Raw genomic sequence first — 54251 nt, forward strand, 5'->3', positions numbered from 1 at the left:
GCGGGCGCCGGCGGCGGCCGCGCCCAGGGCGCCCAGGGCGCCCAGCGCGCTGGCCGTGTCGGTTTCGCCCGGCGGCGCATTCAGCACCAGCTGGGCCAGCACCAGGCCGGCCGGCAGCACGCCGGCCTCCCAGGCCCGCTCGTACCAGGGCAGGATGGCTTCGCGGCTGTGCTGTGCGTGTTCATATCCCACGTGGTTGCCGATCAGCCGCCATGCCTCGTCCCGTCCCTGCTTGGCGGCGCGGTGCAGCCAATGCAGGGCAGTAGGCAGGCTTTGCGGCAGACTGGCGCCACCGAACAAATACAGTTTCCCCAGCGCCAATTGGCATTGGGAGTCTCCAGCGCGCGCCCCTCTGATCATTACTAGTTCTTCACGATTTGCCATCGTTCCACTATTAATATGATTCATTCAAGAAAAACGCAGCGGTATGGCGAACCAGGTCATTGCCCGGCCGCCTAGTTATGGCTTGATCTTGCCACATTCCAACTAGCGCAGTAAGGGCTAGTGTCGCTTTATTGCCTATCGTGTTAGCCATTAAATGCTAAGTGTTTGATATAGCTCAAATTCCGCTGCACGGCAAAGCGTGTACGCTAATTGCAATCCCATTAACTAAACGAAAGGAAACCTTGCCGCCCAGCATGCAGTGGACAGCTATTCAAGCGTTTCAAAAATACAACACGAAACCACATTTTTTTGGCTTTCGACCAATACTAGCCCTCATAATCGACCAATCCTTCGCCGTGAGCGCAGCGAGCAATTAAGGTTCAGAGCAGACGGCTGCCGTATGCAGAGACTCATCCAGCAGCTCATGTTTTAAAAGCTCTTTGATCGATTAATCATAAAAGGAAGAACAAATGAAAAAATCATTAGTGGCCCTGGCACTCATGGGCGCCTTCGCTGGAGCTCATGCGCAATCGTCTGTCACTATTTACGGCACCGTCGATGCCGGCGTTTCGAAAACCACCGGCACCACCGCCCAGATCGGCAAACGCGACAACAACAAACTCGGCTTCCGCGGCGTGGAAGACCTGGGCAGCGGCCTGAAGGCCCTGTTCCAGCTGGAGATCCGCTACGAGCCGGACACCGGCACCATAGAAAGCACCTCGGGCGCCAACAGCCGTCCGCTGTTCCAGGGCCAGAGCCGCGTCGGCCTGCAGGGCGACTTCGGTACGGTGCGCCTGGGCCGCGGCCTGACCCCGTTCCAGGAAACCTCGACCGCCTTCGAGCCATGGAGCGGCGTGCCTGCCGTGGCCGGCTACCAGACCAATCTGCAAGTGGCCGGCTACACCAGCGATCCGCTGGCGCCACCGGGCACCTCCGGCAACCGCTTCTCGAACGCCGTGTGGTACAACACCCCGGTGATCAACGGCTTCCAGCTGAACGTGGCCGTGGGCGCCAAGGAAGCGCTGGGCAACACCGTGGCCATCGTCGGCCGCGGCACCACGCTGGCGCCGCAGTACGGCGTCAACGCCCTGCCGTCCGCCAATCCATGGGGCGCCAGCGCCACCTACACGCTGAACCAGTTCGCCGCCTACGCCGCCTATGAGCGCAACGCGATCGAAACCAAGCTGTGGTCGGTGGGCGCGTCGTACAAGCCGATGCCGGCCCTGAAACTGATGGCGACCTACCAGAAGCAGGACATGGACCACACCGTGCTGCCCAACGCCGCCAACCACGAGACCGACGCCTGGATTATCGGCGCCAACTACACCATGGGTCCGGGCAAGCTGCTGCTGGGCTATGGCGTGAAGACGCCGGACCGCATCCTGAAGACCAAGCAGGCGTCGATCGGCTACGAGTACAACATCTCGACCCGCACCTATATCTACTTCGACCTGTCGAACAAGAAGACCCCGCTGCCGGCCACCACCGCCACCACCAACGACAGCACGGTCAACCACTATTCGGTTGGTATCCACCACAACTTCTGATGCGCGCGCGCTTCAGCTGAACCGGACGGACCCCACGCGGGTCCGTTTTTTTTGCCTTGCAAAACAATAGCCTAGGGCGCTGTGACTTTTTTGCAACTGCGCATCAGGAAGCAACATGGCTTTCTGTACAAGGCCCGATTGCCGTGTCATATTGGTTGCACCGGATTAGTACGCACGTACTATTTTGAGAATAAAAAAACAAATCAATCTTTTGGAGACTGCATGAAAACTAAACTGCTCGCAGCGGGTATCGCCGCATGCTTCGCCGCGCCTGCCATGGCGCAATCCTCGGTCCAGATCTACGGCATCGCCGATGCCGGCGTCATGTATGTGAAAAACGGCGGCCAGGACTCCAAGGTCAAACTGGTCAGCGGCATTGCCGACGGCTCGCGCCTCGGCTTCCGCGGCACCGAGGACATGGGCGGCGGCTACAAAGCCATCTTCAACCTGGAAGCGCGCGTGGAACTGGACAACGGTCGCCAGCAAACCGGCAACCTGAGCAGCAACCCCACCTTCGCGCTGACCGAAGGCCTGAACTTCACCGTGCCGGCCGCCGCCGGCGGCGCCGCCACGGCCGAAAAGCTGAAGGCCGGCGTGCAGGGCGCGCTCAACCCCGCCATCAACGTCAACATCACCAACGCGCTGTTCGACCGCACCTCCATGGTCGGCCTGGTCACGCCGGTGGGCGCCATCCTGCTGGGCCGCATGTACACCCCGGGCTATGAGGTGCTGAACGCCGGCGACGTGTTCGAGTCGGGCACGGCGGCAGGCTGGGGCGGCATCGTGGGCGGCACCGGCGGCCTGCTGACGGCCGGCGTGGCGATCCGCTCCGACAAGTCGATCCAGTACCGCATCGAACTGCCGAACGGCATCAAGGCCGCCGCCATGTACGGCACCGAGAAATCGGGCTACATCGGCATGGACAAGCGCTCCTGGGGCGCCAATGTGCGCTACGTGGCCAACGGCTGGGACGTCGGCCTGGCCCACAACCACGGCACCGACCAGGTCGGCGCGCGCGGCCTGGTGACCACCACGCTGGCCGGCTCCTACGCCTTCGACAACTGGAAGCTGTTCCTGGGCACCCACAAGCAGAAGAACGAGAACTCGGTCATCATCCGCTACGCGGGCGACCTGCTGGCGCCGACCTTCGCCGCCTTCCCGGCGCCGCTGAACACGCTGCTGGCCGGCCAGGCCAACGCCGCGCTGAAGCGCAACTTCCTGCTGGACGCGATCAGCTACCAGGTGGGCTTCCACTACAAGGTGGGCGCCGGCCGCATCATGGCTTCCGTGGTGCGCCAGGACGACAAGCGCGCCGACGCCAGCGACGCCACCCAGTACGGCCTGGGCTACGACTACAACCTGTCCAAGCGCACCGACGTGTACGTGGTGGGCGCCTACATCAAGAACGAAAACGACGGCCAGTACGCCATCGGCGCGGCCAGCGCGTCGGGCGGCTTCACCGCCAAACCGGGCGATTCGAGCAAGGGCATCCAGGTGGGCATGCGCCACCGCTTCTGACCCTGTTTCCGCACCACACCGAAAGACGCCTGCGGGCGTCTTTTTTATTGTGCCGTCGGGTAGAATGTGGCTTGCTCTCAACCCACAAGCTGAACAATGGATGCCACCGCCGTACTGCAATACCTGACCGACCACCCGCACTTCTTCGAGGAGCACGCCAGCCTGCTCGGCGAGGTCAAGCTCTCCAGCCCGCTGACCGGGCGCGCCGTCTCGCTGCAGGAACGCCAGATGGAAGTGATGCGCGACAAGTACAAGGCGCTGGAGCTGCGCATGGCCGAGCTGTCGCGCCACGCCAAGGAAAACGAAACCATCGCCGGCCGCTTCCACAGCTGGACCCAGGCCCTGCTGCAGGTGCGCGAAGACGGCGCCATGCCGCGCGTGCTGGCCGACAGCCTGAAGAGCAGCTTCCACGTGCCGCAGGCCACGCTGCGCCTGTGGGGCGCCAAGCCGGAATACACCGGCCAGTGGTTCACCGCCGGCGCCTCGGACGACGCGCGCATCTTCGCCAACAGCCTGATGGCCCCCTACTGCGGCGCCAACAACGACTTTGAAGCGGTGCGCTGGCTGGACGACGCCGGCACGGTGCAGTCGACCGTCATCATCCCGCTGCGCAAGCCGGGCAGCGCCGGCAGCAAGGGCGCCACCTTCGGCCTGCTGATCCTGGGCTCGCCCGACTCCGAACGCTTCACCTCGCTGATGGCGACCGACTTCCTGGTCCACATCGGCGAAACGGCCAGCACCGCGCTGGCGCCGCTGGTCGGCTAAGGCCGCCATGAGCGCGCGCAGCAAAGCCGACTGGGCGCACGCCTACCTCGAGCAGCTGCGCACGCAGCGCAAGCTGTCCGCGCACACCCTGGACGCCTACCGGCGCGACCTGGCCGAACTGGCCGCGCTCAGCGGCGACACGCCATGGGACGCGCTGGGCCAGGCCGACGCGCGGCGCTACGCGGCCCGGCTGCACAGCAAGGAACTGGGGCCGCGCTCCATCGCCCGCAAGCTGTCGAGCTGGCGCGGCTTCTTCGACTGGCTGGCCGGGCAGACCCCGCTGGCGGCCAATCCGGCGCACGGCGTGCGCGCCCCCAAACGCCCCAAAACCCTGCCCAAGGCCCTGCCGGTGGACGACGCGGTACGGCTGGTGTCGACCACGGCGCGCGCGCAGGCGGCGGCACCGGAACCGGCCGAGCTGTGCAACCAGGCCATGTTCGAGCTGATGTATTCCAGCGGGCTGCGGGTGTCCGAGCTGGCCGGGCTGGACCTGCGCCACAGCCCGGAGGCGCTGGGCTGGCTGGAGCAGGACAATGCCGACGTGACCGTGCTGGGCAAGGGCGGCAAGCGCCGCACGGTGCCGGTGGGCAAGGCCGCCATGGCCGCCATCGCCGCCTGGCTGGCGGTGCGCCCGCCGCCGTCCGACGGCAGCGCCGCGCTGTTTACCAGTGCGCGCGGCACGCGCGTGTCGCCGCGGGTGGTGCAGCTGCGCCTGAAAGCGCACGGCCTGGCCACCGGCGCGCCGGCCAGCGTGCACCCGCACATGCTGCGCCACTCCTTCGCCTCGCACCTGCTGCAGTCGTCCGGCGACCTGCGCGCCGTGCAGGACATGCTGGGCCACGCCACCATCGCCTCCACCCAGGTCTACACGGCGCTGGACTTCCAGCACCTGTCCAAGGTGTACGACCAGGCCCATCCGCGCGCCAAAGTGAAATAGCCTGCGCTGCGTCAAGGCTGGCGTTTGGCCGCCTGGCCCAAATTGCGGCATAATCGCTCGATCCCGGCCCCGAGGGGGCCACCAACTACTGATCGGCAAGCTGACATGGCACTCATTCCCACCACCATCCTCACCGGCTTCCTCGGCGCGGGCAAGACCACGCTGCTCAACCGCATCCTGCAGGAAAGCCACGGCATGCGCATTGCCGTCATCGAAAACGAATTCGGCCAGGAAAACATCGACAACGAAATCCTGGTGCAGGACAGCAAGGAGCAGATCGTCGAGATGAACAACGGCTGCATCTGCTGCACCGTGCGCGGCGACCTGATCGTGGCGCTGTCGACGCTGGCGCAAAAGCGCAACGCCGGCGAGCTCAACTTTGACCGCGTGGTGATCGAGACCACCGGCCTGGCCAATCCCGGCCCGGTGGCGCAGACCTTCTTCGTGGACGAGGAAGTGGGCGCCCACTACATGCTGGACGCCATCGTCACCGTGGTGGACGCGCGCCACGCCATGCAGCAGCTGGACGCCAACGAGGAAGCGCAGCGCCAGGTGGGCTTCGCCGACAAGCTGCTGCTGTCCAAGACCGACCTGGTGGACCAGGCCGTGCTGGACGAGCTGCTGCCGCGCCTGAAGCGCATCAACCCGCGCGCGCCCATCAGCCAGTCCAACTTCGGCAGCGCGCCCATCGCCGAGGTGCTGGACCTGAAAGGCTTCAACCTGAACGAGAAGCTGGAACTGGACCCGGACTTCCTGGCCGCCGAAGAACACGGCCACGACCACCACGACCACGACCACGAGCATGGCGAGCACTGCAACCACCCCAGCCACGCCCACGACCACCACCACAGCCGCCACACCGACGACATCGCCGCCTTCGTCTTCAAAAGCACGCGTCCCTTCGACAGCGCCAAACTGGACGAATTCCTGGGCGGACTCGTCAATGTGTACGGTCCTCGCATGTTGCGCTACAAAGGCGTATTGTTGATGCAGGGCGCCGAGCGCAAGGTGGTGTTCCAGGGCGTGCACCAGCTGATGGGCAGCGACCTGGGCGCCAAATGGGCCGAAGGCGAAGAACGTGGCAGCAAAATGGTATTTATTGGCAAAAATCTACCGAAAGACATCTTTATTAGCGGATTGGAACAATGTTTGGTATAAACTAACCGGGTTTTGTGGGGTGCCGGTTGGTGCAGGTAACAAAGTAACGTTCCGGTGCGGTTGCCAGCAATCGCGCAACTGAAAATTTGAAAACTCTGTCGTATCGAAGGTAAGCGAAGTGATGACTAAAACTAATAAATCGACCCCCGCCGCTATCGAAGAAGTCCGCCTCCTCACGGAAGAAGAAATTCTGAAAATGGGCGAAGCCGACTACATGAATCCGGCGCAAATGGCGTTTTTCAAGGCCAAGCTGCAATCCTTGGAAAAAGAGCTGCTGAAAAATGCCGGCGAGACGACCGAACACCTGCGCGAAACCGTGCTGGTGCCGGACCCTGCCGACCGCGCGACCATCGAGGAAGAACACGCACTGGAACTGCGCACCCGCGACCGCGAGCGCAAGCTGCTGAAGAAAGTGCAGCAATCCATCGTCGCCATCGATAACAACGAATATGGCTGGTGCGAAGAAACCGGCGAGCCGATCGGCATTCCACGCCTGATCGCCCGTCCGACCGCCACCCTGTCGCTGGAAGCGCAGCAGCGCCGTGAACTGAAGCAAAAGCTGTACGGCGACTAAGCAGTCCGCCGCCGCCAGCCACCCCGGCGTATGGACGCAGGCGGGCGGCTCACTCCCAAAAAAGCATGCCGGCCACACCGCATGCTTTTTTTGTTTTCCGGCTTGCTCTTGGGCTACACTAGGAGTCCAGCATAGCGAGGAACGCCGTGGGCCTGTTTTCCCTGTTTAAAAAAGGCAAGCCGGACGCCGCCGCCACGGACGGCGACGACGACGCCGCGCGCCTGGCCGCCAACAGCGAAGCGCAGCGCGCCGCCGCCAACAGCCAGCTGCAGCGCGACATCGCGCGCGCCACCGCGCTGAAAATCGACGCCATCGAAGCGGCCATGGAAGCCGACATCTTCAACACGCCGGAACCGGCCTGGGGCAGCCGCCCCGCGCGCCCGGTGCTGAACGCGGCGCCGGCGCCCGCCGACAACCCCGCCACCCTGCCCCTGCTCGACGCCAGCACCACCCAGCTGCTGGCCGACGACGAGATTCCGGCCCCGGTGGCCGACAGCGCCACCGCGCCGGTGGTGGAAGAAAGCGCCATCCTGTACGCCAACGGCCAGGCCGCGGTCGCCGAGCAGATGCTGGCCGGCGCGCTGGCCGAAGCCGCCGCCGCCGGCCTGGGCGCGCAGCAGGACCGCACCGTCTGGTGGCTGCTGTTCGACCTGCACCAGGCGCAGGGCCAGCAGGAACAGTTCGACAGCCTGTCCATCGACTACGCCAGCACCTTTGAAACTTCGCCGCCGCCCTGGCGCGGCGCCGGCGGCGCTGCGGCGGCGCCGGCGGCAGCCCCGTCCGGAGCGCCGGGCGCAAGCTACGCCGGCGTCGCCCCCACGCAGGTGTTCGGGGCGGTGCTGGACGCCGGCGCCGCCGCCGTGATCGCGCGCGTGGAGGCAGCCTGTGCAGCGGACGCCGCCGTCCCGCTGCGCCTGGACTTCAGCGCCATCGCCAGCGCCGACGCAGAAGGCTGCGCCCTGCTGCTGGCCGCCCTGCGTAGCCTGCAAAAACAGGGCCGCGAGCTGATCGTGGTCGCCGCCGCCGAGCTGGCCGCGCTGTTGCAAGGCAGGCTCACGGTGGGTGACCGCGCGGACGGCGAAGCGCCGTGGCTGCTGCTGCTGGAACTGCTGCAGCTGCTGAACCGCGAAAAAGACTTCGAAGAAGCCAGCATGGACTACTGCGTCACCTTCGAGGTGTCGCCGCCGCCCTTCGTGGCGCCCAGCAAAGTGGCCACGGCGGCGCGCGCGGCGGTCCCGGCGGCGGCGGCGGGCAAAGCGGCGGACCGCTTCATGCTGCCGGCCGTGGTGGAAGGCAATTGCACCGCGCTGCTGGACGCCGTCGGCGCCTACGCCGAACAATATCCGGCGCTGGTGTTCGACTGTTCGCGCCTGGCGCGGCTGGACTTCGGCGCCGCCAACCTGTTGCTGAGCCGATTGCAGCAACTCGCGGCCGACGGCAGGAGAGTAGAATTCCGGGAAGTGAACCACCTGGTGGCCGCCCTGCTGCGGCTGCTGGGCTACGCCGGCGTGGCGCGCATCTTCGCCCACAAGTACTGAGCCCAAGCAATGAGCCGGCCGGGTCCGGCGTCTTGCAATTGCGCGCACTATCCCCATGTCAGGGACTGGCGCCGGCATCTGCAGCGGGCGTTGCGCGCCATGCGCGAGCGCCACTACTTTTGAGGTCTACATGGAACAATTTCACGGCACCACCATCCTGTGCGTGCGGCGCGGCGCGGAAGTCGCGCTGGGCGGCGACGGCCAGGTCACGCTGGGCAACATCGTCATGAAGGGCACGGCCCGCAAAGTACGCAAGCTGTACCAGGGCAAAGTGCTGTGCGGCTTTGCCGGCGGCACGGCCGACGCCTTCACCCTGCTGGACCGCTTCGAAGCCAAGCTGGAAAAACACCAGGGCAATCTGCTGCGCGCCTCGGTCGAGCTGGCCAAGGACTGGCGCACCGACCGCGTGCTGCGCCGCCTGGAAGCGATGCTGCTGGTGGCCGACGCCACCTCGACCCTGGTCATCACCGGCAACGGCGACGTGCTGGAGCCGGAAAAAGGCATAGGCGCGATCGGCTCGGGCGGCAGCTACGCCCAGTCGGCCGCGCTGGCGCTGGCCGAGAACACCCAGCTGAGCCCGGCCGAGATCGTGAAAAAATCGCTGACCATCGCCGGCGAGCTGTGCATCTACACGAATATGTCCCACATTATCGAAACGCTGGACGGGAAAGCGGAATGAATATGACTCCTCAAGAAATCGTCGGCGAGCTCGACAAGCATGTGGTCGGCCAGGGCAAGGCCAAGCGCGCGGTGGCCATTGCGCTGCGCAACCGCTGGCGGCGCCAGCAGGTGGCCGAGCCGCTGCGCCATGAAATCACGCCGAAGAACATCCTGATGATAGGCCCGACCGGGGTCGGCAAGACCGAGATCGCGCGCCGCCTGGCCAAGCTGGCCGACGCGCCCTTCATCAAGATCGAGGCGACCAAGTTCACCGAGGTGGGCTATGTGGGGCGCGACGTGGACACCATCATCCGCGACCTGGTGGACATCGGCATCAAGCAGACCCGCTCGTCCGAAATGGCCAAGGTGCGCGCGCGCGCCGAGGACGCCGCCGAGGACCGCGTGCTCGACATCCTGCTGCCGCCGCCGCGCGACTTCGGCTTCGCCACCGCCGCCCCGGCCGAGGAAGGCAAGCCCGACACCACGCGCCAGACCTTCCGCAAGCGGCTGCGGGAAGGCGAGCTGGACGACAAGGAAATCGAGATCGAGCTGGCCGACACCGCGCCGCAGATGGAAATCATGGCCCCGCCCGGCATGGAGGAAATGACGGAGCAGATCAAGTCCATGTTCTCCGGCATAGGCGGCGGGCGCAAGAAGGCGCGCAAGGTCAAGATCAAGGAAGCGATGAAGCTGCTGCTGGACGAGGAAGCGGCCAAGCTGGTCAACGACGACGAGATGAAGCAGAAAGCCATCCAGAACGTGGAGCAGAACGGCATCGTGTTCCTGGACGAGATCGACAAGATCGCCTCGCGTTCCGAAGTGGGCGGCGCCGACGTCTCGCGCGCCGGCGTGCAGCGCGACCTGCTGCCGCTGGTGGAAGGGACGACGGTGAACACCAAGTACGGCATGATACGGACCGACCACATCCTGTTCATCGCCTCGGGCGCCTTCCACCTGGCCAAGCCGTCCGACCTGATACCGGAGCTGCAGGGGCGGTTCCCGATCCGGGTCGAGCTGGAATCGCTGTCGATCGCCGATTTCGAGCGCATCCTGACGTCGACCGACGCCTGCCTGACCAAGCAATACGAAGCGCTGCTGGGCACGGAGGAGGTGCAGCTGGTGTTTGCGCCGGACGGCATCACGCGGCTGGCCGAGATCGCCTACCAGGTCAACGAGCGCACGGAAAACATCGGCGCGCGGCGGTTGTACACGGTGATGGAAAAGCTGCTGGAAGAGATCTCGTTCAGCGCCAGCGAAGGCGGCGTGCAGACGCTGACCATAGACGCCGGCTACGTCAACGCGCGCCTGGACGCGCTGGCGGTGAACGAAGACCTGTCGCGCTACGTGCTGTAAGGGAAAGGGGGCAGACGATGGCCAACAAAGCCTTGGCGACGCGGCAGAAGATGCAGTTCCGCGTCGAGCCCTCCCAAAAACCGCGCAACCCCTACGCGGCGCTGGCCAAGAACCGCGTCGCCGGCCCGCACGCCAAGCCCGCCGCTGTGCAGCGCCACGCCGCCAAGGCCGCCCTCAAGAAAATCGACCCAGCCAAATCCGACGACTAAGCTCCCGCCATAGCAGCCTGAGCCGCACTTCCCTCACCCCGGGGTCAGACCCCGAAGGTGGCAAAATGCGGCTCAGCTTGCTTGGAAAATCTCGGTGATTACTCCTACGTCACTAGGGAAATTCGCTACCGTTCCCCATCCTGCCCAAAGCCCTCTCCCTATGAAGCAAGCGAACTGAGCCGCATTTTCCTGCCTTCGGGGTCTGACCCCGAAGTGGTGGAGAATGCGGCTCAGGCTGCTTAGCGGGTGGGGTTGACCGGGGCCGGCATTTGCGGGGCGGGCTGGGGGACCGGCGGGGGCGCCGGCTGCAGTTGCTGCTGGACCGGGGGCATCGGCAGCGGCGCTGCCATGGCGCTCGAGGAGGGGGCGCTCTCCGGCGGCGGCAGGTCGAGCCGCTTCTGGATGCCGCCTTCCGATAGCACCACGTACAAAGCCTGGACTTCCTGCACCTTCACATTGCCCGCCACTTCTGCGCCTACCGGATAGGCCTTCGCCGGCTGGCCGTCGGTCGCGATGATGGCGACGCTGCCGCGCCCGTTGGCGGCCGCCACCACGCCGCGCAGCTGGTAGCTGCTGGCGGCGGCGACGGCGATGTCGCCGCCGAACAGGTTGCGCGCAGCCGCCACCGGCACTTCCGGCGCCGCCTGCATGGGCACGGCGGCCAGCGCGCGCTGCTCGGGCTTGAACAGCAGCATGCCCCAGTAGGCGCACGACGCGGACAGGGCCACCACGGCCACGAAACTTGCTATTACAGGCAGTCGATTCATCTTCAGTGCACCAGCTGGTTAATTTCAATAATCGGCATCAGCACCGCCAGGACAATCAGCAGCACCACCAGCCCCATGGCCAGGATCAGCGCCGGTTCCAGCAGGCCGGCGATGGTGAGCGTGCGCCGCTCCAGATCCGCTTCCTGCGCACTGGCGGCGCGGTTCAGCATGGCCGGCAGCTCGCCCGTGATTTCACCGGCCCGTATCATGTGGATTAGCATGGGCGGGAAGTGCTTCTGCGCCGACAGGGCGCGCGCCAGGCTCACGCCCTCCCGCACCGCGTCGCTCGCTTCTTCCACCAGCTGCTGCATGGCGACGTTGGTCAGCGTGTCGCGGCTGGTCTCGAGCGCCCGCAAAATCGGCACGCCGGAGCCGGTGGTGATGGCCAGCGTGCTGGCGAAGCGCGAGGTGTTCAGGCTGCGCTCGAACTTGCCGTACAGCGGCGCCGTCAGCAGCCAGGTGTGCCAGCGCGTCTTGAGCGCGATGTTCTGCAGCGCGCGCCGCCAGGAGAACCAGGCGCCGATCAGCAGCACCAGCACGATCAGCCCGTAGTTGCGCACGAAGTCGGAGACGGCCAGCATGACCACCGTCAGCACCGGCAGCTTCTGCTTGGTGTTGGCGAACACGGAGACGATCTGCGGCACCACGTAGGTGAGCAGGAAGATCACGATGGAGAACGCCACCACCGTCACAATGGCCGGGTAGGTGAACGCCAGCTTGACCTTCTGCACCAGCGCGTTGCGCCGTTCGATATAGTCGGCCAGGCGCGTGAGCACGCGCGAGAGCTGGCCGATCTGCTCGCCCGAGGCCACCAACGCGCGGTAGATCTCGGCGAAGTCGCGCGGGTGGCGCGACAGCACTTCGGACAGCGCGGCGCCGCCTATCACTTCGGAGCGGATGGAGGCGATCAGGTCGCGCACATAGGGGCGTTCGGCCTGTTCCAGCAGCGCCGAGAAGGCCTGCTCGAGCGGCAGGCCGGCTTCGAGCAGACTGGCCAGCTGGCGCGTGAACAGCGCCAGCTCGGTGGTGGACAGGCGTTCGCCGAAGCCGCGCCGCGTGGCTTTGCCGCTGGCGTCGACCTGGGCCGAGATGGCTTCCACCTTGAGCGGCGTGAGTCCTTGCGCGCGCAGGTCGGAGCGCGCCGAGCGCGGGCTGTCTGCGTTGACCACGCCCTTCCTGGTGGCGCCGCCGGTGTCGACGGCTTCGTAGCGGAATGCTGGCATCTAAGCTAGTCCTTCGCCACGCGCAGCAGTTCGGCCTGCGTGGTGGTGCCGTCGCGCAGCCAGCGTTCGCCGTCTTCGCGCATGGTCAGCATGCCGCCGGCCTGCGCGGCCGCGCGCACTTCGGCTTCCGAGGCGCGGTTGTGGATCTGGGCGCGGATTTGCTCGGTGGTCTGCAGCAGCTCGTAGATACCGACCCGGCCCTGGTAGCCGGTGTGGCCGCAGTGCTCGCAGCCCACCGCGTGCCATTGCGCGCCGTCGAAGGTCTTGCACGACGGGCACAGCTTGCGCACCAGGCGCTGCGCCAGCACGCCAAGCAGCGAGGACGACAGCAGGAAGGGCTCGATGCCCATGTCCAGCAGCCGCGTCACCGCCGCCGAGGCGTCGTTGGTGTGCAGCGTGGCCAGCACCAGGTGGCCCGTCAGCGAGGCCTGCACCGCGATCTGCGCGGTTTCCAGGTCGCGGATCTCGCCTATCATGATCACGTCCGGGTCCTGGCGCAGGATGGCGCGCAGGGCCTTGGCGAAGGTCATGTCGATGCGCGGGTTGACCTGGGTCTGGCCTACGCCTTGCAGGTCGTACTCGATCGGGTCTTCCACCGTGAGGATGTTGGTGGTGGTGGAGTTCACGCGCGACAGCGCGGCGTACAAGGTGGTGGTCTTGCCCGAGCCGGTGGGGCCGGTGACCAGCACGATGCCGTGCGGCTGCGCGATCAGGCTGTCGAACTGCGGCAGCATGGCTGGGCTCATGCCCAGGTGCTGCAGGTCGAGGCGCCCGGCTTCCTTGTCCAGCAAACGCAGCACGGCGCGTTCGCCGTGGCCGGTGGGCAGCGTGGAGACGCGCACGTCGACCGGCTTGCCGCCCACCCGCAACGTGATGCGGCCGTCCTGCGGCAGGCGCTTTTCGGCGATGTCGAGCTGCGCCATGATCTTGATGCGCGAGATCAGCGAGCCGTGGATGGCCTTGCGCGGCTTGACCACGTCGCGCAGCGTGCCGTCCACGCGGAAGCGCACCACCGAAGTCTGCTCGAACGGTTCGATGTGGATGTCGGACGCGCCTTCGCGCAGCGCCTGCGTGAGCAGCGCGTTGATCATGCGTATCACGGGCGCGTCGTCGCTGGACTCCAGCAGGTCTTCGATGGCAGGCACGTCCTGCAGCAGCTTGGTCAGGTCCAGGTCGGCGTCGAATTCGTCGGCCACTTGCGAGGCGTCGCCGCCGGCGCCGGCGTAGGCCTTGGCGATGGCTTCCTCCAGGTCGGCGCGGCCCAGCGATTTGATGTTGATCCGGCCGAAACGGCGCGACACTTCGGCGATGGCGGCCGGCGCGGTGGCGGTGGAGACGTACACGTCCACCGAGTGCTCGGCCTCCTGGCCCGGCTGGGCCAGCACCGAATAGTCGCGCGCGAAGGCGTAGGGCAGCAGGTTGCTCATTCTGGCTGCTTGCCTTCGGCTGGGGTGGTGGCCGGCGCAGGCGGCAGCGCCGGACGCGCCAGCTGGCCGCTGCCTTGCGCAGGCTGGCCGTTCTGCAGCGCCGGCAGCATGGGCTGGCCGAGGTTTTTCAGCAGCGGCGTTTCGTTCGGCTGCACGTCCTGCTGGGTGGCGCGCATGTAGTCGTAGCGGTCGGTGGCCAGGCTGGTGCTCTGGTCCTTGCTGCGGATGACCACGGGGCGCAGGAACACCATCAGGTTGGTTTTCTTGCGGCCGCGCTTCTGGTATTTGAACAGGTTGCCCAGGATGGGGATGTCGCCCAGGCCGCGCACTTTTTCCACGTTGTCGCCGGCGTCGTCGGAGATCAGGCCGCCCAGCACCACGATCTGGCCGTCGTCGGCGATGATGTTGGTTTCGATGGTGCGCGTCTTGAGCACGATGCCGCTTTCGGACGTGACCGTGGTGTCGATGCTGGAGCTCTCGTTGTAGATGGCCAGCTTGATGGTGCCGCCTTCGGAAATCTGCGGACGCACTTTCAGCGTCAGACCCACGTCCTTGCGGTCTATGGTCTGGAAGGGGTTGGTGCTGGTGCCGGAGGTGGTGGTGAACTGGCCGGTCAGGATGGGCACGTTCTGGCCCACGCGGATGGTGGCCAGCTCGTTATCCAGCGTGAACACATTGGGCGTGGACAGGATGTTGGTGCCGCCGTCCGATTCCAGCGTGTGCGCCACCGCGCCCAGTCCCAGCTTGCCGTCGGCCAGCTGCTTGAAGATGCCGATGGTCATGCCGGCGCCGGGCAGCGCCTTGCCGCCGCCGGCGGCCAGCGTGAGCAGGTTGTTGGACGAGCCGCTGGCGAACGAGGTGCCGCCGCCGACGCGGTAGGTGGAGTTGTCGTTGCCGCTCAGGCCCAGCCACTGCACGCCGAATTCGGAGGCCTTGTCGGCGCTCACTTCGACGATCAGCGCTTCGATGTAGACCTGGGCGCGGCGCACGTCCAGCTGGTCGATCACGGCGCGCAGGTTGCGGTACACCGACTCGGGCGCGGTGATGATCAGGGTGTTGGTGGTGGCGTCGGCCTGGATGAAGCCGGCACCGCCGGTGGCCTGCTGGGTGTTGCTGCCGCTGGCGTTGAGCAGCGGATTGGTGGAGCCGGTGCTGCCGCCGCCGCCCGTCATGCCGCTGCCGCTCTGGCCTTGCATGCCGCCGGTGTTGCCGCCCTGCTGGCTGTTGAAACCGGAGGTGCTGCCGGCCTGGCCGGCGGCGCCGCTGTCGCCGGACATGACGGCGCGCAGCGTCTGCGCCAGCTTGGTCGCTTCGGCGTTCTTCAGGTAGACCACGTGCACATTGCCCAGCTGCGTGGTGGGCTGGTCCAGCTTGGCGATCAGCGACTTGGCCAGGTTGGCGCGCGCCGCGGACGGGGCGCGCAGCACCAGCGAGTTGGTGCGCGGATCGGCCAGCACGCTGACGCGGCCCGCGTCGGCGGCGCCGCCGCCTGCGCCCGGCTCCAGCAGCTTGCCCAGCATGGTGGCCAGGTCGCTGGCGATGGCGTAGCGCACCGGGATCACATCCATGTCGGCGGCGGTGGGCGCGTCCAGCGCGGCGATCAGTTTGCCCAGGCGCTTCAGGTTGTCCGCGTAGTCGGTAATGACCAGGGTGTTGTTGCCAGGGTTGGCGTTGATGGTGTTGTTCGGCGTGATGAGGGGGCGCAGCACCGTCACCAGGTTGGCCGAGGATTCATAGTTCAGGTGGAACACCTGGGTGGCGATCTGGTCGCCCTTCAGCACGGAGGCCGAGCCGATCTGGGTCGGCGTGGCCTGCAGCTTGGCTTCCGCTTCCGGCACCACCTTGGCGTAGCCGTCGCCGCTGACGATGGCGAAGCCTTGCAGGCGCAGCGCGGAGGTCAGCAGCGAGAAGGCCTGGGTCTTGCTCATCGGGCCTTCGGACACCAGCGTCAGCGTGCCTTTCACGCGCGGGTCGATCAGGAAGGTGATGTTGGTGTAGTGGCCTACCGCCTTGATGACCGATTCGATGTCGGCGCCGACGAAGTTGAGCGCGGCGTCGTCGCCGGGCGCGGCCCAGGCAGGCGCTTGCGCGGACAGCGCGGCGCAGCACAGCATGGCGGCGGCGCTCAGGCGGCGCAGCGTAGGAAGTTGGTACTGGCTTACGGACTGTTTTTTCATTATCTGAACTATTATCTGAACTCTAACGCGATGATGTTCTTGCCGCCCTGGTTGGGACGGCGCTGGCCCAGCAAATTCAATAGATTGCCCAGCGACTGCTCGTAACCGTCGGCCGCTTCGGCCTGCCCGGAGAACTGCAGGCGGCCGTTATTCAGGCTGCCTTTCCCGCTCAACAGCAGCGGGCCTTTCAGGGAACTCAATACCAGCTGCGCCTGCTGGCCGCGCCAGTCCAGCGCCAGCTGGTAGCTGCCCAGCGGCTTCAGCGGCGACAGCCGCGAGGACATGTCGGCCATCTCCAGCGTGGTGCGGCCGTTCACGTCCATGCGCTGGCCGGCCAGGGCCAGCTCCAGCGTGGTCCACGACAGCCGCAGGCGGCCGCTGGGCGCCAGCGTGTTGAGCGGCGCGCCCAGGCCCGCCAGGCCGTCGGCGGGCAGCAGCAAGGCGGACGGACTCAACTGCCACTGCTTCCAGCTGCCCTTGAAACTGACCGGCTGCGCCAGCGCCTGCTCGTTCGACAATTCCATGTCGACCATGCCCAGCAGCGACAGCGGCGACAGCTTCCACGCAAAGCGCCCCGGCAGCAGCGGCGTCACCGCGCCATTGCTGCTGGCCGCGCCGCCGATGAAGGCGGAGCCGCGCCACAGCGTACCCTGCGCGTCGCCCAGCGTCAAACGGCCGCCGCTGCGGCTTTCCACCGCGTCCGCCACCCAGGCGGCCGGGAAGAAGGACAGCACCGCCAGCAGTACGCCCAGCAGCACCGCCAGCAACCATAGCACGGCGCGCTTCATCGGCCCCCGCCGGCCTGGCGCAGCGTGATGGCGGCGTCCACCACGCCGGGCGTGGCCTGGCCGGTGACGACGGCTTCCTGCACCATCACGGCGCTGTCGCGGCGCTGCGCGTCCAGCCAGGTGACCAGCGCGGCAAAGGCCACGCCCTTCAGCTCCAGCTTGGCGTATTCGCCGGTGAGATTGAGCGATTGCGGCTTGAGGCCGGCCGCGTTCAGGCTGGCGGTCAGCGCGTCGCGCGACATGGGCGGCGCCTGCACCGGCGGCTTGGCCGCCAGCTCTGCGGCGGTGCGCGCCAGCGCTTTCAGTTCTGCCACGTCCTGGCGCAGTTGCGGCAGCGCCTTGCGCAGCGCTTCACGGCCGTCCAGCGCGGGCGCCACCAGCAGGCTGTACGCCAGCGCCAGCCCGACCACGGCGCCGCCGATTGTCAGCATGCGGCGTTCCTGCTCGCTGCGTTCATTCCAGAAGGCGGACGCGCTGTCGCGCAGTTGCTGGATCTTCGTCATTGCCGCGCTCATGCCTTGCCTCCGCCATTGCCACTGCTGTTGCCGCCACTCTTGCCACCAGTTTTTATCTGCCACACCCCGGGCGCCGTTTCCGCTAGCGCCAGGCCGCGCGCGGACAAGGCGCCCTGCAGCTGCTGCAAGGTGGCCGCGTCGGCGCTGTTGGGTTTGAGCTTGATGACCAGGCTGCGCTCGCGGAATTCCATCGAAGCCACCACGTCGCGCTTGCCGCTGGCGGTCAGCGCTTCGCCGAAGGCGGCGCTGATGGCGGTGAACTCGTCGGCGCCGACGTCGCCGCTGCCGGCCTTGGCGGCGGCGATGTTCTTGCGCATCTGCGCGGCTGGATCAAGGATCACGGTTTCTTTCGGATAGGCGGCGCGGAAGATCTGCACCATGGACTCGCGCATCTCCCTGGCCTCGCCCTTCATGCGCAGCCATTCAATATTGAGCCCGGCCAGGTTGACCGCCACGGCCAGCAGCGCCAGGCGCAGCGGCCAGCGCCAGCGCTGCCAGGCGCGCGACTGCGCGCCGGTGGCGCCCAGGCTGGCGGCCAGGTCCGGCGCCACCACGCCCTTGGCGCTCTTGGCGGCGGACACCCAGTGCGCCCAGTGCTCGCTTTCCAGCGCAACGTGGCTGGCGGATTCGGCCAGCGGCTGGAACTGCGGCAGCAGCGCGGCCGGCAGGTACACCGTCAGCGGCGCATCGCCGGCCAGCGCACGCAGCATGTGCAGCGCCGCTTCCGGCTGCGGGCCGACGGTCAGGCCCAGGCCGTCCTGCGGGCCTTTGCGCAGGGTCAGTTCCAGGCCGCTGTCGGTCTGCGTGAGCGCGGCCGAGGCGCCGCCGGGGGCCAGCGGCAAGCACAGTTGGGCGGGCAACGCGGAGATCGATTGGGCGCCCTGCGCCACCAGCGTCTTCACCAGCACTTCCAGCCAGCTGCGCTGCACCACGGCCACGGTGCGGGTGCTGCCGTCCTGGGTGGAGGTCAGCGGCGCGAGGGCCAGCACGCAGTCGGCCGGGTCGCCCAGCACCTGGTCTTCCACCAGCGCGGGCAGCGCGGCCTTAAGGCGCGCGCTCGAAAGCGGCGGCACCGGCACATGCAGCAGCGTGACGTCGGCGGCGGCCAGCAGCAGCACCACGCGGCGCGCGGAGGCCACCAGGTCGGCCAGGTTGCCGAGCGCGGAGGCGCCCTGCTGCATCACATTGCCGCCGTCGCCCACCATGGCGAAATGGCAGGCAGGTGCAGTGCCGGCATCGGCGGCCGCCCTGGCTGGATAGCGGATGTATAAAGTCGTCAAAGAAGAATCTCGCTTTCGTTGGTGCTACTCAATTCGAGCTGCTTAAATTTCCCGCATCCATTGCAGCGTGGGTGCTTTCGGGGCGCGGAATATTAGCGACTGCGCATCCAGCGCCGCCCGGTCCAGTTTCACATGGGTGAGCACCAGGAAGTAATCGCTCTTGATGTCCACCTCCAAGCCAGCCGGCAGCGACCTGCCGTTTTGCGCCAGGGCGCCAGTGAAAGCCGACACGCCGATAAAAGGCGTGCGCAGCCGGAACTGCACCAGCGTGGCCGCCTCCGATACCGAATAGTTTTCCACCAGCGACGCCAGCACTTCGGGCGGCGCCGTGTTCACATTCACCTTGCTACGGCCCGGCAACACGATCACGAACTCGCGCAGCTTCTCCACCGCCTGCGGCGTAAAGCCCGCTACCGCCAGCAAATCCTCCACCCTTATCAGCTCGAGCGGCTCGCGGCTGCTGACGGAAGACTGCGGAGCGCCCCCGCTCGGACTCGGGTTGGGTGCGGCGGGCTGGCTAAGCGCCACCTCATCCGCAACCGCCTGCGCCAGGCCGGGGTTCAGCTGCAAATGCTGCAGCAGGCGCTGGAACACCTTCGTCTGCACCGGATCCGCCACGCCATTCGCTGCAAGATTGGTCAGATTGTAACGCGCCTGCGCGTCGGTGATGCGGCCGGACAGGGTGGCGTCGAACTTTTCATTGGCTACCCGCTCGCGCTCCACGTAATCGTCCAGCCGCGTTTCGGCCAGCGGCGTGGCCCAGGCCCCGGTTTCGGTGGTCATGTTCGGGTTGTCGATGCGGTCCTGCTGCAGGATCAGGCGCGCCCAGTCGAGACCGCCGCGCAGTATCCATTTGGTTTGCAAATGCAGGCGCTGGTTCTCCATGGAGCGCACCTGCACCTGCTGCTGCCAGAACAGGCTGGCCACGATGGTGACGGCCAGCGTGGTCAGCAGCAGCGCCGTGATGACGGCGACGCCGCGCTGGCGGTGCAGGCGCGGCGCCATCACTTCTCCCCCATCAGGAAGGCTTTGACCAGCGGGCCGGCCTGGCCTTGCAGCTGCAGCGACAGTTCCAGGCCGTCCAGGTCCTGCACGGCGGTGTTGGCCGCAGCTTTCTGTTCCTGGCTGGACTGCACGCCCGTCACCGCCTGCCAGCCGCCGTCGCGCCAGCCGCGCACGGCCATGCTCTCCACGCCGCTCTGCAGCGCCACGCCGGGCGTGGCGTCGCTGTCGCTGATGGCGGCGGCCCACAGCGCGTCCAGCTGCAGCAAGTCGCGCACGGCGCGCGACTCGCGGCGCGTGAGCACGCCGTCGCGGATGCGGTAGGTCACCACCTGCAGGCGCGAAGGCTCGCTCTCGGCCAGCACGGTGCGCACAAAGATCATGCGGTCGCTGTCGGCCGCCAGGGTTTCGCGCGAACGCAGCTGCTTGCGCACGGCGCGGTGCTCCATGTCGCTTTGCAGCTGGGCCAGCGCCAGCTGGATGCCGCGCGTCTGCTCCATCTGCTCGGTGAGCGCCTGGCGCGAACGGACGATGCCGTCCAGGCCGCGCCAGCCCAGCACGGCGACGATGGCCAGCACCGCCACCGCCACCAGCAGTTCGATCAGCGTAAAGCCGCGCGCGCGGCGCAGAGGGTATGCGGGGGCCATCGTCATTCCAGCAGCTTCAGCTGCACCAGCTTGATGATGAGGCGTTCCGGCTGGCGCTCGTCGAACACGCTGACCTCCACCCGGCGCAGGCGCGGGTTGGGGCTGGCGATCACCTCTTCCTGGCACATCAGTTTCAGCTCGCCCTGCGGGCATTCGAAGGTGGTCTTGCCGATGTTGGGGAATTGCTTGTTCAGGCTCAGCTGCACCAGGCGGTTCTCGGCCGACCAGGTGGCCATCATGGCGGCGCGCAGGCCGTCGCTGTTCTGGGTCAGGCTGCCGACCGCGCGCATGGACGCGCCCAGCGCGGTGCCGACGATGACCAGGGCCACCAGCACTTCCAGCAGGGTGAAGCCGCGTGCGCGGGGTGGGAATTTCGGCATTGTCATCTCAATCCACCGTGAAATGGCCGATGCCGTCGGCGCGGATGGCAACGCTGATGTCGCCGCTGGCCATGGTCAGCACAAAGGGCTTGTCCACCGGCTCGCGGCCGAAGACGATGCGCAGCGTGTCGCCCGGCACCGTGGAGGCGGGCTCGAGCAGCATGGTCACGGGGCTGTTCTTGAATTCGCGTTCGCGCAGCAGGTCGTCCTGCCCGTCTTTCGTGACCGGCTCCCACACGCGCTGCTCATTGCGCACCAGGAAGCGGTAGCTCTCCGGCCCCGCTTCGAAGGCCACCAGGCGGTTGCGCACGATGGCTTCGTCGCGCGCCAGCTGCAGCAGCAGGGCCACGCGCTGCGCTTCCTGCTGCATGCCCTGGCGCCGGCTGGGCGCCGCGTTCAGCGACACCAGCCCCAGCGTGATGCCGGCAATGACCAGCACCACCAGCAGCTCGATCAGCGTAAAGCCGCGCTGCGGTTGGGTAAAACGCGCGGCGACCATGGCAGAAGCTTAGTTGTCCCAGGAGCCGATGTCGGCATCGTCGCCGGTGCCGCCGGGCTGGCCGTCGGCGCCCAGCGAGAACACGTCGATCTCGCCGCGCACGCCGGGCGACAGGAACTGGTAGGCGTTGCCCCACGGGTCTTTCGGCATCTTCTCCAGGTAGCCGCCGGCTTTCCAGCCATTCGCGGCCGGGCCGGTGGTGGGCTTGGTCAGCAGCGCCTGCAGGCCCTGCTCAGTGGTCGGGTAGCGCTGGTTATCCAGCTTGTACAGTTTCAGCGCCTGCATCACGGTGGCGATGTCGACCTTGGCGGCGGCGACTTTCGATTCGCCGGTGCGGCTCAGCAGCTTGGGCACAACCAGCGCCGCCAGCACGCCCATGATCACCACGACCACCATGATCTCGATCAGGGTGAAACCGCGCGCGCGGCGCTTGGCGGGGAGTGTTACGTTTTGCATAGACAGGACACTTTTCAGGTGAGAGTGCGGAAGTATAAGGCTTAATCACGCGCTGCGGGCGGCCTTGCGGTGCATACCGGACAGGCTTCGTTGCGGCCGATTTGGATGCTGGTCCATTCCATGCGCAAGCCGTCCAGCAGCAGCAGCCGGCCCGACAGCGGCTCGCCGATACCCATCAGCAGCTTGAGCGCCTCGGCCGCCTGCATGGCGCCGACCACGCCCACCAGCGGCGCGAACACGCCCATGGTGGAGCAAGCCACGTCCTCGAAGGGCTGGTCTTGCGGGAACAGACAGGAATAGCAGGGCAGCGCCGCGCCGCGCGGATCGAACACGCTGATCTGTCCGTCGAAGCGTATCACCGCGCCGGACACCAGCGGCACGCCGTGCGCCACGCAGGCGCGGTTGACGGCATGGCGGGTGGCGAAATTGTCGGTGCAGTCCAGCACCACGTCGGCGGCGGCCACCAGCTCGGCCAGGCGGGCGTCGTCCGCGCGCTCGACCAGCGCTTCGATGTCGATGGTGGGATTGATGGCGGCCAGCGTGGCGCGCGCCGACTCGGCCTTGGGCTGGCCCACGCGCGCCATGGTGTGGGCGATCTGGCGCTGCAGATTGGTCAGGTCCACCGTGTCGTGGTCGATGATGGTCAGCTTGCCCACGCCGGCCGAGGCCAGGTACATGGCGGCCGGGGAGCCCAGGCCGCCCGCGCCTATCACCAGCGCGCGCGCGCCGAGCAGCCGCTGCTGGCCTTCGATGCCGATTTCATCAAGCAGGATATGGCGCGAATAGCGCAGCAGCTGGCTGTCGTCCATCGCCTTATTTCTTCTGCGGCTTGGCCGGCGCGTCCTGTTTCACGGGGGCTTCGGGCTTGGCCGGCTTGGCCTCGGCTTCCAGGTCGCGCGCTTTTTCGGTTTTCGACAGCTGCACCGGCAGGCCCTTGAAATGGTTCAGCGCCTGCGCCAGCTGGAAGTCGTCCTTGCTGCCGAACTCGACCGGCTTGCGGTTCTTGGACAGCGCCAGGATGCGCTGCTCCTCCTCCAGCTCGTCGTGCACCGGCGGCGAGGGCAGCTCGGCGTCGTCCTTGTTGTTCAGGTGCTTGACCAGGTCGGCCTCGCGCAGGCGCAGGCTGTTCAGGCCGTCGCCCTCGGCGGTCTCGTCGACCAGCATGTCCGGCACGATGCCGCGCGCCTGGATGGAGCGGCCGTGCGGCGTATAGTAGCGCGCCGTGGTCAGCTTGACGGCGGTGTCGGCGGTGAGCTGGCGCAGCGTCTGCACCGAGCCCTTGCCGAAGGTCTGCGTGCCCATCACCACGGCGCGCTTGTAGTCCTGCAGCGCGCCGGCCACGATCTCGGAGGCCGAGGCGGAGCCGGAATTGACCAGCACCACCATGGGCACGTTCTTCAGCGCGGCCGGCAGCTTGGCCAGCGGGTCGCTATTGGCGCGGCCGGAATAGTATTCGGGGCGGGCGTAGAAAGTCTGCTTGGAGTCGGCCAGCTGGCCGTTGGTGGACACCACCACCGCGTCCTTGGGCAGGAAGGCGGCCGACACGCCGATGGCGCCCGGCACCACGCCGCCCGGATCGTTGCGCAGGTCCAGCACCAGGCCCTTGATGCCGGGGTTCTGCGCGTACAGATTGCCCAGCTTGCGCGCCATGTCGTCCACGGTGGGCTCCTGGAACTGCGACACGCGCAGCCAGGCGTAGCCCGGCTCCACCATCTTCGCTTTCACGCTCTGCACGCGGATCTCTTCGCGCACGATGGGCACGATGATGGGTTTGTCCTCGCCCTTGCGCGACAGCGTGAGCACGATCTTGGAGTGCGGCTCGCCGCGCATTTTCTTGATGGCGTCGTCCAGCGACAGGCCGCGTATTGGCGTGTTGTCCAGGCGGGTGATCAGGTCGCCGGCCTTGATGCCGGCCTTGAAGGCGGGCGAATCCTCGATCGGCGACACCACTTTGACGTAGCCGTCCTCGATGCCCACTTCGATGCCGATGCCGACAAACTTGCCCTGCATGGTCTCGCGCATCTCCTTGAAGGCCTTCTTGTCCAGATAGACCGAGTGCGGATCAAGCGAGGCCACCATGCCGGAAATGGCTTCGGTGACGAGCTTTTTCTCGTCCACGTTCTCCACGTAGTCGGACTTGATGAGGCCGAACACGTCGGACAGCTGGCGCAGCTCCTCCAGCGGCAGCGGACTGCCCGGCGCCTTCTGTGCCACAGCGGAAAACTGCAGGGAGGCAGCCACGCCGGCCACCATGCCCAGGCCGATCAGGCCGAAATTCTTGAACTTGTTACCCATGTTTCTTCCGCTGTGTTGGACTGTCAGAATTTGACCCAGCTGGCCGGATCGAATTCCTTGCCCTTGTGCCTGAGTTCAAAGTATAAACCCGATTCCTCGTTGCCGCCGGTGTTTCCGGCTGCCGCAATGACCTCGCCGGCCTTGACCACGTCGCCCACGCGGCGCAGCAGGGACTGGTTGTTGGCGTACAAGCTCCAGTACTGGCCGCCGTGGTCGACAATGATGAGATTGCCGAAACCGCGCAGCCAGCTCGCATGCACCACGCGGCCGCTGGCCACCGTGTGCACGTCGGCGCCCTCGGCGGCGCGGATGAACATGCCTTTCCAGCTGGGGCCGTCGCCGCGCTTGCTGCCGAAGCGCGCCGCCACCTTGCCCGCCACCGGCGGACGCAGCTGGCCCTTGAGCGCGGCGAAGGCGCCGTCCGGCATGGCGGGGGCCAGGGCGATGTCGGCCTTGCGCGCCGGCGGCTCGTCCTTCACCGCCGCCACTTTCGATTCGTCCACTTCGATCGGTTCCAGCTTGCCGCCCTCGTTCGCGGGCGCGGTCTGCGGCGGCGTCACGGCCGCCGGCGGCAGGGGCAGCGGCGCCGGTTTCGGCTTGCCTTCGGCCTTGGCGATGCGTTCGCGCTCGGCCTGCTCGGCCCTGGCCTTGGCCAGCGCGTCGGCGCGCGCCCTGGCCTGTTCGCGCGCTTTGGCCTGCGCCAGCGCGCGCGCTTCCGCGTCGGCCTTGGCCTTGGCGGCCTTGGCGGCGGCCACGCGCTCGAGCCGCGCCTGCTCGGCGGCGGCCGCTTTGGCTTGTTCTTCGATCAGCTTGCCCAGCTTGTCCACCAGGCCGGCCATGCGCTGTTCGTCCTGCGCCACCTTGCCGGCCTCCTTGCGCTGCGCCACCAGGCGCTGCGACAGGCTGGCCAGCACGCTGGCGCGCTTGGCTTTTTCCTTGACCAGCAAGTCCTTCTGCTGGCGTTCTTCCTGCGCGATTTCCTCCAGCTCGTCGCGCGCGTTCTGCGCGTCGGCCTGGTTCGCTTCCACGGCGCGCAGATTGGCGCGCAGCGATTCCAGCAGCCGCGCCTGGGCCTGCGACACATAGGCCATCAGCTGCAGGTCGCGGTTGATGCGGTTCGGGTTGTCCCCGGACAGCAGCAGCTTGATGCGGTCCTCATTGCCCGCCACGTATTGCTCGCGCAGCAGCTTGGCCAGCTGCTGCTTCTGCTGCTCCACCGTGGCCTGCAGGCGCGCGCGCTCCGCGCCCAGCGTTTGCAGCCGGACGTTGGTTTCGGATTGCTCCTCGGCAAGCTCGCGCAGGCTGCGGTTAGCGTTCGAAATCGCCTCTTCGGACTCGGCCAGCGTGTCGGCCGCATCCTCGCGGGCGCTCTCGGTCTGGCCGATATCGCGCCGCAGCGCATTGAGCTTTTGCTGCAGGCCGGCGCGCTCGGCTTCGGCTTGCAGCTTCTGCTTGCTGCGCTCGGTGGGCTTGGCCGGGGCCGCGTGGGCAGCCGGGACGGCCGCCAGCAACAGCACGGCCAACGCCAGCGCGCCCGCGCGGCGGGTAAGGTGGAACAGCGGCATCAGCGGTTTACTTGGCCTTGCCCTGGTTGGCGACCGCAGCCTGGGCGGCGGCGATGGCGGCCGGGTCGCCCAGGTAGTAGTGGCGGATCGGCTTCAGGTCGGCGTCCAGCTCGTACACCAGCGGCTGGCCGTTGGGGATGTTGAGGCCGACGATGTCGCTGTCGCTGATGCCGTCGAGCATCTTGATCAGCGCGCGCAGGCTGTTGCCGTGGGCCGAGATGATGATTTTCTTGCCGGCGCGGATGGCCGGGGCGATTTCCTCGTCCCAGGCCGGCATCACGCGCGCCACGGTGTCCTTCAGGCATTCGGTCAGCGGGATGCTGGCTTTCGGCAGGCCGGCGTAGCGCGGGTCGTTGAAGGAGGTGCGGTCGTCGCCCGCTTCCAGGGCCGGCGGCGGGGTGTCGTAGCTGCGGCGCCATACCAGCACCTGCTCGTCGCCGTATTTGGCGGCGGTCTCGCCCTTGTCCAGGCCCTGCAGCGCGCCGTAGTGGCGCTCGTTCAGGCGCCAGTCATGCTTGATTGGCAAGTACATCATGTCCATTTCGTCCAGCGCCAGCCACAGCGTGCGGATGGCGCGCTTGAGCACCGAGGTGTAAGCCAGGTCGAAGGTGTAGCCCTCCTGTTTCAGCACTTGGCCGGCGGCCTTGGCTTCGGCCACGCCTTTCTCGGTCAGGTCGACATCGGTCCAGCCGGTGAAGCGGTTTTCCAGGTTCCAGGTGGATTCGCCATGGCGCATGAAGACAATTTTGTACATAAGAACGATCTATAAAGTGTGAAAAAATCTGCGGGAGGCAGCGTTTCAGCCTCGGTTCAGCTTCTATTTTATAATGCGCGCATAACCTTAAACCATTGGAACACCGTGAAATTCCTTTTAGATCAAATTTTTCTTATTGGTATCGTCGCTCTGTCGGGCGGCGCACTGCTGTGGCCGGTACTGACCCAGCGCGGCAAAAAAGTGTCGCCGGCCGAAGCGGTGCAGTTGATAAACCGCGCCAAGACCACCATCTTGGATGTGCGCGAGGCCAAGGAGTACGCCGAGGGCCACTTGCCGGACGCCAAGCATATCCCGGCGGGCGAGCTCAAGCAGCGCATGGCGGAACTGGACAAGTTCAAGAACCGCACCGTGGTGGTGGTGTGCCAGAAGGGCGCGCGCGCCTTCGGCGCCGCCAAGCTGCTGGCAGGCGCCGGCTTTGAGAACGTGGTGGTGCTGGAAGGCGGCCAGTCCGCCTGGCAAACCGCCGGCCTGCCGCTGGCCAAATAACCAAGGATAGCAAGATGACAGCCTCCGTAACCCTGTACAGCACCGCCGTGTGCCCCTATTGCGTGCGCGCCGAGCGCCTGCTGGAAGCCAAAGGCGTGACCGGCATCAACAAGATCCGCGTCGACCTCGATCCCGAGCAGCGCGTGCTGATGATGCAAAAAACCGGCCGCCGCACCGTGCCGCAAATTTACATTGGCGACACCCATGTGGGCGGTTTCGACGATTTGTATGCGCTCGATCAAGCCGGCGGCCTGGACCCCTTGTTAAAAGGCTGACCGCCCTCAAATTGGTTTTGCTACAATTGCTGCGCATTTGCGCGGGCGTCCTTCCGGATGCGCGCGCGGATAACCTAACTGCGGGCGGTTCCGCCGCTCTTTTCCAATATATGAAAGCGCACCATGTCTGACGAAAATCTGCAACCAGTCTTCCAAATCCAACGCGTCTACCTGAAAGACATGTCGCTGGAACAGCCGAACTCCCCAGCCATTTTCCTGGAACAGGAAGCGCCTGCGATCGAAGTCGCGCTGGACGTGGCTGCCGAGCCGCTGGCTGAAGGCATCTTCGAATCGACCGTCACCATCACCGTGACCGCCAAGATCAAAGACAAAGTCGCTTTCCTGGTTGAAGGCAAGCAAGCCGGTATCTTCGAAGCGCGCAACATTCCAGCCGACCAGCTGGACCCGCTGCTGGGCATCGGTTGCCCGAACATCGTGTACCCATACCTGCGCGCCAACATCGCCGACATGATCACCCGCGCCGGCTTCCCGCCAGTGCACCTGGCCGAGATCAACTTCGAAGTGTTCTACCAGCAGCGCCTGCAAGCGCTGGCTGAGCAGCAAGCCGCTGCCGCAGCACCGACCGAAGGTGCGGCGCACTAATTGCATTCGCATTAAGATGCAGTATCGGCGGTGCGCGCGGCGCGCCGCCTTCTCAAAGGCCGGCAGCGGCCTTTGCGTTTTTTCTCCCCCGAATTCTGAGCAGAGGCCCGGTATGACACTGTCCCGATGGATCGCAGGCGCAGCCCTGCTGCTGGCCGCCACGGCCGGGCAGGCGCTGGACTTCAAATCGGTCGGCGCGGCCCCGGCCATCCTGTACGACGCGCCGTCCACCAAGGGCGGCAAGCTGTTCGTGGCGCCGCGCGGCATGCCGCTGGAAGTGGTGCTCAGCTATGGCGACTGGGTCAAGGTGCGCGACGCCAGCGGCGACCTGGCCTGGACCGAGTCCAAGGGCCTGAGCGCCAAGCGCACCCTGGTGGTGCGCGCGGCCAACACCAAGGTGCGCGCCAGCGCCGACGACAGCGCCGCCGCCGTGTTTATCGCCGACAAGGGCGTGCTGCTGGAGCTGGCCGAACCGGCCGCCGGCGGCTGGATCAAGGTGCGCCACCGCGACGGCCAGTCCGGCTATGTGAAAAGCAGCGAAATCTGGGGCATTTAAGGAAGATTCATGGCTCACCATCAACATGCCGCCGGCGCGCGCCGGATCAGCGTGCTCGGCGCAGGCGCCTGGGGCACGGCCGTGGCCATGGCGCTGGCCGCCCGCCACGACGTTTTGTTGTGGGGGCGCAACAGTGCCGCCATGCATGAGATGGCCGCCGCGCGCGACAATCTGCATTACCTGCCCGGCCACCCCTTCCCCCCCGGTTTAACCATCGGCGCCGATTTCGACGCCGCCCTGGCCCACGGCAGCGACCTGCTGATCGCGGCCTGCCCGGTGGCCGGCCTGCGCCCGCTGCTGGAACAGCTGAAGGGCCGCGCCATTCCCAAGCTGGTCTGGCTGTGCAAGGGCTTCGAGTACGGCACCGGCCTGCTGCCGCACCAGATCATGCGTGAAGTGCTGGGCGACAGCGTGCCCGGCGGCGCCCTGTCCGGCCCCTCCTTCGCGCAGGAAGTGGCGCGCGGCCTGCCATGCGCGCTGACCATCGCGTCCAGCTCGGCCGAACTGCGCGACTGCGTGGTGGCGGCCATGCACGGCGGCAATGTGCGCGTCTACAGCAGCGCCGATCTGGTGGGCGTGGAAGTGGGCGGCGCGGTCAAGAACGTGCTGGCCATCGCCACCGGCGTGGCGGACGGCCTGGGCCTGGGCCTGAACGCGCGCGCCGCGCTGATTACGCGCGGCCTGGCGGAAATCACGCGCCTGGGCACGGCGCTGGGCGGGCAGGTGGAAACCTTTATGGGCCTGACCGGCATGGGCGACCTCATCCTCACCTGCACCGGCGACCTGTCGCGCAACCGGCGCGTAGGCCTGGGCCTGGCGCAAGGCAAGGCGCTGGACACCATCGTCAATGAGCTGGGCCATGTGGCCGAGGGCGTGCCCTGCGCCAAGGCCGTGCGCGACCTGGCGGCCCGCCTGGGCGTGGACATGCCGATCACCAACGCGGTGGCCGGCGTGCTGTTCGACGGCGACCAGCCGCAGGCCATGGTGGCCAAATTGCTGGCGCGCGATCCGCGCGGCGAAGCCAGCTTGCCTATTTGAAACGTTAAATATTGTTCTGCTATTTCTTACAGAAGCGAACAAAATAAATCTCATTTCCTGCTGAAACGTGCCGTAGTTCTGTGCGACACTATTCAGTATGCCGCGCAGCAATTCCGGCATCTTCCTTTTTTTTTAAGAAGACACTTGGCAATGAGACATTCCCGCACGTCCGTCCCAGCAGCGGTCTGCGCTGGCAACGAAATCCTCCCCGCCGACAGCCAGCAATCCCAGCAGCGCCGCCAGTTCATCAAGCTGATGTCGGCCAGCGCCGCCACGCTTGCGCTGCAGGCCTGCGGCGGCAGCGCAGACAGCGCGGCCGCCGGCGCCAGCCTGGCCGGTCCCGCGCCGGCTCCCGAGCCGGCCACGCCGCCCGTCAAGACCGCCTCCGGCGGCAGCAGCGCCCCGTCCGCCCTGGCGCCGGCCAGCGCTCCGCCCGTGTGGAGCCTGATCCCCACGCTGACGTTTACGCAAGGCGTGGCCAGCACGATTTCCATTTCCAAATACGTCAAGAGCGCCAGCGGCGGACCGCTGGCCATCGCTCTGAACAGCGTCGCGCTGCCGCCCGGCGTGACGTACAACGCCAGGACACTGTCCTTCGTCTACGACGGCATCGGCGCGGCCAGCAGCAATGATGGCCATGTGCTGACCGCCAACGACATCTAAGGAACAGCGCCATGGCCCAGTCCTCCTCCAATCCCTTCACCATCCAGGTGCAGGCGCCAGCGGCCGGCTTCGCGTCTTTCACGCTGAGCTCGGCCGTCGGCGGCGCCAGCCTGCCGTTCACGCTGGGCCAGGCCTTCCGCCAGGGCCAGGTGCCGGCCGGCAAGCTCGTCGGCAGCAGCCTGCCCGGCCTGCAGGTAACGCCCAAGAACACCTGGCCGGACGGCTCGCTCAAGTTTGCCATCCTGTCCGGGCGCGCCACGCTGGCGGCCAATACCGCCAAGACCTACACGCTGACCGCCGCCGGCACCGCCAGCACCGCCGCCGCGCTCGGCACGGCCGCGCTGCGCACCACCGGCATCACCGCCGCCGTCAGCGCCGGCAGCTACGGCACGGCCAGCTGGTCCGGCGCCGACTGGGACGCGCCGTTCTCGGCCTGGGTGGCCGGACCGGAAATGAGTTCCTGGATTTACCGCAAGCCCATCGGCAGCGACGCCCACCTGGTGGCGTGGCTGGAAGTGCGGCTGTACGCGGGCGGCGCGGTGGAAGTGCTGCCCTGGGTGGAAAACGGCTACCTGAAAGTGGCCGGCCCCACCAGCAAGAGCGCCACCTACGGCTTTACGCTGGGCGGCACCCAGCGCTTCAGCGCGGCCATCGACCTGCCCCACCATTGCCGCACCGTGCTGCTGCAGGGCACGGCGTTCAGCCACTGGCTGGGCAGCGACCCGCGCGTGGCGCCCAGCCACGACAAGACCTATCTGCAGGCCACCCGCCTGGTGCCCAACTACCGCGCGGCCGTGCCCGCCAACGCCAGCGCGTGGAACGGCCTGGCCAGCAGCTACAGCCCCTTGCAGCAAAGTAATTACGCCGAGGCCATGGGCCAGACCGGCTACCATCCCGGCATCGGCCTGCTGCCCGAGTGGGATGTGCTCTATCTGGCCAGCAACGACGCGCGCGCCCTGCCCGGGGTGCTGGTCAACGCCTACAGCGCGGGCCGCTACCCCATCCACTACCGGGACGAAAACAGCAACCGTCCGCTGCGCTTCTCCAGCCACCCCAACCTGGTGCTGGGCAACAACAGCGGCATTTCCGGCACAGGCAGCTCCAGCACCGGCAACTACACGCCAACGGCCGGCGGCACCGGCGCGCCGGTATGGGACTCGCCGCACCACCCGTCCGTGGGCTACACCGCGTACCTGCTGACCGGGCGCTACTACTTCATGGAGCAGGTGCAGTTCTCCGCCACTTTGCACTACCTGAAGAACACCGACAATTACCGCCTGTACGCGGGCGGCGTGTTCCAGTCCGCCGCCGGCTCGAACACCGTGCGCGGCGCGGCCTGGTCGCTGCGCACGCTGGCCCAGGCGCTGTGCGCCACGCCGGACGGCGATACCTTGCTGCGCAATGAGCTGGCCGCGTCCCTGGCCGCGAATGTGGACTGGTACCACAGCATCTATATCGCCAAGGTCAACAACACGCAGGGCTGGGTGTCGCCGTACAGCAATTATGCCGACGGCAGCGGCAAATACATGGAAGCGGCCTGGCAGCAGGACTTTTTCACCGCCGCACTGGGCTACGCGATCGACCTGGCGCCGGCGCTGCCGAGCGCCTCGCTCACGCGCCTGAGCGCGCTGTTCGCGTGGAAGGCCAGGAGCATCATCGGACGCCTGGGCGGCACCGGCGACAACGAATACCTGTACTGCGACGCGGCCGTCTACACGGTGGCGGTGGCGCCGGCCAACAAGGCCGACTTCTACGACGGCACCGGCCCGTGGTACGCCAGCTGGGGCGATGTGTACGCCGCCACGGCGGGCGTCCGCAACCCCGGCGTCGGCGGTCCGCTGCGCGGCGCCTACTTCCCCGACCCCACCAGCTACTGGGGCAATTTGCAGCCGGCCATCGCCTACGCGGTGCAGCACGGCGTGCCGGGGGCGCAGGCCGCCTATGCCCGCATGACCGGCGCCAGCAACTGGAATCAAATCGTCTCCGGCTGGAACAGCCAGCCCGTCTGGGGCGTGGCGCCGCGCGCAGACTAAGGAACCACCATGTCACAAGCTTCTTCCAACCCGTTTACCATCACAGTGCGGGCGGCGGTCCAGGCGGCGCGCCCGGCCTGGATGCCGCCGGCCGGCTATTTCGCCGACGTCCCCATGCGCAACACGCCGAACGACGTGGTGCCGTCCATCTACGTGGCCGACAACTACCTGATGAACAATCCCTTCGCGCTATGGGGCGGCAGCGCCGTCCTGCGCGACTATAGCGAACTGGGCGCGCAGGTGTTCTACTCGGGCGGCCACGAGTCCGCCGGCGGCCTGCCCAACTACCAGTTCTCCCTGATCTGCGATTTTTCCAGCCTGAGCTGGCGCACCGCCAACGTGCCGCTGCAGAGCAACCGCTCAGATTCTTTCGTGGCAGGCTACGCGCCGGACGGCACGCCGTATTGCCCGCACAGCTACCTGGGGCTGCAGGAACTGCCTGCCGCCTGGGGCGGCGCGGCGCAAGGCACGCTGGTGTCCTTTTTCTGGGCCGGATCGAGCTACGCCAACCGCATTAATCTGCTGGATGTGTCGCGCCCCAGCCGGGGCTACACCACCATGGCCACGCGGCAGGCCCAAAACGCCGACCCGGGCATGATACGGTTTTCGCCCACGGCGCAAGGCGGCAATTACCCGATCACCGTGATGGACGAGCAGCGCAAGGGCTGGTGGGTGGCCGTCAACGGCCCGGTCAGCTACACCCTGTTTGTCGACAAGGCCGGCGCGATCACGCAGTATCCCGCGCTGGGCGGCAACCTGGGCAACGGCGCCATGGTGCTGTGCCCGTCGCTGCAGCTGCTGATCGCCATCGACGGCGGCTATGCCAGCGGCACCTACGCCGACCTGAACTACCGCACCCTGTATGTGCGCAACCTGGCCACCGGCGCGGTCACGCGCACCAGCACCAGCGGCAGCGTGCCCTCGCTCACTTTCGGCTACGACGGCAGCGCGGTGCCCAACTTCCACCGCATGGACGTCATGGGCCTGCAATGGGTGGAGGAGCTGGGCTGCATCGTCGGACTGGACCAGTCCGAGCAGCCGCCCAGCGTGGTCAAGCTCAGTCCGCCCGCCACCAATCCGGCCACCAATCCTTGGACGTGGAGCAAGGTTGCGCTCCAGCACTGGCCTTCCGACAGCAAGGGCCAGGCGACGATACAGACGGCGGCCAACGGCTACTGGTCCAAATTCCGCTGGGTGCCCAGCTTGCAGGCCTTCGTGGTGTGCGGCAGCAGCAATACCAAGCCGCAGGTGATCAGGCTCACCTGAGGCGCGGCAGCAGGACCACGCCGGCCGCCAGCAGCAGTGCAAACAGCACGCCTGCCCAGCGCAGGCCCTGCCAGAAGCGGCGCCGCGGGCGGAAATAATCCTGCAGCGCCGCCTCGTGCTTGACCATCAGGCTGGCGATGCTGTGCCAGCCATACAGCGACACGCGCGACAGCCCGGCCGCCGCGCGCTGCTCGCTGAGTTCCTCGGCGCGGTCCTGCAGGGCGACATTGTCTTGCGTGGTGGTCAGGATGATGAGTTCCTCGACCGCGTGGGGATAGCTGTCGATCTCGCGCACCGCCGCGTCCAGATTGGCAATGCTGAGCGACTTGCCGAAGCTGCGGCTGCGGCCTTTGCACTGCAGCAACATCACCTTGCCGTTCGGCAGCTTGGCCCAGGCGTCGGCGCCATGCTCGCGGTGGTCCGGCGGCCCCCAGCGTTCAAACTGCACGCCATGCACGGCCGACATCAGGCTGCGGCTCAGGCAGTCGAAGTCCTGCCAGCTGGCAGGCTTGGCAAATTCAGCGGCGATACGGCCCATGTTAATCCCTGGAAGAAACTGTCATTTTTATCATGTGAAAATGACATTTTTCCTACAGGAAGTCAAGAATGGCCGGGCACCGCCGGCCTGCGGCGTCGCTTATTTGTCTATCTTCACCAGCGGCTGGTCTTTCGCCACCAGGTAGGTGGCCAGTTCGCCGGCGTTGCCCTTGCCGACATTGGTGGCCACATGCATGGCGCCGGCCGGGATGAAGACCGCGTCGCCGGCCTTCAGCGTGACGTTCGGGCGGCCTTCGATCTCGTATTCCAGCGTGCCTTCCAGCACAAACGCGATTTCCTCGCCCGGATGCGCATGGCGGGGCGAGCGCGCGCCCTCGGCGAAGTCCACGCGCACCTGCAGCACTTCGCGGCCGGGAACGCTCAGGTCGCTTTTCAGGATATCGCTGCGTTTCAAGCCCTGCATCTGCGCCTGCGCCGGCAGCGCCAGCAGCGCGCTGCCGGCGATCATTGCTGCGGCCATCATGGTTGGTAAGGTTTTCATTTGACTGTCCTTTTGCGGTTGACTGGATCGGAATCGATGCCATGCCGCATTAGACCGCTGCCGTGTATCGGCCTTGTGTCGCGAAAAGAGGCCGGAGAAGTCGCAGTGTATCAATGGCCGTGGCCGACACACGGCGATACACTGCGGGACGAAATGCGATCAAGGCTGCTTGTTTGAGCAAGGTCCGGAATGCAAAAAGCCCAGCCATATAGGCTGGGCTTTTTCGTATCTGGTGCCGACTGCCGGTTTCGAACTGGCCACCTGATGATTATAAATCGCTGGGAATCAGGTTTCCCATGATTTCCCATACCTGTCTAAAAACGCCTCCCTCATAGGGCGAATCGGCACTTTCGCCCATTTTCTTGCCGCAAAACTTGCCGATGGTTTCCCTTAATTTGCTAGAATCTGCCTACACAGTGCCTACATGGGAGAGCAGCAGGTGGCGAAGGTCAATTTCACAGCCGACCGGGTCGCATCGTTTCAGTGCGAGTCAGGCAAGCAGCAGAGCATTATGTGGGATGCGAAGACGCCTGGCCTTGGGCTGCGCGTCACCGGCGCCGGCGCGCGCTCGTACATCTTCGAAACCCGACTGCAGGGCAAAACCATCCGCATCACAATCGGCGACGTCCGGACCTGGACGGTGGCGAAGGCACAAGCCGAGGCTACTCGCCACAAAGCGCAGACCGACCAAGGCATCGACCCGCGTCAAGTGCGTGCCGAGCAGCATGCAGCCCAGGAGGCGGTAAAAGTCGAGACTGCGGCGGCGGTGCTGCGGGACTCCGTCACTGTCGGTGCCGCGTGGCCTATCTATGTCGCGGAGCGCACGCCGCACTGGGGCGAGCACCAGATATCGGCACATCGAAAGATAATTCAGGCTGGCGGGGAAGCGCGTAAGCGTAGCCCGAAGCCGACCAAGCCAGGGCCGCTTTCCACACTGGCCGGCGAGCGTCTGGTGGACCTGACGGACGCGCGCATCGAGGCGTGGGCGAAACTGGAAGCGCAGACCCGCCCATCGAGCGCGCGACTGGCGATGCGCTTGCTGAAAGCGTTCCTGAACTGGTGCACCGCCCATCCGCAATATTCGGCCATCGTTACCAGAAACGCCGCCAAGAGCGCCAAGGCGCGCGAACTACTCGGCAAGCCGAAAGTGAAGCATGACCTGCTGCAGCGCGAGCAGCTGGCAGCCTGGTTCGGTGAAGTCCGCAAGATAGGCAATCCGGTCATCGCTGCCTACCTGCAGACCCTCCTGATGATTGGCGCCCGCCGCGAAGAGGTGGCCGGGCTGCGCTGGGCCGATGTGGATTTTCAGTGGGGCAGCATGAAGCTGGGCGACAAGGTGGAAGATTTCCGTATGGTGCCGCTCACACCGTATGTTGCGCACCTGCTGGCTGCGCTGCCGCGCCGGAATGAGTGGGTTTTCAGCAGCCCGAGCGCCGAATCGGGTAGGCTGGCCGAGCCGCGTATTGCCCATAACGAGGCGGTGGCCGCAGCAGGCCTGCCGCACCTCACCTTGCACGGCCTGCGCCGCAGCTTCGCGACGTTGAGCGAATGGGTGGAGACGCCGGCGGGCATCGCGGCGCAGATTCAAGGCCACGCTCCGCAGGGCGTGCGCGAACAGAACTACATTCGCCGGCCGCTGGACCTTCTGCGGAAGTGGCACGTTAAAATTGAGGACTGGATGCTAGAGCAGGCCGGCATCCAGTTCCAACCAGCGCCAGCAGGATTGCGCGTGGTAACGGCCGCCTGACCGCATCAGGCACGATTTACGCTGCAGCCTACCTTTAGCGGGGGAAAAGTCGGCTCCTTCACCGACCTGGTTGCAGCACCCACTCCATGAAGGCGACACCTGAAGGGGTGCCAATGAATGACGACGATGAGGAGGCGGCTCTCCCTGAGCCATTTCCAGCTTGGTGCGTTCCGCGCCGAGCAAAAGATATGTTACATGGCAGTGCCCTGTTCGTCCGCGACATGCTTGCCCACGACCATGACGGCCTGTATCAAATGTACGGCATCCGCCCTGAGGAAGCCGCGCAGTCCCTTCACTACGTAGAGCTGGCTGCACTACGGGCATGGGGTATCGATGAAATGCTGGAAGCAGTCGCCGCAGTGCCGAATCAGGCGTCCGGGGACGCAGCGTTACGCCGGCGCATCGCGATGGCTATGAAATCGGAAGCCGCGCCTGACTTTATTCACCCTGGTGATGCAGTATTGTTGTTGGAGCGTTCAGGCTTGATGCTGGCTGATGAACTGCGTGATGCAGTTGTGCGCACAAGCCTGCACTTCAGTGGGCCAGATGGCTTTTCGCTGGATGACGAGAATCGCTTTAGACGGTTGCACGGCAAGACCCCATTCCCCAATGCTGTCGAGCCCCCCATCAAGGACATCGAATCGGGCTTCTTACCATTAAGCAGCGATGAGGTACGCCCTTCGGATAAGGCTCCTGAGCAATCCATCGTACATAGAACGAGGAACCGCGTGCGTTTGCTCGATGCTGAAATCCTAAGAGCAAAGGTTGTCGCCGGAACAAATGACCATCACGCTGTGTGGACAGCATTGAAAGAAATGGCGCTTCAATCCATCTCGCCATTTACTGGCGAAGTGGATGGCGAAAAAGGCTTGGCGTATTCGAAAGAAAAAGGGATTGGGTACCTGTCAAAGGATGCACTGCGCAAGCGAATGGCGAAAGAAGGCGACGACGGATAGCGCCCGATAGCGCCCGATAACGGCCTGCTACGCCCGGTAGCGCCCGCCCATATCGGAGAAAATCAACATGCGGGAAATCATGCACTCATACCGTGAAAACGGGCTGAATAGGAGCGCATCGAATGTCCGCAATTTCCATCCCGCCAGCATTGGCCACCGTCGCGCAAGGCCGCGACCACATCACCACATCCGAGTTTGCCCGCGCCATGTGCTGCGCAACGCAGACTGCATTGAAAAATCACTGTATCAGAGGTGAATGCTACGGTGTGCGCCCCATCAAGCGCGGCAAGCTGCTGCTGTGGCCTGTCGCTGAGGTGGCCCAGGCACTGAGCGGAGCTGCGTAATGGACCGCCCACCACGGGGCAACCGCTCAAAGAAAAAGTCCGGCCGCCGCCAAGCAGAACCGGACCTCTTCGAAACAGCAATTCCAGCTGCGAACTCTACCACACCTGTACGTTTTGCAGGCACCGACAATCCGCGCTATTTGCGCGCGCTGCACGCGCTGATGCTGCGCCCGGTACCGCGCGAACACCTGGACAGCGTTGCCGGTTGCAGCAACGGCCCAGACTTGATTCTCCACCTGCGTGACCTGGGCTTAGGACACGCCGGCTTGCCGTGCACGATGATTCCAGACCGCGACCGCGACGGAGAGCGCATCAGGCGCGGCGTCTACCACCTGACCGAAACCGGCCGCCGCGCCATCAGCGCCTGGTTGCGACTACGCGACCGGAAAGCGGGCGAATGACCGATTCGCTGTACCTGCGACTCAAGAGCTTGAACACGCGCAGCGTGCGCGGCGTCACGTCCCCCAAAAACATCATCCGGGTGGCGGCCATGCACAACCTGCGCGAGATTCAGGCAGAGCTGGGCGCCAGCGCCGCCAGCGGCATCAATCCCGCCCGCACGCGCTTGAACTACCAGCTGCGCGGCCCGGTAACCGCCGACGAGGTGGCCGGCCTGGCGCTGGCGCTGCTGGATAATGCCGGTGTAACTACGCTGCGCCGCGATGCGTGCATGGCGCTGGAACTGGTCGTGAGCCTGCCGGCCAACACCGCCATCGACCACCGCGAATACTTCGTCGCCGCCGTCGCTTGGGCGGATGGGTATTTCAACGTCCCTATCCTAAGCGCCGCCGTCCATCTGGACGAAGCCGCGCCGCATTGCCACATCCTACTATTGCCGCTGGTCGCTGGCCGCATGCAGGGCGGCGCGCTCGCCGGCGGCCCGGCCAAGATTCGCGCCATGCTGGCCGATTTCCAGCTGCAGGTGGCTCTGCGCTTCGGCATAACCCACCAGCCGCGCGCTAAGCGCCTCAGCAAGCCCAACAGGGACGCGGCGGGGCGCATGGTGCTGGACGCGCTGCGCGCACACCCTGAACGCCTCAGCGAGCGCGCCATGCGTGATGCGCTTGTCGCCGCACTCGGCAGCCAAGCGGAGGCACTGGCACCATCAGCCGCCCACAGTTCGACGCAATGGGGCCGCGCGAACGCGCTATCCACATGCAGGGCGGCGGCCTTGTTGTGGACTGACCCCGACGCAGCACCATGCGGCGACCGCCGACGCGGCGGCCCGCTTACCGTTCCCATTTGCAAAGAAAGGCTTCACCATGAACCCCACTGAACGTATGACCGCCGCCCGGCCCGCCACTGCAGCGAAGCGCCAAGGCGAAATCGACCAGCACCAGTACTTGCTGGACAAGGCCGCGCGCCTGGCCCGCGAGGCTGCGGCAGCTCAAGCACAGCCGGCACCAGCGAAGCAACCGGCACAGCCAGCCGAAAGCGACACCGCGCGCCAGGCCCGACTGGTTGCCGCGCTGAACGCCGCGCGCGCCGGTGGCAGTCGCGGCTGACCACGCAGCGGCACAATCGGGCCGCTGCGCAGTTGTGGCCCGCCATCCAGCCCAGCCCCGCAGGCGAGCCGCGTTCGCGTCACCACGGCGCGATTCGTGGCCCTGCCGCGCATCTTGTTTGACCCACCTTGACGAAAACGAACCGATGGCAGCCCTTCCAACAGCAGTAATCATGCACATTGTCATAGAGCTGGCCTGCTTCGACTCGCCCGCCCAGGTCGCCGCCACCGTAAAGGAGAAATTCGGCGTACAGCTGAGCCGCCAGCGCATCGAGGCGTACCACCCGGAGCGCGCCGCCGGCGCCAGGCTGGGCGCCAAGTGGCGGACGCTCTTCTACGACACCCGCGCGCGCCTCTTGGCAAAGTTGGACAACATCCCCATTGCCTGCCGCTCCTACCGGCTGCGCGTACTGGACAGCGTAGCCGGACAGGCTGAGGAAATGGGGAACCTACAGCTAGCCATGCAGGTGCTGGAACAGGCGGCGCGCGAGATGGCGAGTTAGCTTCGCTTACGGACGTGCGGCCCGGCGCTGGGCTAGGTCATATGGCAAGACGTACAAATAGTCAATCAGCGCTTGAAGAAATTCTATAAGCTGGGAGGCGTCTGCATTGGATACTGTATCGATTGGGTCGAAGTGCGCACCGCTATTTCCAACAGCACGCACCTCTTTCGCCCAATCTGCCAGTGCCGGTTGGAGTAGCCCACTTGCAGCCATGTTGGCTAGCTGCTTTGCAAGCGGGTCTTTGGATTTTCCTCCTCCTTTATCGGTCGCGATTGCTTCAAGCGTCCGTCGGGCCATTACTGCCGCAGCGCGGGGGCAATTCGCAGAAAGGCATAAGACTGCTTCATTTAGCGCACTGGCAATTTCCGACGGGACTGCTTGATGCGCTGAGGAACCTGCAAGGGGCCACCAGTGAAAGCCGCGCCAAGAAACTTCCCCAACCAGCCGCTCGCCGCTCCCTTTTGTGTGTCCGCCTGTTAGTTGCTCCTCAAGTACCGCAATACCCTGCTCACAGTGACGACAAACGAGAACTGTCGCGCGCTCATGAAATACTGGCTCCCGGACACCGCCAGGATGCACCATATACCCTTCGCCGAAAGTGAGAGGAATGTTCCCTATTGACTCGAAGCTGGATTGCTTCTGGCACCTGGGGCATAGCCCCGATGGGTTTGTAGAGTCTGGGGCGCCGCTATGTTCAACGGGCATTGGCTCGCCACGCTCCCCCTTCGTTTTCTTGCGGAAATTAAACCCAAACATTTGCAATCCGATGTGATGTTGTCAATGATTCATAGAGTATCCATCGTAATCAATTTTGCTTCAAGTAAATACCATGGACTGTTCAGAGTAAGCGGATAGGTGCGCACCATCACGCCAAGTTTCGGAATACCCCACAAATGCGCCGCTCCTAGGGTGAAACACCAGATTTATGCGATAAAACCAGCGCCATATCTGAACGATTCTCGCGGATAGGTGCGCAGATTGGTGCGCATGTGCGCGCTGCGAACAATGGTATTCTGGCGGCTCACGGCCGCGCTGTCGGCCGCCCGGAGCAGCCGTGCGAGACTTCAACGACCAATTTTTTAGCGACTCCCCGCTGGTGTCGGACGCCGATGCGCTTGTCCGCGCTCGAGCTGCTCGCACAGCGACCGGCGACGATGTGGCAGGCGCGCGCTATTTTTGCGCCGGCAACCAGCCCGTGACCATCTATTGCCGCAAGCGCCCCCTGGATTGGAGTGACGGTAGCGACACCGCCGCCCCGGTCGCCTCAACCTGAGGACACCCGTCCCGAATCGGGACACCCTGTCCCTAATCAGGACTACCCTGACGCGTCACCCACGCGTGCCGCACGCGTGAGCGCGGCATGCTGCTGGCGCTGGCCGACCAGGCGCCGAATGCTCGCGAGGTTTCGCGAGGACTCTCGAGGGAGCCGATGGCGGAAAAATTTCCGGCATCAACACCCGCCGGGCGCCAGGCGCAACCCATACTGAACCCTTTCGATACCCTTCGCCAAGCCTTCCCGGATGAGCGCGAACACATCCGAACGCAAGTGAACGCACTGCGGCGGCAATGCGGGCGCAGTGCGCGCGCATGCCGGCCAGGTAACGCCATGGAACGCCAGCGCCGGCCGCGCAACACCGCCACCCTGCAGGCGGAACACATCCGGTTCCGGTCGGGTTCGCTCTGGGTACCTGTTGGGATAGTGCACGGTCTGCGCGGCCCCCCAGGAGGAACATGCTTCTCCTAAAAATTTAGGGCAAGCTGTCCGCACGCTGCTGGCACCGTGCATGCCCGGTGCTGGCACCGTGCTGGGCACTGCCTTGGCAGTGCTTGGACTGTGTGTGATGGATGCGCCGGGATGGTGGGGGGATTTAAATGCAGCGCTTAGTGTCCTCGGCATTGCTATTCGTAAATTCATCCTTATATCCTGGGGCACCACAGGAGCCTCTATGACGCAAACATTCCACGCAGACATTGATAAAATTGCCAAAGAATTAATTGAGGCTCACGCTTTAACATTTCGGGAAGAAGACCCCCAAATCACAGACCCGCTGACCCGCTGGCTAGACTATCGCTTACGATACATTGACCCTCGCCCTCGCGATGTAGTGCGGTCAGTCGGTTTCGACTCACGCCTACCGGCAGCGGTTCTGCCTGCCTTGGAAAATTTTATTCGCCAGAGTGAAACGGGAGCGGACCTCAATCCGTACCAGACAACAAGCATCAAACGTAACGATTCAAGTGGCAGGAAGCGCCAACTTCGTACAGACGGCCTCTGGGCAGATTGGAAAATTCATCACGTGCACCTGACCGAGAAACCTACCTCTAATGGCAATGAATTTTCTGCAAGGTCCGATTGGCTATTGTTTTTTGTCACCTTTCCAGAGCATTTGGCCTTAATCGACGTGCGTTCTCACAACGAGCCTGGAATTTTCCAAGCTATCGATTTAGTGGAGACGGTGGTTCGAAACTGGCCCGAGTTCGCCCGCAACTTCGCGTTTAAAGGCATAGCGGGCTTAGCCCGCAAACCACCTACTGACGCGCAGTCAGTGAAGCAGTTAAGAGCAGCGGGGGTTGTTCAATTTTTGGAAGTTGATGGGACAGTGTACATGCCGTTCGGGTTTGGGGTTACGACAGCGGCCACATCAGGCCAAGTATCGCGGATAAGCATACGTGTAAATGCATTGGCAAGCCAGATTGAAGATTTTTTTACCAATCCTGCTAATGAGCCGGTAAAGACCTTACAAAGTGCCGGCGTGCCAAATCCCATCTTCGCGCTGGAGGTATCGCCTAGAGGGAAACTATCGGTCCTCTGCGCGGAAGCTGCAACACGATGGCCATTCCCAAACTTACCCAACCCACAAGACGCACGCTCGGAGTTAGAGCAGTTGTTCTTGCCAACTTGGGCCGGGATGAATTTGGTTCAACATCGTGCAGTATTTGTTCAGGAGTAACAGGCTCAACTCTTTTCTACAGCTTGATGTGGCTAAATGCTGGCAGGCTTCACCACCCCCAGGATGTTGGCGCGAGATACTGAGTATAGCCGCGCCAATGCGCTGACGCTTTCGCCGGCGCCGTACTTGGTGATGATGTCGGCGCGTTGCTCGGCGGTGGTCTTCGACGGACGGCCGAGCGTCTTGCCCTCGCTCTTCGCACGCGCCAAGCCGGCTTGCGTGCGCTCAACCAGCAAATCCCGCTCCATCTCAGCCACGGCCGCCAGCATGGTCATCATCATCTTGCCCGCCGGTGACGTCAGGTCCAGCTTGCCCAGCTGCAGCACGATGACGGCAATCTTGCGGGCGGCCAGCAGCTTGACGGTGGCGCCGACATCCTGCGCATCGCGGCCCAGGCGGTCCAACTTCGCCACCACCAGCGTTTCACCGTTCCGTATCTGCGCCAGCAGCGCGGCGAACTCCGGGCGCTCGCTCGCGCTGGTCTTTCCGCTGATGGTATCCGCATACCAGTAATCGACCTGGTGGCCGGCCGCTTCGATTTCCATCTTCTGGTTGTCTGCGGTTTGCTCTTTGGTGCTGACCCGGCCGTATGCGAAGGTTGCCATGATGATTTCCTGTCCAAGGGTGTTAGAAAACACTGTTAGAATATATCCACATGTTAGAAATAGCAAGCCCTATATTTCCAACATTGATTTGTGTTGATGTTTGTAGATGTTGGAAATCGTTCGTTTTCTAACATGCAGCTATTAGTGATAAAATTTCAATATGGCAATTAACGTATATGAGGCAGTAGGCCAGCAGATGGCCGAGCGGAATTTTGCCCCTTCGAAACATATCGCTTAAAGGAGAGAAACGATGGGAGCTAAGGAAGATTTACTAAACGACCTTTGCCTTGGAGATTCTTCTGGGGGCATCAGGCGCCTTCACGAATCGCTGCTGGATGCAGGATTAAAGTATAAGGGGCCAAGTAATAGTCGAACCTTGCTCTATTTTTTCCGTCTTGACGGCCATGAGGTAGGAGTCGCCGCGATGAGAGGCAGTCCCTTACCTAGTGTATTGTCCCTTCCCTCCAGATTTTGGAACGAGCGGCCCGCTTTGTTGACGGCGCGCGGCAGAGGCGCTGCACACTATGCAGAACCAGAGCGACCGATATCATCCAGTCAATATTCTGCCGCACAGTTCTTGATTACGTCGGGTAGCATCGATGTGCTCATATCGATTGTTCGGGATATAGTTATTCCAGAGGCTCGTTCTGCGGTTGAGTTTGGCGCCCCGATTTGAGTTCGCCGAAGGCGCTCACTTTCCTCGAAGGCGCTCACATAATTTAATGAGCACCTTCGGCGGTTTTTGAGCATCTTCGGCAATCGGTGGCTCATAGCTGCCAGGTCCAGCCCTCTTTCATGCCGCCCTTGACTGCCAAAATGCCCAGCGACTTTTGCGCCCGCCGCACCGTCGCCCAGGAATAACCAGCACCGTCCGCATCTACCTTGATTTGGCGGGTGGGCAGCGGGCCACCCGCCAGCAAGCCGCGCAGGAACTGCTCGGCGTCCAGCTTCTCGCCTCCATCGCCAGTGTCGTCGTGCTCCACGTCGCCCAGGATTTCCCGGGCCGTGCCATCAATGACGCCTTCCCATACCGCGTGCGTCGCCTCGATGCCGCCGGCGATGGCCACCAGCTCCAGCGAATAGGCCACGCCGCCATCATCCGGCGCAATGTTCGACTTCGCCCTGGCCATCACGCGGCGGTTGCTGCCTTCCTCCTTCGCCGTCACCAGCACCATGCGCGCCAGCGCGCCGAATGCCTGGGAGCCGATAACCCTATCCTGCGGTGCCTTGCCGGCGCCGCCCTTGGCAAAGTGCGTGATGCCGATAACCGCGCAGCCGTGGGCGTCGGCAAAGTCCACCACCGCCTGCAGGCTGCGGCGCACGTCGTTAGCCCGGTGCATGTCGCCGGCCACAGCCGACACGATGGGGTCTATCAGCAGCAGGCTCACGCCGCCGATGGCTTCCGCCGCGCGCCGCAGGTCGGGGATATCCTGCGACGGGTCGAACGGCACGCTTTCGCCGTCCTGGGCGATGCCCTCGATGAAGTGGCAGCGCGCCAGGTCGGCGCCGGAGGCAATCAGGCGCGGCACAAGGGTATCGTCCGCCACATCCTCACTCGACCAAATCAGCACATTGCCTTTGCCATTGCACAGCGTGCCGTCCGGCCAGCGGCCGCCGGCGGTCAGCACCGCAGCCAGGGCCAGCGCTAGGGTGGTCTTGCCGGTACCCGCCGCGCCAGCCAGAATGGTCAGCTTGCCGGCCGGCACCCAGCCCGGCCACAGCCAGGTGATGGGCAGCGGCTTGATGTCGGCGCCGCAACGGATTTTCACCACTCGTTCGCCGTGCTGCATGGCGCGGTTGAAGGGGCGCCCCGTTTCGCCCTTGCTCTCCAACTCGATTCGGGCGGCGCGCGCGGCGTCGTCTTCCTTGCTCAGCGTGAAGCCGGCCATGTGGCCATCGGTGTGGTCGTCGGCCATCATGATTCCGCCAGTTTCAGGAAGGCCGTGCGGCTATGGTCGCTGTCCACCAGCAGCAGCCGGCGCGGCCGGGCCTGATACAGCCGGTCTGACAGCGTGCGCAGTACGCCGTACCTGGTCGAAGTGCCCGGGAACAGAAGCACGACGTCCAGGCCGGCGACGGCGCGGCACTCCAGCACCGTAGGCAAGTTGGCCGGGTCGATTTCGATGGCATTGCGCTTGGGCGGCAGCATCCCGATGCCAAGCCACAGCACGCCGCCCACCGGCGCCAGGCCATGCACTGCGCGGATGCGGGCCAGTTCAGCAAGAGTCGTCATGGCGCGTCTCCTTTGTCGCCCGCTCCCACCAGGCGAATGCCGGGCGCGGCGGCCAGCTTCGACAACGGGAACATCCTGGCCACCATGTTTGCGTATTCCACGATGTCGGCGCGCCATTCCGGCGCCGTGGCGCGGTAGCGCGCGACCATGCGCCTTTCTTCATTGGTCAGCGTGTCGGGCACCAGCGCGAGCGCGAGAGCCCCTTCCTTGGCTGGCGTCTTCATGCTGCACCACCTTCGAGATAGATGCCGACTGCCTCGTCCTCAATCAGCGATGCGTTGCGCAGCGCGCAGGTGGCGAAGCAGCTGGCCGCATTCACGGCCTGAACGGCGGCCTGCGGCAAACCCTGCATGCCGTCCAGGCGCTCGCAAAGAGCAAGCAGCAGGATGCGGATATGGGCGGCCTGCATTTCGATAATCTCAGCCTGGGCGCACATCCCCTTGACGTCGACCGCGCCCGGCTCCGCGCTCGTTTCGGCATGCACCGCGAGGGCGGCCGTGATGGTAGCGCCTCGCTCGTTCGCTCTGGTCATGCCTTCGCCGGACACGCCGGCCGCGTCCAGTTGGGCGTGCACCTTCGTTTTCTGCTCGGTGGTCATGGCGTTGAGCATGGACTTGATGATGGCGTCTGCGTGCTGCAGCTCGGTCAGCAACTGGGACGTGGCGGCCGGAGCGGCGCCGGTGGTGGCCCGGGCGCTCATTTGGCACCTCCCAGGACAACGCGCATGGTTTGGGTGCTCCGACCCCAAGAGTAATCCTTGATGTGGTCTTCCTGCATGTCGAAGCCGGCCATGCGCGCCACGCCGCGCGCGAACATGGCGCCGTCAATGAAATGGTCATGCACGCTGCTGGCGGCCTTGCGGTCAGCGGCTCGGATGCCATCGCAGTGGGTCTGCCACCAGGAACGCAGCCAGAGCATGTGCGAACAGAGCGCTTCGACTTCCTCGCGCATGAGCTGGGCTTCGGTGATGCCGGGCGGGTCGATGGGGGCAGCGGTGGCCAGCGGCATGACGCTGGTGGCGAGCTGGTGCGGGCGTGCTGCTGGGGATGATGTTGGCGCGGTGCTTGCGCTGGACGTGCGGGCAGAATTAGCCATGGTGGACTCCAATATGCAGTTGATAAACTGCACACCTCGTCGCCAAACGGGGTGAGCAGCAAATGGTGGGGTTGGCGAACCGGTGCATACGGAAACCGGCATACCCGAAGGTATCCCCACCACTGCCGCTCATAGAGGACGCAATGGTGCAACGGACGAAAAAATACCGCCTGGGGGCGGTTGTCCGCCATACGCTTCCCGAGTCGCCAAACCCGTGCCCCTCTTTGTCGGGACATACTTAGGATAGGGCGACGACCGACAGGGCGTCAAGGCTTTTTTCATCCCGCAAATTGTAGCATTAGTGAGAGAAAATGTTCATAATTGGCAACACTTCTATAAAGGCGCTAAATGAACGTCAACCCTAGAGATATAAGCCTCAAACTGACATCGTCAAGGCCCTCGCATGAACTGGGGGAGCCATGGGAATTAATTTTGAGGATAGAGAACGACACGGATAAGCCACTGTGGATTGCATCTCCCACGACTATCTTTACCATGCCAGCGGAGATAACTCATCCGACCGAGCATTCCTCTAACGGACGGTGGTCATCTTTTCCGACCATAATTACTGAAACAGGAACCGTGTGCATTCATCCTAAGTGTGAGTATTTTTGTACTTGGAGACTGAACGCGAGGCAACCTCGCCCCTCATTCTTCAATTACTTGAGCTGGAATATTTTCTCACAGCCCGGCACATACGAAATTTATTGCAGTGTCCATTTTTGGGACGTTCAGCCTGATTTTGAAGCACTTACAGCAGCCCACAATCCACAACCTGGCGGTCCTGACATAAAAGAATTGAGAAAAAGGCAGGCCGAGGAAGTTAATAAAAGCATCAGTAAGACTACGAGCAGCAAGCTAGAAGTGGTGACGAAATCTGCTGTTATACTTGCATCCGCCGGGGTCGGCGGAGTATTGGCTTTTCTGTTTAAGCTTTGCTACGCGCTCGCAAATAACGCCGCCGTGCCTAGCTTACTCTGGACCTTGCCATCCTATGTACTAACCGCAGGGATTGCGAGTCTCCTGATATCCCGCATAACAGAGGCAAAGTTTCCACTGACCGTCAAAGTCATGGATTTTTGGGGTGGCACTGCATTAGGAATATTGGCATCAATTTCAGGTGACTATTTCCTTCAATCGGTCTTCAAATCGATACTCAGCAAATAATTTTGCGCTAGTCGTTAAGGATGGGCAAAACGCAAACATGATTCATGCATTTGCCTGCTGTCGCACTCCAACCGCCTTACCAGCGAAGCGCAGCGCTTTCGGTCGAATCACATTGGCTCAGTGTGCCAGCAATAGATTGGGAGCGTCGAGCTGCGCCCCAATTTAGACGCCAAGTACGCCGCCGGCGAGAGCGTCAGCGCACTAGCCCGTATGTACGCGGTATCGCGCGCCAATATATTAAACGTGGTTAACGTTTAAAGCCTGATGATCAAATCGAGGGAAGTTGTTTTCAAGACTGTTATTTGGCTCATGCCAATCAACAGACTCCTTCCCGGTAACCGATTGAAAATCTTGCTCTGTTTCTAGAGGGGCAAAGTGAGGGGGGACACTTGCTTTCACCGAACAAAGTAATCGCATATTCAACGGCGCATCCAAATTAATGCATTTAACCCGCACTTCTAAGCCGCAGTCGCGATTTGCGAGTAACACACCAAGGTCTTTCGCATAGTATTTTGGGCAATACCCTAGCAGAGATGCTGGTTTATTTGAGCGCACAGCGATGGCTAAACGGTCGAAATCGTTTTGACTGTCGTTCATAAGATAAAGTCGCTCGCCCTTTTCCATCTCCCCAATCTGCTCAATAATAGCTTTCGGCATATGCGACAAGCTACGTACAAAGAATTCAAGCTGGTACTGTCCGTCAACCGTCACTGCTGGCGGCTGGAAAAGTTCGATAGAGTCAGTCCCCCTGATGCCACCAGTGAGCGCAAGCATTGCCATGGGATTGTCGGCGGCGTCCGGCAGTCCCAACCAGCGCAAATAATCCTTGAACTCAGGGCGAGACTTGCTAATCAGCCTATTAGCAAAAAGAGGGAACAGCTGCGGCGATTTGTAAACGGAGTCTAGCTGAGACATACCGCTAAATGGGCGAAACTGCTTAGCTCGATAAACCCCTTGGGTGTAGGAGAAGCAGTAAATCCCGTTTGCATTTTTAAGTTTTGCCACCGGAATCCATTCTTTAGAGTCCGGTTGTTGCCAGGCGACGAACAATGTATTCATCATTGGATTTTCAAACTAAGTAATCTATCAATATTGGCCAATAGCAATTTAGCCGTAAACTCTCTCGCTACTGCTGACATATGCTCTTCCGGGACCATTGAGATGACTTCGCGAATCTTCTGCTCGTCAATTGCCGCGAGTCGTCCCTGCCAGGCTAAGCCCGCAACCGGGTCCATCTTGCAAGCCTGCTCAAATAATTCTAGGGTTTGGTACGCCTTGACCTTAACATCCACTGGTGCCGGTGGGTAAAACGCTGACCTCGCCCTGCGCACGTAAGCTTCCATTGACTGGCCCTTGTCTCTCGTCGCAAGGATTGCTTGCCGTTTATCATCCTTCTCATTCCTGCCGAGACTGGAACCGTGGTCATACGATGGCGCAAGGTAGAGATTGCCCTCCGCGCTCATGATAATCCCCCAGTTCTGTGAGTGCCGGTCCTGATTTGCTATCCATGCATCGAATAACAAATAGCCAACGAACACCCCTAGAGCCGAGTCTACGCCGTTTATCGGCTGATATGTATACGGTACGGCAATGACATCTGAACTTCTTTTGAGAAATTGAAATGCGCGCGTAGCGATGTGGCTTCGTTGCTCGTAGTAGCGGAGGTTTTCATCGTTGGATGCCCGAGTCACTTTCCCCTCGATGAGCTCATTTCCATGGATGAGACGTTCCTTCTTTGACACGAGTGATGGCGTAATGACTCCACAGCGGTCCTTCCAAGTCGCCAAGTCATAGTGGGCATGCGGGATGCCGAGCAGCGCGGCAAATTCTGCCGCAAGCTTCTCCGCCCAATTTTCTCCGGTGCCAGGCCGGCCCTCTTTGAACAATATTCGTTGACGCCGCTCGTCTGAGTACCAGAATTTAAATTTGGTGCCCATTTGCTCGGATAGTTCGGCAGCATCTGCAGGGACAATCACTATCGGAAACATTGCACGGGCTCCCGGCCGATGGATAGGGTTTGATGAGGCGAAATTGCCTACACAGTGCCTACACACTATCGAACAACAAAAAGCCCAGTCGCTAGGACTGGGCTAAGTGCTTGATTCTATTGGTGCCGACTGCCGGTTTCGAACTGGCCACCTGATGATTACAAATCAACTGCTCTACCAAATGAGCTAAGTCGGCGTTGCGCGAGGATTATACGCTATTTGATACGCGTGAGGGTGGGGCGTCCGCCGCCTTTTTTGGGCGGTTCGCCGCCGTCGTCGGGACCGTCTTCGCCATCAAGCGCAGCCGGGCGGGCCTGCGGCGCCGGGGTCGGCACCGGGGCCAGCGTGGGCACGCTGGAGACCGGCGCCAGCGGCGCCGGCGCCGGTGCGGCCGGGGCCGCTGGCGCGTCGTCGTAGCCGCCCAGTTGCGGCTCGAAGGCCATGCCCTGGCCGTTTTCGTTGGCGTAGATGGCCATCACGTTGTTGACCGGCACGTAGATCTCGCGCGACACGCCGCCGAAGCGGGCGTGGAAGCGGATGCTGTCATTGTCCATCTTCAGCCCGGAGGTGGCGCCGAAGCTGATGTTGAGCACAATCTCGCCCTTCTTGACGTATTCCATCGGCACCGTGGTGGTGGCGTCGACTTTTACCGCCAGGTAGGGCGTGTAGCCGCTGTCGGTGCACCATTCGTAAATGGCGCGCAGCATGTAGGGCTTGGTGGAAATCTCGGACATGATCAGCGGCGCATCACCTTCTCGGACGGCGTCAGCGCTTCGATGTAGGCCGGACGCGAGAAGATGCGCTCGGCGTACTTCATCAGCGGCGCGGCGGTCTTCGACAGCTCGATGCCGTAGTGGTCCAGGCGCCACAGCAGCGGGGCCACGGCAACGTCCAGCATGGAGAACTCGTCGCCCAGCATGTACTTGTTCTTCAGGAACAGCGGCGCCAGTGTGGTCAGGCGGTCGCGGATTTCCGCGCGCGCCTTGTCGTGGCTCTTGTCGTTGGCCTTGGCGCGCTCGCTTTCCAGCGTGTGCACGTGCACGAACAGTTCTTTTTCGAAGTTGAACAGCATCAGGCGGGCGCGCGCGCGCATCAGCGGATCGGCCGGCATCAGCTGCGGGTGCGGGAAGCGCTCGTCGATGTACTCGTTGATGATGTTCGATTCGTACAGGATCAGTTCGCGTTCGACCAGGATGGGCACCTGGCCGTAGGGGTTCATGGTCGAAATGTCTTCCGGCTTGTTGAACAGGTCGACGTCGCGCACTTCGAAGTCCATGCCTTTTTCAAACAGGACCAGGCGGCAGCGTTGCGAGAATGGGCAGGTAGTACCCGAGTAGAGAACCATCATTTTTGTAGTTCCTTAGAAACAAAATGGGATGCAGCCGAAAACGGCTCACCCCAGAACGCGCCCGCCACGCGGGCGGCGCACAAAACACATAGCCGGCCCAGGGCCGGCATGCTCACTTATTTGACTTCCTTCCAGTACGATGCGTTCAGTCGCCAGGCCAGCAGCGCGAAGCCCGTCAGGAAAATCAGCACCCACACGCCGAGGCGTTTGCGGGTCTGCGCGGCAGGCTCGGCCATCCACTCCATGTAACCGACCAGGTCCGCCACTTGCGTGTCGAACTCCAGTTTGTTCAGAGTGCCGGGCTTGACCTGCTCGAAGCCGACGAATTTATGCACGCTCTTGCTTGGATCGTGCGGATCTTTTTCTTCCGCGAACTTGGCCACCTGCACGCCTTGCAATTCATGCAATACGTGCGGCATCGCCACGTTGGCCACCATCAGGTTGTTCCAGCCGTTCGGGCGGGTGTCATCCTTGTAGAAGGTGCGCAGATAGGTGTACAGATAGTCGCCGCCGGTGCCGCCCGGGCCGGCTTTGGCCCGCGCGATGACCGACAAATCAGGCGGCACCACGCCGAACCAGGCCTTGGCATCCTTGGCCGGCATGGCCGTGGTCATCATTTCGCCCACTTTTTCGCCGGTAAACAACAGGTTGCCCTTGATCTGCTCCTCCGTCAGGCCGAGGTCCTTCAGGCGGTTGTAACGCATCGAAGACGCATTATGGCAGTTCAGGCAGTAGTTCACAAACAGCTTGGCGCCATTTTGCAGCGCCGCCATGTTGGTGGAGCGGTCCGGCGCCTTGTCCAGCGGGTGGCCGCCTTCGTTGGCCAGGGCCAGGCCTGGCACCAGCGCCAGGATCGCGAGCAGTTTCTTTGCAAAATTCATATTCTTGTCCTTTTGTGCTGTGGTCGGCGGATCAGTGCGGATGGAAAGTCACGCGGGATGGCACAGTCTTGAACTGGCCCATCGCGCTCCACCACGGCATCAGCAGGAAGAAGGCAAAGTAGTACAGGGTGCAGCACTGGGACACAATGGTGCCGACCGTGCTGGGCGGCTGGGTGCCCAGATAGCCCAGGGTGATGAAGGACAGGCCGAACACCAGGTACACGTATTTGTGCCAGTCCGGACGGTAGCGGATGGACTTCACCGGCGAGTGGTCCAGCCACGGCAGGAAGGCCAGGATCACGACGGAACCGCCGAAGAACACCACGCCCCAGAATTTCGCGTCCAGCACCGACGGCAGCATGCCGACGATGGCCACCAGCGCAATCACGGCGATAACCGCCTTGGTCATGAAGGCCAGGCGCGATTTCAGCCACAGGAAGGCCACGTAGGCGGCCACGGCCACCATCAGCACCCACATGAAGTCGGCCGTGGTGGCGCGCAGCACCGAGTAGAACGGCGTGAAGTACCAGGTCGGCGCGATGTGCAGCGGGGTCTTCAGCGAGTCGCCCGGCAGGAAGTTGTTGTATTCCAGGAAATAGCCGCCCATCTCAGGCGCGAAGAACACCACGGTCGAGAAGATCAGCAGGAAGACCGACACGCCGAACAGGTCGTGCACGGTGTAGTAAGGGTGCGATGGAATCGAGTCGACCGGGTGGCCGTCCGGACCCAGGTTCTCTTTGACTTCGATGCCGTCCGGATTGGACGAGCCCACTTCGTGCAGCGCGATCAGGTGTGCGGCAACCAGGCCCAGCAGGACCAGCGGAATGGCGATCACGTGGAAGGCGAAGAAGCGGTTCAGGGTGGCGTCGGACACCACGTAGTCGCCGCGTATCCACAGCGACAGGTCGGGGCCGATCAGCGGAATGGCGCCGAACAGGTTGACGATCACCTGCGCGCCCCAGTAGGACATCTGGCCCCATGGCAGCAGGTAGCCGAAGAAGGCCTCGGCCATCAGGCACAGGAAGATGGCGAAACCGAACAGCCAGATCAGTTCGCGGGGCTTGCGGTAGGAACCGTACAGCAGGCCGCGCGTCATGTGCAGGTAGACGATGATGAAGAAGGCGGAGGCGCCGGTCGAGTGCATATAGCGCACCAGCCAGCCCCACGGCACTTCGCGCATGATGTATTCCACCGAGCCGAAGGCCAGGTTGGCGTCCGGCTTGTAGTGCATGGTCAGGAAGATGCCGGTGACGATCTGCAGCACCAGCACCAGCATGGCCAGCGAGCCGAAGATGTACCAGAAGTTGAAGTTTTTCGGGGCGTAGTACTTGCCCCACTGGTCATTCCACAGCTTGCTCAGCGGAAAGCGGTCATCGACCCAGCCCAGCGCTTTTTGCGCGGCCGGAGCGTTGGCGGGGAGTTTCGTCTCTTTGAAAGCAGCCATGGTTTATGCCTCGCCTTTCTCGTCTTTGCCGATCACCAGCTTGGTGTCGCCCATATACATATGGCGTGGAACCTGCAGATTGTCCGGCGCCGGCTTGTTCTTGTAGACGCGGCCGGCCATGTCGAAGGTCGAACCGTGGCATGGGCACAGGAAGCCGCCTTCCCAGTCGTCCGGCAGCGAAGGCTGCGGTCCCGGGGTGAATTTCGACGACGGCGAGCAGCCGAGGTGGGTGCAAATGCCCACGGCGACCAGGATTTCGGGTTTGATGGAGCGGTGTTCGTTGCGGCAGTATTCCGGGGTGAACTCCTCGGGATTGCGCTTGGAGTCGGCGTCGGCCACTTTGCCGTCGGTCTTTTTCAGCGACGCCACCATTTCCGGCGTGCGCTTGAGGATCCAGACCGGCTTGCCGCGCCACTCGACAGTGCGCATTTCGCCCGGCTGCAGCGTGGAGATATCGACTTCGACAGGTGCGCCGGCCGCTTTCGCTCGCTCGGACGGCTGGAAAGTGCTTACCAGTACACCGGCGGTGGACAGTCCAACCACGCCACCTGCCGCGCATGTTGCGGCGATCAAGCCACGACGGCCAGAATCGACCTGCTTATCGTTACTCATACCAAACCCCAATCATCAAATTGCGAAATAGTTATTATGCGTTAACCAAGCTTCCAGCAACCTTCGATTATAGGTGAAGCCAAAACCGTTTTAAAGCGAAACGTTGCATTTGTCTAAATTCCGCCCCAACACGATCGCCTTAGACTATCGACCAGTTGCTAAAAAACACGTTATGATCAGCCACACAACATAGCAAGGAGTACACCATGGGCATGATGCAGGAATTCAAAGACTTCGCCATGAAGGGCAATGTGGTCGACCTGGCGGTCGGCGTGATCGTCGGCGCGGCCTTCAGCAAGATCGTCGACTCGCTGGTGCAGGACATCATCATGCCGCCGATCGGCAAGCTGATCGGCGGACTGGACTTCGCCAACTACTACCTGCCGCTGAACGGCCAGGCCGCCAGCCTGAGCCTGGCCGAAGCCAAGAAACTGGGCGCCGTGCTGGCGTACGGTAACTTTCTGACCATCCTGTT

Annotated in this window: 61 protein-coding genes and 1 tRNA gene (1 of these 62 running past the window's edge); 28 read left to right on the plus strand and 34 right to left on the minus strand. The window is 64.0% G+C overall.

Features of this window, described 5'->3' with window-relative positions; genetic code table 11:
* Window positions 1–321: SEL1-like repeat protein (locus GTP77_RS23260; protein ID WP_503826786.1), on the minus strand; the 321-nt coding region annotated here is incomplete at its 3' end.
* Window positions 322–854: 533 nt separating this feature from the next.
* Here GTP77_RS23260 and GTP77_RS23265 point away from each other — a divergent pair.
* From GTP77_RS23265 to GTP77_RS23310, 10 genes are all read left to right on the plus strand, one after another.
* On the plus strand, window positions 855–1931 hold the full coding sequence (locus GTP77_RS23265; RefSeq protein WP_161074545.1) for a porin: 1077 nt from the start codon (window positions 855–857) through the stop codon (window positions 1929–1931).
* A 222-nt stretch (window positions 1932–2153) separates the two neighbouring features.
* Window positions 2154–3449, plus strand: a complete 1296-nt coding sequence (locus GTP77_RS23270) for a porin (protein WP_161074546.1) — start codon at window positions 2154–2156, stop codon at window positions 3447–3449.
* A 96-nt stretch (window positions 3450–3545) separates the two neighbouring features.
* Entirely contained in the window at window positions 3546–4214 is a 669-nt protein-coding gene (locus GTP77_RS23275; RefSeq protein WP_161074547.1) for a DUF484 family protein, read from the plus strand.
* 7 nt (window positions 4215–4221) lie between these two features.
* Window positions 4222–5151: a tyrosine recombinase XerC gene (locus GTP77_RS23280; protein WP_161074548.1), complete on the plus strand. Its 930-nt coding sequence runs from the start codon at window positions 4222–4224 to the stop codon at window positions 5149–5151.
* Between the two features lie 105 nt (window positions 5152–5256).
* Entirely contained in the window at window positions 5257–6309 is a 1053-nt protein-coding gene (locus tag GTP77_RS23285) for a CobW family GTP-binding protein (protein ID WP_161074549.1), read from the plus strand.
* Window positions 6310–6430: 121 nt separating this feature from the next.
* A complete protein-coding gene (gene dksA, locus GTP77_RS23290; RefSeq protein ID WP_161074550.1) occupies window positions 6431–6883 on the plus strand; it encodes an RNA polymerase-binding protein DksA in 453 nt (150 codons plus the stop codon).
* A 146-nt stretch (window positions 6884–7029) separates the two neighbouring features.
* Entirely contained in the window at window positions 7030–8421 is a 1392-nt protein-coding gene (locus GTP77_RS23295; RefSeq protein WP_161074551.1) for an STAS domain-containing protein, read from the plus strand.
* A gap of 130 nt (window positions 8422–8551) precedes the next feature.
* Window positions 8552–9100: an ATP-dependent protease subunit HslV gene (hslV, locus tag GTP77_RS23300; RefSeq protein WP_161074552.1), complete on the plus strand. Its 549-nt coding sequence runs from the start codon at window positions 8552–8554 to the stop codon at window positions 9098–9100.
* The gene (gene hslU / locus GTP77_RS23305) at window positions 9097–10434 is read left to right on the plus strand and encodes an ATP-dependent protease ATPase subunit HslU (RefSeq protein WP_161074553.1); all 1338 of its coding nucleotides are present in this window, start codon (window positions 9097–9099) and stop codon (window positions 10432–10434) included. Before hslV ends, hslU begins: the two co-directional genes overlap by 4 nt.
* Window positions 10435–10451: 17 nt before the next feature.
* The gene (locus tag GTP77_RS23310; protein ID WP_161074554.1) at window positions 10452–10643 is read left to right on the plus strand and encodes a hypothetical protein; all 192 of its coding nucleotides are present in this window, start codon (window positions 10452–10454) and stop codon (window positions 10641–10643) included.
* 239 nt (window positions 10644–10882) lie between these two features.
* Here the strand turns inward: GTP77_RS23310 and GTP77_RS23315 are convergent, their stop codons facing one another.
* The 16 genes from GTP77_RS23315 to gpmA are packed head-to-tail and all read right to left on the minus strand — an operon-like array spanning window position 10883 to window position 26418.
* Complete coding sequence (locus GTP77_RS23315; RefSeq protein WP_187358817.1) at window positions 10883–11410, minus strand: type II secretion system protein N; 528 nt, start codon at window positions 11408–11410, stop codon at window positions 10883–10885.
* Window positions 11411–11412: 2 nt separating this feature from the next.
* Window positions 11413–12633, minus strand: a complete 1221-nt coding sequence (gene gspF, locus GTP77_RS23320) for a type II secretion system inner membrane protein GspF (protein WP_161074555.1) — start codon at window positions 12631–12633, stop codon at window positions 11413–11415.
* Between the two features lie 5 nt (window positions 12634–12638).
* Window positions 12639–14060, minus strand: a complete 1422-nt coding sequence (gspE, locus tag GTP77_RS23325) for a type II secretion system ATPase GspE (RefSeq protein ID WP_161074556.1) — start codon at window positions 14058–14060, stop codon at window positions 12639–12641.
* Window positions 14057–16237 (minus strand): type II secretion system secretin GspD, encoded by a 2181-nt coding sequence (gene gspD / locus GTP77_RS23330; protein ID WP_161074557.1) that lies wholly within the window; start codon window positions 16235–16237, stop codon window positions 14057–14059. Before gspD ends, gspE begins: the two co-directional genes overlap by 4 nt.
* Window positions 16238–16248: 11 nt before the next feature.
* A complete protein-coding gene (gene gspN, locus GTP77_RS23335; protein ID WP_161074558.1) occupies window positions 16249–17025 on the minus strand; it encodes a type II secretion system protein N in 777 nt (258 codons plus the stop codon).
* Complete coding sequence (locus GTP77_RS23340; protein ID WP_161074559.1) at window positions 17022–17540, minus strand: type II secretion system protein M; 519 nt, start codon at window positions 17538–17540, stop codon at window positions 17022–17024. Before GTP77_RS23340 ends, gspN begins: the two co-directional genes overlap by 4 nt.
* Entirely contained in the window at window positions 17537–18820 is a 1284-nt protein-coding gene (gene gspL, locus GTP77_RS23345; RefSeq protein ID WP_161074560.1) for a type II secretion system protein GspL, read from the minus strand. The genes GTP77_RS23340 and gspL overlap by 4 nt, the downstream gene beginning before the upstream one ends.
* Before the next feature lie 42 nt (window positions 18821–18862).
* On the minus strand, window positions 18863–19825 hold the full coding sequence (gene gspK / locus GTP77_RS23350; protein ID WP_161074561.1) for a type II secretion system minor pseudopilin GspK: 963 nt from the start codon (window positions 19823–19825) through the stop codon (window positions 18863–18865).
* A complete protein-coding gene (locus tag GTP77_RS23355; RefSeq protein WP_161074562.1) occupies window positions 19825–20469 on the minus strand; it encodes a PulJ/GspJ family protein in 645 nt (214 codons plus the stop codon). The genes gspK and GTP77_RS23355 overlap by 1 nt, the downstream gene beginning before the upstream one ends.
* 2 nt (window positions 20470–20471) lie before the next feature.
* A complete protein-coding gene (gene gspI, locus GTP77_RS23360; RefSeq protein WP_161074563.1) occupies window positions 20472–20855 on the minus strand; it encodes a type II secretion system minor pseudopilin GspI in 384 nt (127 codons plus the stop codon).
* Between the two features lies 1 nt (window position 20856).
* Window positions 20857–21348: a type II secretion system minor pseudopilin GspH gene (gspH, locus tag GTP77_RS23365; RefSeq protein WP_161074564.1), complete on the minus strand. Its 492-nt coding sequence runs from the start codon at window positions 21346–21348 to the stop codon at window positions 20857–20859.
* A 9-nt stretch (window positions 21349–21357) separates the two neighbouring features.
* Window positions 21358–21804, minus strand: a complete 447-nt coding sequence (gene gspG, locus GTP77_RS23370) for a type II secretion system major pseudopilin GspG (protein ID WP_161074565.1) — start codon at window positions 21802–21804, stop codon at window positions 21358–21360.
* 41 nt (window positions 21805–21845) lie between these two features.
* Window positions 21846–22613: a HesA/MoeB/ThiF family protein gene (locus GTP77_RS23375; RefSeq protein WP_161074566.1), complete on the minus strand. Its 768-nt coding sequence runs from the start codon at window positions 22611–22613 to the stop codon at window positions 21846–21848.
* Window positions 22614–22617: 4 nt separating this feature from the next.
* Window positions 22618–24099 (minus strand): S41 family peptidase, encoded by a 1482-nt coding sequence (locus tag GTP77_RS23380; RefSeq protein WP_161074567.1) that lies wholly within the window; start codon window positions 24097–24099, stop codon window positions 22618–22620.
* 23 nt (window positions 24100–24122) lie between these two features.
* The gene (locus GTP77_RS23385) at window positions 24123–25664 is read right to left on the minus strand and encodes a murein hydrolase activator EnvC family protein (protein ID WP_161074568.1); all 1542 of its coding nucleotides are present in this window, start codon (window positions 25662–25664) and stop codon (window positions 24123–24125) included.
* Between the two features lie 7 nt (window positions 25665–25671).
* Window positions 25672–26418: a 2,3-diphosphoglycerate-dependent phosphoglycerate mutase gene (gpmA, locus tag GTP77_RS23390; RefSeq protein ID WP_161074569.1), complete on the minus strand. Its 747-nt coding sequence runs from the start codon at window positions 26416–26418 to the stop codon at window positions 25672–25674.
* Window positions 26419–26523: 105 nt separating this feature from the next.
* Here gpmA and GTP77_RS23395 point away from each other — a divergent pair, with 105 nt between their 5' ends.
* From GTP77_RS23395 to GTP77_RS23430, 8 genes are all read left to right on the plus strand, one after another.
* Window positions 26524–26925 (plus strand): rhodanese-like domain-containing protein, encoded by a 402-nt coding sequence (locus GTP77_RS23395; RefSeq protein WP_161074570.1) that lies wholly within the window; start codon window positions 26524–26526, stop codon window positions 26923–26925.
* A gap of 14 nt (window positions 26926–26939) precedes the next feature.
* A complete protein-coding gene (gene grxC / locus GTP77_RS23400; RefSeq protein WP_161074571.1) occupies window positions 26940–27200 on the plus strand; it encodes a glutaredoxin 3 in 261 nt (86 codons plus the stop codon).
* A gap of 123 nt (window positions 27201–27323) precedes the next feature.
* Window positions 27324–27803: a protein-export chaperone SecB gene (gene secB, locus GTP77_RS23405; protein ID WP_161074572.1), complete on the plus strand. Its 480-nt coding sequence runs from the start codon at window positions 27324–27326 to the stop codon at window positions 27801–27803.
* Window positions 27804–27915: 112 nt separating this feature from the next.
* Window positions 27916–28359, plus strand: a complete 444-nt coding sequence (locus tag GTP77_RS23410) for an SH3 domain-containing protein (protein WP_161074573.1) — start codon at window positions 27916–27918, stop codon at window positions 28357–28359.
* Between the two features lie 9 nt (window positions 28360–28368).
* Window positions 28369–29397, plus strand: coding sequence for an NAD(P)H-dependent glycerol-3-phosphate dehydrogenase (locus GTP77_RS23415; protein WP_161074574.1), 1029 nt, complete (start codon window positions 28369–28371; stop codon window positions 29395–29397).
* A 150-nt stretch (window positions 29398–29547) separates the two neighbouring features.
* The gene (locus GTP77_RS23420) at window positions 29548–30060 is read left to right on the plus strand and encodes a hypothetical protein (protein ID WP_161074575.1); all 513 of its coding nucleotides are present in this window, start codon (window positions 29548–29550) and stop codon (window positions 30058–30060) included.
* Between the two features lie 11 nt (window positions 30061–30071).
* A complete protein-coding gene (locus tag GTP77_RS23425; RefSeq protein WP_161074576.1) occupies window positions 30072–32093 on the plus strand; it encodes a hypothetical protein in 2022 nt (673 codons plus the stop codon).
* Between the two features lie 9 nt (window positions 32094–32102).
* On the plus strand, window positions 32103–33359 hold the full coding sequence (locus GTP77_RS23430; protein WP_161074577.1) for a hypothetical protein: 1257 nt from the start codon (window positions 32103–32105) through the stop codon (window positions 33357–33359).
* Here GTP77_RS23430 and GTP77_RS23435 read toward each other — a convergent pair.
* On the minus strand, window positions 33352–33897 hold the full coding sequence (locus GTP77_RS23435) for a hypothetical protein (RefSeq protein WP_161074578.1): 546 nt from the start codon (window positions 33895–33897) through the stop codon (window positions 33352–33354). The genes GTP77_RS23430 and GTP77_RS23435 overlap by 8 nt on opposite strands.
* Before the next feature lie 99 nt (window positions 33898–33996).
* Complete coding sequence (locus GTP77_RS23440; RefSeq protein WP_161074579.1) at window positions 33997–34398, minus strand: cupin domain-containing protein; 402 nt, start codon at window positions 34396–34398, stop codon at window positions 33997–33999.
* A 424-nt stretch (window positions 34399–34822) separates the two neighbouring features.
* On the opposite strand from GTP77_RS23440, the gene GTP77_RS23445 reads away from it, so the two are divergent.
* The 7 genes from GTP77_RS23445 (at window position 34823) to GTP77_RS23475 (ending at window position 39452) form a co-directional block, all read left to right on the plus strand.
* Window positions 34823–36145, plus strand: a complete 1323-nt coding sequence (locus tag GTP77_RS23445) for a tyrosine-type recombinase/integrase (protein ID WP_187358818.1) — start codon at window positions 34823–34825, stop codon at window positions 36143–36145.
* A gap of 113 nt (window positions 36146–36258) precedes the next feature.
* On the plus strand, window positions 36259–37101 hold the full coding sequence (locus GTP77_RS23450; RefSeq protein ID WP_161074580.1) for a hypothetical protein: 843 nt from the start codon (window positions 36259–36261) through the stop codon (window positions 37099–37101).
* A gap of 122 nt (window positions 37102–37223) precedes the next feature.
* Window positions 37224–37445: a hypothetical protein gene (locus GTP77_RS23455; RefSeq protein WP_161074581.1), complete on the plus strand. Its 222-nt coding sequence runs from the start codon at window positions 37224–37226 to the stop codon at window positions 37443–37445.
* Window positions 37445–37846: a hypothetical protein gene (locus tag GTP77_RS23460; RefSeq protein WP_187358819.1), complete on the plus strand. Its 402-nt coding sequence runs from the start codon at window positions 37445–37447 to the stop codon at window positions 37844–37846. Before GTP77_RS23455 ends, GTP77_RS23460 begins: the two co-directional genes overlap by 1 nt.
* Window positions 37843–38721 (plus strand): plasmid recombination protein, encoded by an 879-nt coding sequence (locus tag GTP77_RS23465; protein ID WP_161074582.1) that lies wholly within the window; start codon window positions 37843–37845, stop codon window positions 38719–38721. The genes GTP77_RS23460 and GTP77_RS23465 overlap by 4 nt, the downstream gene beginning before the upstream one ends.
* Entirely contained in the window at window positions 38708–38950 is a 243-nt protein-coding gene (locus GTP77_RS23470; protein ID WP_161074583.1) for a hypothetical protein, read from the plus strand. The genes GTP77_RS23465 and GTP77_RS23470 overlap by 14 nt, the downstream gene beginning before the upstream one ends.
* 145 nt (window positions 38951–39095) lie before the next feature.
* Entirely contained in the window at window positions 39096–39452 is a 357-nt protein-coding gene (locus GTP77_RS23475) for a DUF2280 domain-containing protein (RefSeq protein WP_260048891.1), read from the plus strand.
* Window positions 39453–39458: 6 nt separating this feature from the next.
* Here the strand turns inward: GTP77_RS23475 and GTP77_RS31285 are convergent, their stop codons facing one another.
* Entirely contained in the window at window positions 39459–40208 is a 750-nt protein-coding gene (locus tag GTP77_RS31285) for a DUF4145 domain-containing protein (RefSeq protein ID WP_371869386.1), read from the minus strand.
* A gap of 1028 nt (window positions 40209–41236) precedes the next feature.
* Here GTP77_RS31285 and GTP77_RS23485 point away from each other — a divergent pair.
* Window positions 41237–42403: a hypothetical protein gene (locus tag GTP77_RS23485; protein ID WP_161074586.1), complete on the plus strand. Its 1167-nt coding sequence runs from the start codon at window positions 41237–41239 to the stop codon at window positions 42401–42403.
* 32 nt (window positions 42404–42435) lie between these two features.
* Here GTP77_RS23485 and GTP77_RS23490 read toward each other — a convergent pair whose 3' ends face one another.
* The 6 genes from GTP77_RS23490 to GTP77_RS23515 all read right to left on the minus strand — a co-directional run bounded on the left by GTP77_RS23490 (window position 42436) and on the right by GTP77_RS23515 (window position 46336).
* Window positions 42436–43008 carry a recombinase family protein gene (locus GTP77_RS23490; protein WP_161074587.1) on the minus strand — a complete coding sequence of 191 codons (573 nt, stop codon included), beginning with the start codon at window positions 43006–43008 and terminating at the stop codon, window positions 42436–42438.
* 767 nt (window positions 43009–43775) lie between these two features.
* On the minus strand, window positions 43776–44927 hold the full coding sequence (locus GTP77_RS23495; protein WP_229202319.1) for an AAA family ATPase: 1152 nt from the start codon (window positions 44925–44927) through the stop codon (window positions 43776–43778).
* The gene (locus GTP77_RS23500) at window positions 44924–45241 is read right to left on the minus strand and encodes a hypothetical protein (protein ID WP_161074588.1); all 318 of its coding nucleotides are present in this window, start codon (window positions 45239–45241) and stop codon (window positions 44924–44926) included. The genes GTP77_RS23495 and GTP77_RS23500 overlap by 4 nt, the downstream gene beginning before the upstream one ends.
* Entirely contained in the window at window positions 45238–45465 is a 228-nt protein-coding gene (locus GTP77_RS23505; protein WP_161074589.1) for a hypothetical protein, read from the minus strand. The genes GTP77_RS23500 and GTP77_RS23505 overlap by 4 nt, the downstream gene beginning before the upstream one ends.
* Window positions 45462–45941, minus strand: a complete 480-nt coding sequence (locus GTP77_RS23510) for a hypothetical protein (protein WP_161074590.1) — start codon at window positions 45939–45941, stop codon at window positions 45462–45464. The genes GTP77_RS23505 and GTP77_RS23510 overlap by 4 nt, the downstream gene beginning before the upstream one ends.
* Window positions 45938–46336, minus strand: coding sequence for a hypothetical protein (locus tag GTP77_RS23515; protein WP_161074591.1), 399 nt, complete (start codon window positions 46334–46336; stop codon window positions 45938–45940). The genes GTP77_RS23510 and GTP77_RS23515 overlap by 4 nt, the downstream gene beginning before the upstream one ends.
* 348 nt (window positions 46337–46684) lie before the next feature.
* Here GTP77_RS23515 and GTP77_RS23520 point away from each other — a divergent pair, with 348 nt between their 5' ends.
* Window positions 46685–47503, plus strand: coding sequence for a hypothetical protein (locus GTP77_RS23520; RefSeq protein WP_161074592.1), 819 nt, complete (start codon window positions 46685–46687; stop codon window positions 47501–47503).
* A gap of 237 nt (window positions 47504–47740) precedes the next feature.
* Here GTP77_RS23520 and GTP77_RS23525 read toward each other — a convergent pair whose 3' ends face one another.
* From GTP77_RS23525 to petA, 8 genes are all read right to left on the minus strand, one after another.
* Window positions 47741–48565, minus strand: a complete 825-nt coding sequence (locus GTP77_RS23525; protein WP_161074593.1) for an HIRAN domain-containing protein — start codon at window positions 48563–48565, stop codon at window positions 47741–47743.
* Complete coding sequence (locus tag GTP77_RS23530; RefSeq protein WP_161074594.1) at window positions 48562–49491, minus strand: HipA domain-containing protein; 930 nt, start codon at window positions 49489–49491, stop codon at window positions 48562–48564. Before GTP77_RS23530 ends, GTP77_RS23525 begins: the two co-directional genes overlap by 4 nt.
* Window positions 49492–49611: 120 nt before the next feature.
* Window positions 49612–49687, minus strand: a tRNA-Thr gene (locus GTP77_RS23535).
* 19 nt (window positions 49688–49706) lie between these two features.
* A complete protein-coding gene (locus GTP77_RS23540; protein WP_161074595.1) occupies window positions 49707–50225 on the minus strand; it encodes a ClpXP protease specificity-enhancing factor in 519 nt (172 codons plus the stop codon).
* Between the two features lie 2 nt (window positions 50226–50227).
* The gene (locus GTP77_RS23545) at window positions 50228–50839 is read right to left on the minus strand and encodes a glutathione S-transferase N-terminal domain-containing protein (protein ID WP_050409980.1); all 612 of its coding nucleotides are present in this window, start codon (window positions 50837–50839) and stop codon (window positions 50228–50230) included.
* A gap of 116 nt (window positions 50840–50955) precedes the next feature.
* The gene (locus GTP77_RS23550; RefSeq protein WP_161074596.1) at window positions 50956–51720 is read right to left on the minus strand and encodes a cytochrome c1; all 765 of its coding nucleotides are present in this window, start codon (window positions 51718–51720) and stop codon (window positions 50956–50958) included.
* Between the two features lie 31 nt (window positions 51721–51751).
* A complete protein-coding gene (locus GTP77_RS23555; protein ID WP_161074597.1) occupies window positions 51752–53164 on the minus strand; it encodes a cytochrome b in 1413 nt (470 codons plus the stop codon).
* A gap of 3 nt (window positions 53165–53167) precedes the next feature.
* The gene (petA, locus tag GTP77_RS23560; protein ID WP_161074598.1) at window positions 53168–53776 is read right to left on the minus strand and encodes a ubiquinol-cytochrome c reductase iron-sulfur subunit; all 609 of its coding nucleotides are present in this window, start codon (window positions 53774–53776) and stop codon (window positions 53168–53170) included.
* A gap of 206 nt (window positions 53777–53982) precedes the next feature.
* Here petA and mscL point away from each other — a divergent pair, with 206 nt between their 5' ends.
* Window positions 53983–54251, plus strand: the 5' portion of a protein-coding gene (mscL, locus tag GTP77_RS23565; RefSeq protein ID WP_161074599.1) for a large conductance mechanosensitive channel protein MscL. It continues 151 nt past the right edge of the window; 269 of the gene's 420 nt are visible here — the first part of the coding sequence; its start codon is at window positions 53983–53985; its stop codon lies off the right edge, out of view.

This window comes from Pseudoduganella aquatica, from assembly GCF_009857595.1.
Lineage (GTDB): Bacteria > Pseudomonadota > Gammaproteobacteria > Burkholderiales > Burkholderiaceae_D > Rugamonas > Rugamonas aquatica_A.

Excerpts from the sequence above, each read along its gene's own strand:
- GTP77_RS23265 (WP_161074545.1), top strand. The coding sequence starts at position 855 with ATGAAAAAATCATTAGTGGCCCTGGCACTCATGGGCGCCTTCGCTGGA.
- GTP77_RS23270 (WP_161074546.1), top strand. The coding sequence starts at position 2,154 with ATGAAAACTAAACTGCTCGCAGCGGGTATCGCCGCATGCTTCGCCGCG.
- GTP77_RS23275 (WP_161074547.1), top strand. The coding sequence starts at position 3,546 with ATGGATGCCACCGCCGTACTGCAATACCTGACCGACCACCCGCACTTC.
- GTP77_RS23280 (WP_161074548.1), top strand. The coding sequence starts at position 4,222 with ATGAGCGCGCGCAGCAAAGCCGACTGGGCGCACGCCTACCTCGAGCAG.
- GTP77_RS23285 (WP_161074549.1), top strand. The coding sequence starts at position 5,257 with ATGGCACTCATTCCCACCACCATCCTCACCGGCTTCCTCGGCGCGGGC.
- dksA (WP_161074550.1), top strand. The coding sequence starts at position 6,431 with ATGACTAAAACTAATAAATCGACCCCCGCCGCTATCGAAGAAGTCCGC.
- hslV (WP_161074552.1), top strand. The coding sequence starts at position 8,552 with ATGGAACAATTTCACGGCACCACCATCCTGTGCGTGCGGCGCGGCGCG.
- hslU (WP_161074553.1), top strand. The coding sequence starts at position 9,097 with ATGAATATGACTCCTCAAGAAATCGTCGGCGAGCTCGACAAGCATGTG.
- GTP77_RS23310 (WP_161074554.1), top strand. The coding sequence starts at position 10,452 with ATGGCCAACAAAGCCTTGGCGACGCGGCAGAAGATGCAGTTCCGCGTC.
- GTP77_RS23315 (WP_187358817.1), bottom strand. The coding sequence starts at position 11,410 with ATGAATCGACTGCCTGTAATAGCAAGTTTCGTGGCCGTGGTGGCCCTG.
- gspF (WP_161074555.1), bottom strand. The coding sequence starts at position 12,633 with ATGCCAGCATTCCGCTACGAAGCCGTCGACACCGGCGGCGCCACCAGG.
- gspE (WP_161074556.1), bottom strand. The coding sequence starts at position 14,060 with ATGAGCAACCTGCTGCCCTACGCCTTCGCGCGCGACTATTCGGTGCTG.
- gspD (WP_161074557.1), bottom strand. The coding sequence starts at position 16,237 with ATGAAAAAACAGTCCGTAAGCCAGTACCAACTTCCTACGCTGCGCCGC.
- gspN (WP_161074558.1), bottom strand. The coding sequence starts at position 17,025 with ATGAAGCGCGCCGTGCTATGGTTGCTGGCGGTGCTGCTGGGCGTACTG.
- GTP77_RS23340 (WP_161074559.1), bottom strand. The coding sequence starts at position 17,540 with ATGAGCGCGGCAATGACGAAGATCCAGCAACTGCGCGACAGCGCGTCC.
- gspK (WP_161074561.1), bottom strand. The coding sequence starts at position 19,825 with ATGGCGCCGCGCCTGCACCGCCAGCGCGGCGTCGCCGTCATCACGGCG.
- GTP77_RS23355 (WP_161074562.1), bottom strand. The coding sequence starts at position 20,469 with ATGGCCCCCGCATACCCTCTGCGCCGCGCGCGCGGCTTTACGCTGATC.
- gspI (WP_161074563.1), bottom strand. The coding sequence starts at position 20,855 with ATGACAATGCCGAAATTCCCACCCCGCGCACGCGGCTTCACCCTGCTG.
- gspH (WP_161074564.1), bottom strand. The coding sequence starts at position 21,348 with ATGGTCGCCGCGCGTTTTACCCAACCGCAGCGCGGCTTTACGCTGATC.
- gspG (WP_161074565.1), bottom strand. The coding sequence starts at position 21,804 with ATGCAAAACGTAACACTCCCCGCCAAGCGCCGCGCGCGCGGTTTCACC.
- GTP77_RS23375 (WP_161074566.1), bottom strand. The coding sequence starts at position 22,613 with ATGGACGACAGCCAGCTGCTGCGCTATTCGCGCCATATCCTGCTTGAT.
- GTP77_RS23380 (WP_161074567.1), bottom strand. The coding sequence starts at position 24,099 with ATGGGTAACAAGTTCAAGAATTTCGGCCTGATCGGCCTGGGCATGGTG.
- GTP77_RS23385 (WP_161074568.1), bottom strand. The coding sequence starts at position 25,664 with ATGCCGCTGTTCCACCTTACCCGCCGCGCGGGCGCGCTGGCGTTGGCC.
- gpmA (WP_161074569.1), bottom strand. The coding sequence starts at position 26,418 with ATGTACAAAATTGTCTTCATGCGCCATGGCGAATCCACCTGGAACCTG.
- grxC (WP_161074571.1), top strand. The coding sequence starts at position 26,940 with ATGACAGCCTCCGTAACCCTGTACAGCACCGCCGTGTGCCCCTATTGC.
- secB (WP_161074572.1), top strand. The coding sequence starts at position 27,324 with ATGTCTGACGAAAATCTGCAACCAGTCTTCCAAATCCAACGCGTCTAC.
- GTP77_RS23410 (WP_161074573.1), top strand. The coding sequence starts at position 27,916 with ATGACACTGTCCCGATGGATCGCAGGCGCAGCCCTGCTGCTGGCCGCC.
- GTP77_RS23415 (WP_161074574.1), top strand. The coding sequence starts at position 28,369 with ATGGCTCACCATCAACATGCCGCCGGCGCGCGCCGGATCAGCGTGCTC.
- GTP77_RS23420 (WP_161074575.1), top strand. The coding sequence starts at position 29,548 with ATGAGACATTCCCGCACGTCCGTCCCAGCAGCGGTCTGCGCTGGCAAC.
- GTP77_RS23425 (WP_161074576.1), top strand. The coding sequence starts at position 30,072 with ATGGCCCAGTCCTCCTCCAATCCCTTCACCATCCAGGTGCAGGCGCCA.
- GTP77_RS23430 (WP_161074577.1), top strand. The coding sequence starts at position 32,103 with ATGTCACAAGCTTCTTCCAACCCGTTTACCATCACAGTGCGGGCGGCG.
- GTP77_RS23435 (WP_161074578.1), bottom strand. The coding sequence starts at position 33,897 with ATGGGCCGTATCGCCGCTGAATTTGCCAAGCCTGCCAGCTGGCAGGAC.
- GTP77_RS23440 (WP_161074579.1), bottom strand. The coding sequence starts at position 34,398 with ATGAAAACCTTACCAACCATGATGGCCGCAGCAATGATCGCCGGCAGC.
- GTP77_RS23445 (WP_187358818.1), top strand. The coding sequence starts at position 34,823 with ATGGGAGAGCAGCAGGTGGCGAAGGTCAATTTCACAGCCGACCGGGTC.
- GTP77_RS23450 (WP_161074580.1), top strand. The coding sequence starts at position 36,259 with ATGAATGACGACGATGAGGAGGCGGCTCTCCCTGAGCCATTTCCAGCT.
- GTP77_RS23455 (WP_161074581.1), top strand. The coding sequence starts at position 37,224 with ATGTCCGCAATTTCCATCCCGCCAGCATTGGCCACCGTCGCGCAAGGC.
- GTP77_RS23460 (WP_187358819.1), top strand. The coding sequence starts at position 37,445 with ATGGACCGCCCACCACGGGGCAACCGCTCAAAGAAAAAGTCCGGCCGC.
- GTP77_RS23465 (WP_161074582.1), top strand. The coding sequence starts at position 37,843 with ATGACCGATTCGCTGTACCTGCGACTCAAGAGCTTGAACACGCGCAGC.
- GTP77_RS23470 (WP_161074583.1), top strand. The coding sequence starts at position 38,708 with ATGAACCCCACTGAACGTATGACCGCCGCCCGGCCCGCCACTGCAGCG.
- GTP77_RS23475 (WP_260048891.1), top strand. The coding sequence starts at position 39,096 with ATGGCAGCCCTTCCAACAGCAGTAATCATGCACATTGTCATAGAGCTG.
- GTP77_RS31285 (WP_371869386.1), bottom strand. The coding sequence starts at position 40,208 with ATGTTTGGGTTTAATTTCCGCAAGAAAACGAAGGGGGAGCGTGGCGAG.
- GTP77_RS23485 (WP_161074586.1), top strand. The coding sequence starts at position 41,237 with ATGCCCGGTGCTGGCACCGTGCTGGGCACTGCCTTGGCAGTGCTTGGA.
- GTP77_RS23490 (WP_161074587.1), bottom strand. The coding sequence starts at position 43,008 with ATGGCAACCTTCGCATACGGCCGGGTCAGCACCAAAGAGCAAACCGCA.
- GTP77_RS23495 (WP_229202319.1), bottom strand. The coding sequence starts at position 44,927 with ATGATGGCCGACGACCACACCGATGGCCACATGGCCGGCTTCACGCTG.
- GTP77_RS23500 (WP_161074588.1), bottom strand. The coding sequence starts at position 45,241 with ATGACGACTCTTGCTGAACTGGCCCGCATCCGCGCAGTGCATGGCCTG.
- GTP77_RS23505 (WP_161074589.1), bottom strand. The coding sequence starts at position 45,465 with ATGAAGACGCCAGCCAAGGAAGGGGCTCTCGCGCTCGCGCTGGTGCCC.
- GTP77_RS23510 (WP_161074590.1), bottom strand. The coding sequence starts at position 45,941 with ATGAGCGCCCGGGCCACCACCGGCGCCGCTCCGGCCGCCACGTCCCAG.
- GTP77_RS23515 (WP_161074591.1), bottom strand. The coding sequence starts at position 46,336 with ATGGCTAATTCTGCCCGCACGTCCAGCGCAAGCACCGCGCCAACATCA.
- GTP77_RS23520 (WP_161074592.1), top strand. The coding sequence starts at position 46,685 with ATGAACGTCAACCCTAGAGATATAAGCCTCAAACTGACATCGTCAAGG.
- GTP77_RS23525 (WP_161074593.1), bottom strand. The coding sequence starts at position 48,565 with ATGATGAATACATTGTTCGTCGCCTGGCAACAACCGGACTCTAAAGAA.
- GTP77_RS23530 (WP_161074594.1), bottom strand. The coding sequence starts at position 49,491 with ATGTTTCCGATAGTGATTGTCCCTGCAGATGCTGCCGAACTATCCGAG.
- GTP77_RS23540 (WP_161074595.1), bottom strand. The coding sequence starts at position 50,225 with ATGTCCGAGATTTCCACCAAGCCCTACATGCTGCGCGCCATTTACGAA.
- GTP77_RS23545 (WP_050409980.1), bottom strand. The coding sequence starts at position 50,839 with ATGATGGTTCTCTACTCGGGTACTACCTGCCCATTCTCGCAACGCTGC.
- GTP77_RS23550 (WP_161074596.1), bottom strand. The coding sequence starts at position 51,720 with ATGAATTTTGCAAAGAAACTGCTCGCGATCCTGGCGCTGGTGCCAGGC.
- GTP77_RS23555 (WP_161074597.1), bottom strand. The coding sequence starts at position 53,164 with ATGGCTGCTTTCAAAGAGACGAAACTCCCCGCCAACGCTCCGGCCGCG.
- petA (WP_161074598.1), bottom strand. The coding sequence starts at position 53,776 with ATGAGTAACGATAAGCAGGTCGATTCTGGCCGTCGTGGCTTGATCGCC.